This window comes from Mesorhizobium sp. ISC25, assembly GCF_042295465.1.
In the GTDB taxonomy this organism is placed as follows: Bacteria; Pseudomonadota; Alphaproteobacteria; order Rhizobiales; family Rhizobiaceae; genus Mesorhizobium.
Window position 1 is genome coordinate 56591 of the sequence record NZ_CP135442.1, and the last position, 57671, is coordinate 114261.

The window sequence follows — 57671 nt, forward strand, 5'->3', positions numbered from 1 at the left end:
TGTATTCGCTGTCCCGCAGGGCTTCCTCGGCCCGCTGGCGCTCCGTCACATCGATCTGTGTCGCGACAATTTCGACAAGCTCCCCGCTTGGCGAGAACACAGGTTCCCTGATTGATTCGATGTGTTTAACCGTTCCATCGGGCAGCACGATTCTGTACCCGTGCGAATAGCCCTTTTTGTCGCTCAACAAGCGCTCAGCCGTGGCGCGCGCCCGGTCTCGGTCGTCTGGGTGAATCCGTTGGAACATGGCTTCAGGGCTCGGAATACCCAGCGCCGGATCAAACCCCCAGATCCGGTAAGCTTCCTCCGAGAAATAGAGGATTGTCGATTCGTTGGCGGCCGACGCGCCGCTGTGGCTCAGCCTTTCCGCTTCGGCCAGGAGAGCTTCGCTGCGGCGCAGCCGGTCTTCGGCTCTCTTGGCTTCATCGATATCGACTGACAGGCCGTACCACTGGACAATGCGTCCCTGCGGATCGCGCAGAGGCTCACCACGAGCGTGGTGCCAACGAAACTCCCCACCCGCCCGGCGCAAACGGTGTACAGCCTGGTACGACGTTCCGGTCTGAATTGCGTGCTGGATAGCCCTTGCGGTTTCTGGAAAGTCGTCCGGGTGCAGGAAGGCCTCCCAACCGCCATGCTGGATGTCCTCAAGTCGCATGCCGGTATAGTCCACTAGGCGCTGATTGATTTGGGTCGGGTCGCCGGCGGGATCCGCTGACCAGAGCAGGCCTGGTACCGTCTCGAAGATTTGACGGAGCTTGTATTCGCTTTCCCGAAGCGCCTCCTCCGCCCTCTTTTGATCGTCAATGTCGATCAGGACGCCGTACCAGCGGAGCACATGGCCGTCGCTGGCCTTCAGTGGTGCTCCACGCACATTGAACCAGCGATATCGGCCATCGGCCCCGCGAAATCTGCAAGCTACATCATGAGGATTCTCAGTTTCGAGATTTTCGAGCCAGCTCTTGACCTTGAAGGCAACGTCGTCCGGATGGACTCTTTCCGCCCATCGCCAGCCGGTGATTTCGCCAAGCGGCGCGCCAAAATAGTCGAGCACACGCTTGTTGACGTATTCGATATTGCCGTCTGGCCTGGCTCTCCACACCAGCGTTGGAATCGTCTCCACCAACAGGCGAAGGTCTTGCTCGCCGCTGAACAGAGCCGCCTCGGCTCCGTCACTGTCCTTTGACACATGTCGCTCCATGGCCGGCCTCCAGATTCGGACCTGCCTTTGTCGGAGCGCCATGTCGCAGAGGATCGCTGATGACCCGGCAAAGGTGGCACAATCATCTTAGCCCCTGCGGCAGAGACGGACCATGTCCTTTCGGCCATGTCCTTCGGGCCCTTTCAAACGATTGGCGAAGCGTTCCGGGGTTCCGCCTTATCCTCAGAGAAAGACGCTCTGCAAGGCTGGTATAGCAATCGCATGCGAATGCGCTCTGGAAAGGTGAGTTCGCCCTCGCCTATCCATATGTTTGTCACGAAGGGCTTGTCCGAAATGTAGCCAACCAGTCAATCCACTGCTTCCTTGATGGTGCTCGCGGAGAACCGGAAAACATCCCCTGCGTCACAATTGGCTCCAGAACTCCAGCGCCCCAGCGTCACCGGCTCAATTGCCATGGCGGGGTTGGCGATGCGACAGGCACCGGGGAGACAGCCGGACACAAAACCCAACGTTCAACGATGACGTCTGCTACCTGCATGCTCCTTGCATCAACACCTGTTGAAACCGTCTCGGGGTCTCAACATGAGTCTTCAGCAACCGTTGATCTTGGACAGTGATGCGCTTGCTTGTACGCACCTGCGGAGACAACAATCGCTCAGATCAAACAGTCTGGCGCCGTCCAGCTTGCCCTTCCACGCCACACAAGGACCTGTCACGGCATGTCGAGCATTTCCCGCGCGATAATGAGATCAGGGGTTCCAAAACCTTCCGAAAACCGGCTGTAAATGGGTCCGATTAGATCGCGAGCTAGTTGTACTTCGCCTTCCGCGATCCAAATCCGGGCGAGGTGCAACGCTGCCCTCAGTTCGTATGAGAGCGCCGAACCCTCTCGAGCCAGGGATATCGATCTCTCGAGATAGTCCTTGGCCGATTTGATATCGGGCGCGCGTCCGTGAATGTGCACGAGGGCTTTTGTCATAAGAAGAACCGGCAAATGGATGAGCATGTTGACTTCGACAAAGCTTGCGATCGCCTCGTCGACAAGCGCCACCGCTTCTTCCCGCTCGTTTTGTTCTGTCAGGTAGACCGCCATATCAGCAGCAAACTCCGTCACGAGCAGCTTGTAGCGTTGTTCGGCCAGTCTCGACAGAGCATCGCGCAGATACCGCATTCCCTCTGCCGTGCGACCAACCCGTAGCAGATACCGACCCCGCAGCCCTTGAGTAACCGCAAGATACGGACCCAATGAATTCTTCTCGAGGCTGAGCTCCAGCTTCGCAAGGTTGCGTTCCACACGCTCGACATCATCGATCCAGAAATACAGCGACATCGACATGGCGAGTGCACGAAACACTGCGATCGGATGGTCCGAATTGTCCGCCTCGTCCGTGGCAAGCTCGGCATAGCGCACGGCTTGATCGAGGTTGCCGGTCAGCCAATGCGAGCGCGTAAGGATCATCAACGACTGCGATCGCGGGTCGAACAAATATTGGCTCGCGTTCAATCGCCGGATGCCGGACAGATCGCGGAGCGCTTGTTCCAGATGCTTTTGCACGCGGACCTGATCGCCGAGAAAATAGTAGGACGACCCGAGCAGGGAAAGGGCAATAGCAGCGTCGTCGCGATTTCCGGTTTTCGTTGCTATCGCCTCTGCCCGCAGGGCGAGATCGTGAGCGGCGGCAACGTCTATCAGGTGGTGAAAATACATCGAGAGCCCGCCGAGCAGACGTAGTTGCTGACGAGCATCGCCGCGCTGCTCCGCGAAATCGAGCGCGAGATGGAAGGCGGCACGCACCTTCTCCCTGTTCCCTTCGGTAAACATGAGAGACAAAGCAAACGACGCGTGGACCTCCATCTGATGCTGCGCGTTGCGCTCCTGCGAAATGTGTTCGATCGCTCTTCCCATCCAGTTCCGACATTCGGTCAGAAGCGAAAGGGCCAGAAACAACGGTCCGGCAGCCGCCGCCAGGCTGATGGCCTGCGCGTTGCTGCCGCTGGGTCCGAAACTCCACTCCAGGGCGGCTCGGACATTGCCGAGATAATCCTTCACCAGCTGGATGCTACTGTTGGACACGTCAGCATCGAAGATGTCGACGCTGTTTGCCTGCAGCAACTGGATCGAGTAGTCCGCGTGGCGGGTCGCAATCGCGTCGTACTCTGCATTTGCGATCAGCTTTTCCACAGCGTAGGCACGGGTCGTATCAAGCAGTCTATAGGATGGTCCCTGCGAGGCGATGCGGGCCTCGATCAGCGACTTCTCGACGAGACTGCCCACAGCATCGATGACCTCCGGCCGACTGATGCCGTCCTGCTCCGCCACTGCCAGCGCGGCTTCCAGCGTGAAGCACCCTACAAAGATCCCTGCACGCCGCAGAACCGCGCGCTCGATCTCGGAAAGGAGATCGTGGCTCCAGTCCAGCGTTTCTCTCAGAGTCTGATGACGTGGTATCGCTGTTCGTCGGCCGAGCTTCAAAAGGTCAAGGTGCGATACCAGCATCGTCGCCGTGTCCCGCACGCCGAAGACTGCGGCCCTGCCAGCGGCGAGTTCGATCGCCAGCGGGATGCCGTCCAGCCTGCGGCAGATCTCAGCGACGAAGTCGGCATCGCCGGCGTCGAGCACGAGAGCAACGCCCCGCGCGCTGACCCGCTCCACGAAGAGCCGCGTCGCCGGATAGGATAGAGTTTCATCCGCTGTTTGCCCGGATTGCTCTGGCGGGCAATCCAGCGGCAGAAGCCGGAATACGTGTTCGCCGGCGATCTGCAACGCCTCCCTGCTGGTGGCCAGCAGGCAAACGCCCGGTGCAAATTGACATATGCGATCGGCGATCTCTGCGACCGGCTCGATCAGGTGCTCGCAACTGTCAAGGATCAGGAGAGCCCTTCGGGAGCGCAGGAACTCCAGCAATGCCTCTTCGAGGTCGCCAGGCTGCGCAACAAGCCCCATTGTGGACGCCGTGGCAGCGACAACCTGATCCTTGTTGCGTAGCACCGAGAGATCTACGAAAAAGATGGCGCCTGAGAAGTCTGGCGACGCGGCATGGCCGACGGCCACAGCGACCGTAGTCTTGCCGATCCCGCCTGCACCCAGAATTGTAATCAGCCGCTCCGCCCGCAAACGGGAGCGGATGTTGAGAACGACGTCGTCGCGGCCGATCATCTCGCCCAGCGCCGCCGGGAAGTTCGAACCTCGGGCAGGCGAGCTCGGCCCCGTGGCTCCCACGCGCGCGACAGGCGCGACAAAGGAGTAGCCCCGGCCCTGTACGTTTACGATATATTTTCGCCCGAACTCCCCTTCACCCAAGGCCTTGCGCAGCGCCGACAGATGAACGCGAAGACTGCCCTCCTCGACAACCGCATCCGGCCATACCCTGGCAATCAGTTCGTTCTTGCTGACAACCTCGCCAGCGCGGTCAATTAGGATTTTGAGAGCGTCAAACGCTCTCGCGCCGAGCGGAATCACTTCGTCCGCCTTCCGAAGAATACGCTCGGTGACGCTGAGTTCGAATGGCCCGAACCGCAGCTTGACTGCACTCGATGAGCCTGGCTCCTTAACAGGCATGACTGGGCTCCGCCAACACCTAAGCGAGCGGCTCGCCGCCCGTCTGGCGCAATAGGCGCCCCGGCGAAAACAACGTCAACCTTCGCAGGAGTCCATTTGCGCAAAGACTGCAACCTTGTTGGACACGATCATGCGCGAAAACAAAGAGTTAGAGAGTTACAGCAGGATGAACGGCACCATTCGAATTCAGCCTGCGCTAGCGTACCGCTCGGGTAAAATGATCGAGGCTATATGACCCGCTCAGCACCTGCGCGGCCAGTCTGAGATCTGAGGTGTCAAGCCCTGTGCGAAACTTCGCATGGGTCGCACGCAACGTCCACTGCGCCGCCTCCTGTTCTGCTACCGACCCTTCCGCAAGGGCGAGGCTTGTGGCGGCTCTGAGTGCCCAAGACTGGCTTTCCTGCCGCGCAGACAACTCGAGCGAACGAACAAAGTGCCCCCTAGCTGCTGCCAGTCCCTCGCCATTGCTCCTGGCCAGTTCGCCCCTGATTCGGTGCAATTCGGGCGCGTACCATTCGTTCCCGTCCAGGCGGATTTGTGCACGCTCGAACATCACAAACCCCTCCTGTGCACGGCCGGTAGCGGCGAGGCACCCCGCGAATTCCGCCTGAAAGATCCAGTTGAATACGCCATAGCGAGAAGCTGAGAGCTTCTCCAAACCGGCATAGAGCAATCGCGAGGGGGATTCCGTTTCTCCTTGCCGCATCCTGCAGAGCCCCTGCATGCTCAGCCCGAAGCCAAGGTAGCTCTCAACCCGATGTTTTGCGGCTACCTCGACCAGCTCGTCGGCCAGTGACACGGTTTCCGCATCGTCAGGGTCCGTCAAATACGTGGTGAAGCTGGCCCAGGTGAGCGCCACACAGAGTGGCACGGCGTGGTCGAGTTGGCGCGCCTCAGCGATGGCCGTCCGATTGAGCCGCCGCGCGTGATCCGGATCACCGCGTAGCCATTTCAGGTTCGCCAAAACGGACAGAGCGTCGACCCTGCGATCGTAGCCGAATCGGTCGAGCATCGCCCGTCTCGAATCTTCGTCATCGCGATTGAGCGATAGTTCGAAGCGGCTTTCAGCTTCCGACAGCCGTCCCGTATGATGGTAGGTTACCCCACGCATGTAGTTGGCTGTCGCGATGGCGCCTCGGACACCGATCCGTTCGGCCATGTCGCCGTGATCGTCCGCAAGTCTGGTCGCCTCCGCGTAGTTCGGAAGGCGAATCTGGTGTGCCCATAGCACGAGCAAAGCTACGAGCTCGCTTTCGGCATCTCCGAGGCCGCCGGCAAGGAGGCGGGACCTCGCCCAGCTCGAGTATGATCCGTCGGTCAAGCCACCGGTGAACATCAGACAACTGGCAAGTGCGGACTGAATGACCAATTCATGCCGGGTGCCCAAGGTCGCTGCGTCCAGCCGATCGACAGCTCTCGCCATCCACTCTCGGCATTCGGTCAGTAGCGACATAGCCATCAGCAACGGCGCAGCAACCGCTGCTAGCTTGACTGCCAACTCGCTATTTCCCCCCGGACCGAAGCTCCACTCGAGGGCGGCTCGCACGTTTCCGAGAAACTCCTTCGCATGCTGCGTGCCATCCGGCAGGGCGCTGTTTGCCTCCAGATATTTGATCACGTAGTTCGCATGCCGAGCCGCAGTTGCGTCATGCTCATCGCTCGCGGTCAGCTTCTCCAGGGCATAGGCGCGCGTCGTGTCGAGCAGGCGATAGCTCGCGCCATGGGAGTCGATGCGGGCAACGATCAGCGACTTCTCGACGAGATTGCCCACCGCGTCGGTGACATCCGAGCGGTCCATGCCTTCTTGCTCGGCCACCGCGAGTGCCGCTTTCAGCGAAAATCGTCCCCTGAAGATCGCCAGCCGCCGCAAGACGTCACGCTCGCCCTCGGAAAGGAGGTCGTGGCTCCAGTCAAGCGTCGCTCTCAGCGTCTGATGCCGCGGCTTTGCGGTGCGTCGGCCAAGCTTGAGCAGGTCAAGGCGAGAGGCCAGCCTTGCGGCAGTATCCCGCAAGCCAAAGGCCGCCGCTGTCCTGGCCGCGAGCTCGATCGCCAGAGGCAGGCCATCGAGCGCGCGGCATATTTCGGCGACAAAGGCCGCATCATCCACGCCAAGCGAAAGATCAATACCTCGCGCGCTGACCCGATCCATGAACAGCCGCGCAGCAGGATAGGACAGGATCTCATCCGCGGTCTGTCCAGCCTGTTCGGGCGGGCAATCCAGCGGCTGAAGTTGCAAAACGTGCTCACCGGCGATCCGCAACGCCTCCCTGCTGGTGGCCAGCAGGCAGATGTCGGGCGCAGTTTGACATACGCGATCGGCTATCTCGGCGGTCGCCTCGATCAGGTGCTCGCAGCTATCCAGGATGAGGAGCGCCCTCCGAGATCGCAGGACCTCCAACAATGATCCTTCCGGGTCGCCTGGCTGAGCAACGAACCCCATGGCGGAAGCGATCGCAGTGACGACCTGGTCCTTGTTCCGCAGCACAGAGAGATCAACGAAAAAGACCGCACCCGAGAAGTCGGGCGACTGAGCGTGTCCGACGGCCAGCGCGACCGTCGTCTTGCCGATGCCACCCGCGCCCAGAATGCTTATCAACCGCCCTCCCCTGAGCCTGTTGCGGATCTCGAGAACAACCTGGTCACGACCGACCATCTCACCGAGCGGAGCTGCCAAGTTGGAATGTCGCACAGGTGGATTGCGCTTTTGGTGCGCGTCTTTCTGGCGTGCAACTGGCGCGACAAAAGAATAGCCCCGTCCCTGCACGTTCGTGATGTATTTGCGACCGAACTGGCCCTCGCCCAGAGCCTTGCGCAGCGCCGATAGATGTACGCGCAGACTGCCTTCCTCGACAATCACGTCCGGCCATACCTTGGCAATCAGCTCGTCCTTGGCGACGATCTCACCGGGTCGGTCAACGAGAGTTACAAGAAGGTCAAACGCCCTCGCCCCGAGCGGAACCACTTGGTCCGCCTTCTTGAGCGAGCGCTCACTGACGTTCAGCTCGAATGGACCGAACAGAACCCTGGCCGCATTCCACGAACCTGGCTGCTCAACAGGCATGAACTGGCTCCGCCGAGACCGCTGCGAGCGGCTCAATCGTCTCGCCCTGCGGTGACCTTATGCCGCGATCACCTCGGTGGACGCGAGCGTTCGCCTCGATAGCGAGCAATTACCCATTCGCAGGTTAACGTCAACATACAACGCATACCCTGTTTGGAACGTGGGTCGCTTCACGCCATGCTAACATCGACGGGAAACCCTGGACAAGCCCTATTATGATGTGCCGAGCAAATGCTCCAGCTTTGGGCAATTGCTTATTCAGCCATGCGCTAACCAGAACTGGTTAGCGGGAGACTGGATAGCAGGCTAATTGCAGGGAGACTTCTCGCTTAGGTGGGCCGACAAGCCGAGGCGCGCGTAGCGCCCATGCCGGAGCGGGCACGCCTTCGTGCGGCTGCACGGCTAACACGGCATCTCTCGACGCAAACGAGCATTCGGCCACGGTCGCGCCCCAGCACATGAGGCGACGCTCCGGTGGGTGAACGCTTTTTTGCATACAGTCTCGTATCGCCGGCGCGGCGGGCCTCAAGGGTCAGTTGTGCCATGGGGTCTCGCGTTCGCGCCGCCAGTTGGCCGGGCTTTGGCCAAACGCCTGCCTGAATAGCTTGGACAAATGTGCCTGGTCGGAACATCCGACGTTCAAGGCGATTTCGCTCAGCGAGGCAGAACTGGTCAGCATCATGTGACAGGCTTCCTCGAGCCGTCGCCTGATGATGTAAGCGTGCGGCGGTTCCCCAAATGCCAGCTTGAACGAGCGCGAGAAATGCGCCGTGCTCCGCCGCGCTATGGCGCTGAGGTCACTCGCGTGGATGGTTCGGTGCAGGTTCCGGTCGATGAAGGACCTGACGCGCGCTATCTGCCAACCCGCCAACCCACCCGTTCGGGTGCCGTGGACGGCTGAGCGTCGATCAATCTCCGACCGGAGGATGGATGCGGCGGCGGCCAGCGTGGTCTTTGCTGCCTCCCGGTCATGCTCGAGTTCGCTTGTTGCTGCTTCGAGGAGCAGTGCGAGGCTGTTTGCCAGGGAACCAAACTCGAAATCGGTTGGGGGCGAAACGTCTGCAACCTCCTCGTATGGCCGTTCCATATCGAACCTCACAAACGACCCACCGCCACAATGGGGACGCATGAGAGGATGGCCCAGAGGCGCCGGATTGACTTGTTAAGAGACGTTGTGAAGCGTTAATCGTTTTACGCAGCCGCTAATCTCCGCGCGGCTCGCCGGAACGGACCGGCAATGATGATGCGCTCCTACTGTCTCCTGTAGCGGTTGGCGCCGCCCGGAAGGTCAGCTTCGCGATCATCGGGAGGTGTGGTCCTCCAATATTTTGAGGTCGGTGACGGAGTAGGCGAGCGAATAGCGGAATCCTGACTCTATCCGTTGCGGCACCAGAGAGTGAAGCTCCTCGCCGCGTGCCTCCGGCAGGTTCAGTTCGCCCTCTCCGATCCACGCTTCGGCAACCGCAACATTGTCGGTGACCGACATCGTCAGTTCGTCGATCGCTGGCTTGTCCTGGTGTCCGGCTGCAAGCCGAGGGAAGTAGCGCAGCAACACCGTGGGTCGGCCGAGTAGCGACAGCCCGTCCTGGACAGGCCGGCGCAACGTGATGCGTGCTTCCGCCAGACGTTGGCCGTGTGCAGAAAGGCTCGCTCCAAAGCGACTGCCCGGCGCGAGCGGCGCGGCCGCGGGGCTCTTCGCCGCATAGCTGCGCGTCTGGAAAATGCTGCCCAGCTTCTGGGGAAAACCCTGCGTCCATCCGCGCGCCAGCGCGGCATCGTTGTCGACGAAGACATAGGGACACCACATCACCGGAGTGTCGCCATACATGGCGTCGAGCAGCACAAACGCTTCGCGATACTGGTAGCGAGCGGGATTGAGATATTCGTCATCCTGGGCCGTGAACTGCCGGTCGAGGAACATCACGACGCAACGGCCGTTGGACTTCGGATCGGGCGTGAGGCCGCTCGGCAATGTTGCCGCCGCCGCGCCGGGGTCTGTCCAGAATTCGACACCCACAACGTCACTGGAGTAGTGCCACGGAGGCGGCGGCGTGAGTGCGGCCTGGCCGAAAGGCGACTTCGGAAGGGTAAACCCCTTCAACATTTGTGATCTCCAGCGTCATTCAATTTTGAAGGTGAGGTGTTTCTTTTGAGACGGAGCGCAACCGGAATTGATCGCCATGTGTCGCCGCCTTGTTCATTGCTGCGGCAAGTCACTCCCGCTGGCTGAATGGTTCGAGCGCCCTTCTCGCGTGCTCGTATTCTGAAAGGGGTGCGGGGAAGCATCGGCTAGGCGGTCAGGTCTGCCAGGATCTCGTAGTCGCTGACTGAATACGAGAACGAGAACCGAACGCCGCGCCCGACCTTTATCGGACACAAAGTGTCGAGCTCTTCGCCGCACGCCTCCGGAAAAGCGAGCTCGCCGTCGCCCACCCATAGGTTTGCCAGGACAAGCTTGTCTGAACTCAAGTGAACCAATTCATCAACTGCCGGCTTGTCGTGCATGCCCGCGGAGAGCCGTGGAAAATAACGCCGGGTCATGGTCGGTCGATCGAGGAGACCAACGAGATCGCCCGCTTTGTGCCGCAGGGTGACGCGCGCCTGTGCCAGCACCCGTCCATGCGCGGACAGGTACGCGGCGAACCTGCTGTCGCTGGCAAGCGGCGCCGAGGCCGCGCTGAGCGCGGCAAAAGTTCGAGTCTGGTGCACGGAACCAATCTTTTCAGGGTAGCCGCAGATCCAGCCTCGCAGCAAGGCGGCGTCGTTGTCGACATATGCGTAGGGGCACCAGGCGATTGACGATCCCCGCCAAATCGCATCCAAAAGAACCGCAAAACCGCGGCTCTGGTAGCGTGCCGGATCAAGATGTTCGTCATTCTGCGCGGTAAACTGGTAGTCGAGAAAGAGCGCGACTGCGTGACCGTTACCTTTTCCGTCGAGTTCCACGCCTCTCGGGAGTGTATCGGCCGAGAGTTCCGGGTCACCCCAAAACTCGACCGCCAGAGCATCGCCGGCGAAATGCCAGGGCGGCGGCGGCGTCAATGCGGCCGTCGCAAGGGGAGACAGCGGGACGGCAAAACCCTTCAGCATTTCAAAGCCCCTAGCGGAGACTGTCTATCCGCTGCCGTTAGCGACAAGAATCTAACTCCGCCGAATCCTGGTCGCTTGTGCCGGCATGCTGCGATTTGGTCACTTCTGCGCCCTATCTCCGAGAACAAGGCAACCACGTGATCGTCCTCGCCGGCAGGGCCAACCAGTCCCTGAATAATCCCCTGCGCCTTGGTATTCCCGTGAGGTCGCGGCATGAGCTAGCGTTCGCCGTATGTCTCTCTGAGCCGCTTCTTGTCGAACTTGCCGACGCTTGTCTTGGGGAGCGCATCGACAAACAGGATCATGTCCGGGATTCCGAATTTCGACATCACGCCGGCATCGGCGAAGGCTTTCAGGTGCGCCTTGATCTGCGTGTCGCTGAGATCGTCGCCCGTGTGGGCGTCCCTGATGACGAGCGCCAGCGGTCGTTCTCCCCATTTGTCGTCCTTGACGCCGATGACAGCGGCTTCCGACACACCCTTGCACTGCGAAATGAGATCTTCGAGCTGCAGCGATGACACCCATTCACCACCCGTCTTTATGACGTCCTTGATCCGGTCGACGATCCGGACGTACCCGCCCGGTTCGATGATGCCGATGTCGCCGGTGTGCAGATAGCCGCCGGCCCACAGCTGCTCGGACGCTTCGGCGTTGTCGACATATCCCTGCGTGAGCCACGGCGCGCGCACGACGATTTCGCCGGGCGTTTTTCCGTCATGCGGCAGTTCGCTGCGGTCCGTACCTACCAAACGGATATCGACCAGCGGTGCAGCCATCCCTGCTTTGGTTCGGATATCGATCTCCTTGTCGGAACCGCCTGTGAGATCCGCCGATTTCACCTGCGCCAGGCAAAGCACCGGTGCGCTCTCCGACATGCCATAGCCGGCAAAGACGTCGACGCCCAGCGCAAGCGCCTGTCTGGCAAGCGCCTTCGGCAATTCGGAACCTCCAACCACCATCTTCAGGCCGGCGAGATCGGTTCCTGCCGCCATGGCCGCGCCGAGCAGCATCTGCAGGATCGTAGGCACGCCGTGCGTGAAGGTCACACCCTCGGTTTTGATCAGCTTGACGAGGAAAGCCGGATCGTAGCGTCCCGGATACACTTGCTTGACGCCGGCAAGCGTCGCCGTCCACGGAAACCCCCAGGCGTGCACGTGGAACATCGGGGTGATCGGCATATAGACGTCGTCGCGACAGAACCGGCCTTGTTTTGCGGCGGTACCCAGGAAAGCCATTTCGGCGAGTGAATGCAGAACCAGCTGGCGATGGCTGAAGTGGACCCCCTTCGGCGCACCCGTTGTCCCTGTCGTATAAAAGGTTGTGGCAAGGATGTTCTCGTCGAAGTCCGGAAAGCTGTAGTCGGGCGAAGCGCCGCGCAGCAGGTCCTCATATTCGCCGGCGAACGAAAGCCCGCCGGTCTGGGGCGCCGCTCGATCCGACATCAGGATCAGCGTCCTCACCTTGGGCAGTTGCTGCTTGATGCCTTCCAGAACCGGGACGAAGTCGTCATTGACCAGAAGCACTGACGAGCCTGCGTGATCGATCGTATAGGCGAGTTGTTCCGGCGACAGACGCACGTTCACCGTCTGCAAGACCGCGCCCATCATGGGAACTGCAAAATAGGCTTCCAGGAATCGGTTGCTGTCCCAGTCGAGTATGCCGACGGTGTCGCCGGCGCGGACGCCAAGCCTATCGAGGCTGTATGCGAGCCGCCCGATGCGCTCGCGCAACTGGCGATAGGTGAGACGCCCCCTATCCCGATAGACGATCTCCTGATCGGGCGCCTGCAGAAGCGGGGTATGCCACAGCTGCTTGATGAGCAAGGGATATTGATAGGCGGAGCTGGTGACTTCTATAGGTCTTCCGGCCATGGCGGCGTCCTCGGGGATATGTCGCGCGTCAGCGCTCGATGGCGAGGACGCCGGCCCAGTGGCGTTGATGACGCGGGCCTCACTTTGACCCGCCTTGTTGCTAGGCGACGCGATCGGTTTTTCTCGGCTGCGCCGCTTGTTCAGCCGCCTTGTTTCGCAATTCCAGAAGCCCAAGCAGGACCTCGTCTCGCTCGGCGGCCAGGTCGTTAATCGACCGCGAACCCACCTCGGCGCGAACGCCATCGATCAGCTTCTGCTGAAGTTCCGGTGTCAGTTCCGGCGAACCGAGGACCTTCCACCATGCCGTCATCGGACCGGTGAATTGCTGCAGGAAATGCTCCATGCCGCCTTGGCCGCCGCCGAGATGATTGAGCAGCACCTGGCCCATGATGCCCCACCGCAGTCCCGGTCCCCAGGAGAGCGCGGTGTCGACGTCGGCGACACTGACGACGCCCTCGCCAACCAGATGATACACCTCCCGCGCAAGCGCAGACTGCAACCGATTGGCGACATGCCCGGGCACTTCCTTGTGCAGCCGGACCGTTTTCTTGCCCAGAGCCGTGTAGAATTCCGAAGCGCGCCGAATCGTCTCCTCGGACGTCCTGGCGCCGCCGACGATCTCGACCAACGGGACCAGATGCGGCGGATTGAACGGATGCGCGATGACGCAACGTTCGGGGTGGAACGGGCAACCGGACTGGATCTCGCTCATTGTCAGGCCCGATGAGCTCGAGGCGATGATCACATCGGACGGCAGCAGTTCGTCGAGCTGACCGTACAGCTTTTTCTTGAAGTCGATCCGCTCCGGTCCATTCTCTTGGACGAGATCGGCTCCCTTGACGGCCTCCGACATGTCTGCGGTAAAGGCCAGCCGCATTGGAGAGGCCCCGGGGGAGAGCCCCAGCCTGTCGAGCGCGGGCCAGGCCGCATCGACAAAGCGTCTCAATGAAGCTTCCGCATCCGGAGCGATATCCGTCGCCACGACATCGAGCCCCTTTGCCAGGAACTGTGCTGCCCAGCTGGCGCCGATGACACCCGTCCCGATAATGGCGACCTGAGAGATCTGCTTGCTGCCAGCCATGGTCATTTCTCCGTCGAGGGGATTTCGGCGTACGCGACGCCGGACAGATTGCCTTCGGCGAAGAGAAGCGCGCGCTTCTGGGAGCCATCGAGCTTTGCCGAATAGACGGAGCCGCCAAGGTCGGTGACGAACATCCGATTGCCGGGAACATCGAGCGCGATACCGATACCTTCCATCAGGTCGCTGACGACGAGCTCAGGTGCGTATCCATTTCTGGCCGGTGCATCGATCGAGGCCCGATTGACCGTATTGCCGGCTGGCGGATTGCCGCGATCCGTCCAGTAGAGAACGCGGCTCTCGAGGTCGAGCTCGAGGTCGATTGGTTCAGGCAGCTCGTCGAACCATGTTTCGATGTCCGTTCGACTGGCGGCGTCCTCGCCCTTGGGTATGTCTATGCCCGCCCGGAAGATGCAGCCGAGGCCGGCATTGTCCGGACCCTTCTGTGTCCAGTAAATTTGCCCACGAACAGGGTCGACCGTAATACCCACGCACCAATTGGTGGCGTCGCGGCTGTCGTCCTCGCCCTCGCCTGTCTGTACCAGCGTTTCGACACCCGAACCGTCGAGATTTGCGCACATCACCCGCATGCCCTCGCGGTCACACCAGTAGAGCTTGCCGCTCCGCTTCTCCAGGTGAAGCTGCTTTGGTGTGTGCGTGATGCCCTGGGGGACGATCACCTTGCGATTGCTACCATTGAGGTCGGCGCGCTCGATCGAACCGTCGTTCAGGTTGGGCACCCCCATGTTTGTCCAGTAGATATGACCGGCCTCGACATCGACCACTATGCCGTCGGGCAGATGACAGCCGGTGACGATGACCTTCCGGTCGGAGCCGTCCGGGTTCATAGCGTGGATGCGGTCACCACTCAGCTCGAGAACGAACAGGCGGCCAACCGAGTCCTTGCGGTTCGATGTTGGTTTCGACTTCGTCGCGAAAGCGTCATTCATTGGCTCTCTCCTTTCACAGGGCCTCGATGCCGAAGTGCGGCATCCTGCAAATTCGTTCGTCCCCAGCGGCCCTAGGCGGCCGCTGCAGGTTTCCTGGTTTTGGTGAAGTCGGGAGGGCGCTTTTCCAGAAAGGCCGTCAGCGCCTCGTTCGCCTCATCAGAGCGAACGTGCACGCTGAATGCCTCGTTCTCGGCCTGCATTGCCGCTTTGAACTGTTCGCGAAACGAACGCTTGAGAAGTCGCTTGGAGGCTTGGAGCGCACCAGCCGGTTTCCCTGACAGCTTCCGCGCCGTTTCGATCGCCACCGGCAGCAGGTTCTCATCGAGCACAACTTGTGTGACCAATCCCAGGTCCGCTGCGCGCCTGGCATCGAACGCTGACCCCAGCAGAATGAGCTCGGCAGAGCGAATGTGCCCGATGGTCGCCGGAACGGCGTAGCTCGACCCGAATTCCGGCACCAAAGCCAGGTTGATGAAAGGCATCTGGAACCGGGTGCTTTCGCCTGCATAGACGAAGTCGCAGTGCAACAGCACGGTGGTCCCGCTTCCGACTGCGGCACCGCGCACGGCCGCAACGATCGGCTTGTCGAAATCGACCAGTGCGTTCATCAGCCGGGCCTGAGGAGATTCTCCAGGACCCGGAGGGTTCTTCAGAAAGTCCTGGATATCGTTGCCGGCGCTGAAGGCGTCTCCCGCGCCATGCCACAGCACGACACGTACGCCCTCATCCTTGGCCGCGTCCTTGAAGACATCAGCGAGCTTCGCGTACATGCTCGAAGTCAGCGCGTTCTTCTTTTCCGTCCGGTTCAATTCAACGCGAAGCACGCCGTCGGACCGTTCCGTAACTATCTCATCCATCGTCTTCAATTCCCGTTCGTCCAAAATTCGCTTGAGCTCGGCAAAGCTCGAGGAGTTGTGGTGCTTCGTTCTATGCGGCACGCCCTGGCGCCCTTGGAACAGTTCCGCCGGCCTGCAGCCCGTCAATCTCCGTAGAGCTGAAGCCGAGCTGCTTGAGGATTTCCTCGCTGTGCTCGCCAAGCTCAGGCGCGCGCCGGGCCGGAGCCTTGGCGACGCCATGCACCTTCAACGGGCTGCCGATCGTGGAATTGAGGTTTCCACCGGCGCCCTCGAGCGACACGACGATATCATTCGCCCTGAGCTGCGGGTCCTTGATCACTTCGCTGGGTGCCTGCACCACGCCGAAGGTTAGATGGGCGTGCTCGAAGACTTCGCCCCAGTGTGCCATCGGCTGCGCAGCAAAGATCTGATCCAGAAGCGCGGTGAGTTGCCCTGAATTCGCGGCCTGTTTTGCAGGGTCCGCGAAACGGGCATCCGTCAGGAGATCCGGACGACCAATCGCATTGACCAGAGCCGGCCATTTGTCGGGTGTCAGCACGATCAAGAACCATGTCTCGTCGGCCGCCCGATAGACATTCAAGGTCGCGTTCGGCGGGTTGGCGCGATCGTGCAATGGGAAGAACGTGGCATCGGCAAGCGCAGCCTGTGCCGTGACAGCACTGGCCCAGACGCCGGCAGCGAGCAGCGAGGTGGTGACGTACGAACCCTTCCCCGTGCGTTCCCGCCGGTAGAGCGCCGTGACGATTGCCGAATAGAGGCTGACCGCCGTCGCATGGTCGCCGCTGCCTGCTACTGGCAGTGTCGGCGGGGCACCGGCATCTCGTGTCAATGACAGCAGTCCGCTTCGTGCCCAGTAGGCCGTGATGTCGAACCCCGGAAGCTGTGCATCAGGCCCGTCGTCGCCATAGCCGGTAACGTCCGCATAGATCAGACGCGGGTTCCACGGCACGACATCGTCATAACCGAGCTTGAGTTTTTCGCGAGCCGGATGCGGCGTGTTGACGATCAGAACGTCGGCCCACTCCACCAGCCGCCGCAGAACCTCCCACGCTTCGGGCGACTTCAGATCGAGCGCCAATCCGCGCTTGTTGCGGTTGTTGAGATGCCAGGGGTAGTTATCCTTTGACCGAGGCTGCGGCGGGACCTTGTATCCGATCCGCCACGTGTCGCCGGTTGGCGGCTCGACCTTGATGACGTCGGCGCCGAAGTCGGACAGGATCACCGCGGCGGCTGGCCCCGCGATGAAGCTGGCCAAGTCTACCACCTTCAGTCCGGCGAAAATGTTGTCGGTTGCCATATGGGCTGTCCTTTCTGAATTGCCGTATGCGTCGGGTTTGTTCAGCGTCCACGGAACTGTGGCGCGCGCTTCTCGAGGAAGGCGGTCGTCCCCTCCTTCTTGTCCTCGGTTGCCGCGCACAGCCCGAAGTAGGAGGCCTCGAGCAGCAGGCCTTCGCCTTGGCTCGTCTCCATCCCCTTGTTTGCCGCCTCGAGCGCGAACCTGATGGCAATCGGAGCGTTGGCGGCGATCTTCCGCAGGATCGCCTCGGCGCGCGTGATCAGCTCGGCGGCCGGAACAATCTCGTTGACCAGCCCGATCCGATGCGCCTCCTGGGCTGTAATCATCTCCCCGGAGAGAATAAGCTGAAGGGCGCGGCCCTTGCCGACCAGCCGCGGCAGTCGTTGCGTTCCACCGCCACCGGGTACCAATCCCAGTGTGACTTCCGGCTGGCCGAACCTCGCCGTTTCCACCGCGATCCTGATTGTGCAGGCCATCGCCGTCTCACAGCCGCCGCCGAGCGCAAATCCGTTCACGGCTGCAATCACCGGCTTGCCGAGATTCTCAATGAGATCGAGCACCCCCTGCCCGAACCGGCTGGACTGTTCAGCTTCGAACGCTGATACCTCTGCAAGCTCGCTGATGTCGGCGCCCGCGATGAAAGCCTTGTCGCCGGCACCCGTCAGGATGACGCCACGTATCGCAGCGTCGTCCCGAGCGTCCGCGAAGGCCGTTCCCAAATCCGACCACGTCGGCGTATTGAGCGCGTTGAGAAGCTTTGGGCGATTGACGGTGACGTAGGCAATAGCGCCCTTCTTCTCATAGAGGACGTTTGCGAGCGCCAGGCCCGCCGTTTCCACGGCCATGATGATACTCCTGTTCGAAAAAGGGGGGCGAGCCAGGGCGGGGGGAGCGACCCTGGCTCGCCGCTGCTCACACGAATGCGCCAAGGCCGGTGATGGCTTTGCCGACGATCAGATTCTGCATCTGATAGGTGCCTTCGTATGAGTAGAGCGCTTCGGCGTCGTTGAAGAAGCGCGCGACATTGTAGTCGGCGACGATGCCGTTGCCGCCGAGCAGCTCGCGTCCCCACGAAACCGTTTCGCGCGACTTTGCCGTGCAGAACGCCTTGGCTAGTGAGGCGTGGTGGTCGGCGAGCTTGCCTTCGTCATCCATTTGCGCCAGGCGAACCATCAGGCACTGGCACGCGGTCACGTTGGCGAGCATCTTGGCGAGGATATCCTGCACCATCTGGAACGAAGCGATCGGTTTGCCGAACTGCAGACGCTCCTGTGTGTATTTGAGTGTTGCTTCGAACGCGCCCATCTGGATGCCGGTCGACGCCCAGCCGACCATGTAACGCGTCATCCGCAGCACCCGCGCGGTATCGCGAAACGAGTTGCCGCCCTGCAGGCGGTTGGCTTCCGGAATGCGGACATCCTTGAGTGTGATGACACCGTTCTGAACGACCTTGAGCGCAATCTTGTATTCGATCTTTTCGACGCTGAAGCCTGGCGTCGTCTTGTTCTCGACGATAAAGCCCTTCACCTGATTGTCGGCGAGGTCGCGCGCCCAGATGATCGACACGTCGCACCACGTCGCGTTGCCGATCCAGCGCTTCTGGCCATTGAGCACCCACGTATCGCCCTCGCGCTTGGCGGTGGTGGTCAGGCCTCCGCTCGTGCCCGAACCGACCAGTGGCTCGGTCAGGCCGAAGCAGCCGATCTTGTCCCAGCGCGCCATCGGCGGCAGCCACTTGTGCTTCTGCTCCTCGGAGCCGTCGAGATAGATCGAGCCCATGGCCAGGCCGCTATGCACGCCGAAGAAAGTGCAGAACGAAGCGTCGACGCGTGCCAACTCCATTGCGACAAAGCCGAACAGCTTCTGGCTGCCGCCGGCGCAGCCATAACCCTCGTAGCCAAGGCCACCGAGTCCCAGTTCCTTGAACGAAGGCAGCAGCTCGAAGGGAAACGCGTCTTCGGACCAGTACTTGTTGATGATCGGCTGGACCTTGCTCTCCATATAGGCCCGCACCTTCTTGACCACCGCCAATTCGTCGGGGGTCAGGACATCGACAAGCTGGTAGAAGTCGCTGTTCGGCGCGGGTAAAGGCTTCGCCTTCTTGTCTTCCTTGGTCGCAACCGCCATTGCCATCCTTCGTTCTCCTGCTCGATTGTCCCGATCTCTCGGAATGAAGTGTGAGTGGGACTATGGCTTCGGCCGGCGCTTTCTTCTTGGAGAACTCTGCGGCGGGTAGGACGCCTGTGCCCCCAATCCTCATGATCTCAGCGGTGCTTGCTTCGGTTCGCGAAATGGCACCGGAATGGCAAGGCCTACGAATGCGGGCAAGACATAAGGTCCGCTCCACGAGCCGCGGCGCGCGGCGCAACCAGTCTGGATTGATGTGGTTCGCTATAAGGAAATCAGAAGGGGATCGACTTTCCTTCAAAAACCGGGCGATTGGACAGCCGGCCTCGCGGATCGCGAATGACCACCTGAACCGCCATGCTGACCGGTTCTGTGTCCACACCCAGGCCATCAACCGGAGATCCAATATCACTATCCATTCGGCGGTTCGTTCTGAAAGAACTGACGGCTCCGTTGGAGGGCGTCGCCGAATGTCTTCTCTCCCTCGCTAAGAAGGTGCTTCGGCTTATGTTTGCACACCACCTCGCAGTCGCAGCCGGGGCCTTCGCTGTCGCAGAGCTCGAAGTACTCAGGTTTGTCACCTGCCTCCTTCCCCAACAGCATGAGCGATGCGATCTGCCGAAGCCGCCTGGAAGTCATGTCGGCGTAGTCGTGAACAGTCCTGAGGACTGCGGCGGCCTGCATCAAATTGACCGCCGTCTGGCCGCATCTCTGGGCGCCTTTCAGGTTTTCCTGTGCGCTGTGTTTGAGGATGTCGTGCAGCTGCTCAATCAGACCATTTGTCAGGTGGTTGGCGGCCTCCCTGAGCCTCGCACGATCAAAACCATCGTTGGTCGTGGGCTTCTTGACCATTGTCGTGCTCCTGCGAGCTGCTGCGCATTTCAATCGGCTGCAGCAGGAGCTTACTGGGGCCGATCGTCGCTGGATTTGATCGACATGCGCCGGCTTGTTTGTTTCGACGGTTAAAGCAAATGGCTAACAGAACCTTTTGCCCTTGCTGCCGAGCCGCCGGCTACTCCACGCCGAGAGCGGAAACCGCATTGGTGATTTCACGCAGTTGGCAGCAAGATCTCCGCTCACCAGGGTCAGGAGCTTGGCGCGAAGTGCTGGCCGTTCCGAACCGGTTGCCATGATGCGGACCGCATTTACGGCCATGAAATGCTGCGCTCCAAAAAAAAGTGGCGCCCATAATGTCAAGCAGCCTGAGAATCTCTGATCCGTGCTAGCGGAGCTCAGGGGCAGCAACACGCTGATGTCACGACGATTGTCACTATGTCGCTGGCAGATCGTCTCCTAGAGGCAGTCCCAAGCGAGACCATACGTCTACCAGCGCATGACCGAGTTCGCCGACCATGCGGTCCTCGTGCAAAGGTGACGGGGTTATCCGAAGCCTCTCTGTTCCCCTAGGAACGGTGGGGAAGTTGATCGGTTGGATGTAGATACTGTGCTCGCTCAACAGCAAATCGCTGATCGCCCTGCACTTCTCGGGACGCCCACAAATATAGGAATGATGTGGGTATCGGTGTGTCCAACCGGCAGACCGGCATTGGCTAGATGTGATCTTACCTCATCAACGCGCTTTCGGTGATTGAAGCGCTCCCGGTCGGCGGCCTTCAAATGCCGGATCGCCGCGGTCGCTGCCGCTGAGATCGGCGGAGGAAGGGCGGTCGTAAAAATGAAGCCGGGCGCGTATGAGCGGACCGCGTCGATCAGGTTCCTGCTGCCAGCAATGTACCCGCCGAGACAGCCGAAAGCTTCTGCAAGAGTTCCTTCGATCACGTCAATGCGGTGCATGACGCCTTCGCGTGCCGCTACTCCAGCGCCGCGCGGACCGTACAGTCCGACCGCGTGAACTTCATCGCAGTAGGTCATGGCACCGTGCGTTTTGGCTAGCTCGCAGATCTCTGAGATCGGAGCGACATCGCCGTCCATGGAGTAGAGGCTTTCGAACACGATTAGCTTCGGACGCCCCCGCCCCGCCGCCGTGAGCAGCCTTTCCAGATCCGCCATGTTGTTGTGACGCCAAATCATTTTTTCCGCGCCGGACTGGCGGACACCCTCGATGATGGAATTGTGATTGAACTCGTCCGACAGGATCAGGCAGTTCGGGATCAGCTTGGCAATAGTCGAAATGCCCGTCTGGTTCGAGACGTAACCCGAGGTGAAAACCAAGGCGGCCGTCTTGCAATGAAGATCGGCAAGTTCACGCTCGAGCTCGACGATCGGCGAGCTTGTTCCGGCTATATTGCGCGTCCCGCCAGCGCCCACTCCCGCTCTGTTCGCGGTGGAGCACATGGCACCCACAACAGCCGGATGCTGGCTCATTCCGAGATAATCGTTCGAGCACCAGACCACAACCTCCCGGGGGCCTTCCGGAGACTGCCAGATGGCAAGGGGATAGCAGCCAGCAATTCGCTCGAGCTCGACGAACACCCGGTAGCGCTGTTCCTCGCAGAGCCGCGCAAGTGCCGCAGCAAAAAAGTCGCCGTAGCTAGGCGAAGACACGCCCGACCAGAGGTATGGCTGCCTTGAGAGATCTTTGCTTTCGCGCACGGGACGGATCACGGCACTGTAGTTTGTTTGGTCGCGACCGGGACATTTGTGGGTCGTGGGGCTTCAGAAATCAGCCGCGAGCTACGCTGACCGGTCAGATACGACCACAGCCATTGCGATTGCACCCTCCAACGGTTCTGAAGTTGGGGTAGAGCCATCAGGTGAACGAAAACCCATATGAAAAAGGTCAGCATGCCACCCGTTCTCAAATGACCGGACTCCAGGATGGCGAAATTCTTGCCAACGACCGCCATGTTGCCCTTGTCTCGATAGCGAAACGCCCGCTTTGGTTCGCGCCCCTTGATCTGATCGGAGATCAGTCGGCCGACATAGCGCCCTTGCTGGATGGCCGCTTGCGCGACGCCGGGTACGGGTCGTCCGTTCTGCTGTATGGACGCCGCATCGCCGACCACGAATATGTTTGGTTGACCCGGCAAATTGAGGTGAGGCTCGACCAATGCCCTGCCCGCCCGATCCGTCTTGACCCTAAACAGCTTGACGATTGGTGATGCGGCCATGCCTGCCGTCCACAACACGGTCGCGCTTGGAATCCTCTCGCCTCCCGCGATCACACCCTCTGCGTCAACACGGTCGACCTTGACGTTGGTCACGACCTTCACGCCGAGCCTCCCAAGGCGTCTGGCGACCTTTCTCGACAGGGACGGAACAAAGCTCGGAAGAACCCGGTCGCCTCCCTCGATCAAAGTGATCGTGCTGGTTGCCGGATCGATCTTCCGGAAATTCCGCCGCAGTGTGACCCTCACCATCTGTGCGATCGATGCCGCGAGTTCGACGCCCGTCGGTCCGGCACCGACGAGCACAAAATTCATCTGGCGGGTGCGCTCATTCTCATCATCGGTTGCCTCGGCCATTTCGAACGCCCTCAGGATCTTCGTTCGAATCGCCTCAGCGTCGGTGAGATTCTTGATCCCAGGTGCAAAGGCTGCAAATTCGTCGTGGCCAAAATAGCTCGGAAGCGTGCCCGTCGCGACCACGAGGAAATCGAACCGCACCTTGCGGAGGCCGATCCCGGGACAGAGGGTGTCGACCGTGCGATGGGTCGTATCAACGTCGACGACGTCGGCGAGCATCACATCCAAATTGGCTTGCTTCGCCTCAAGTTGCCTGATCGGCGCCGCGATCTCGGACGGCGCGAGCACTGCGGTCGCTACCTGATAGAGCAGCGGCTGGAAGATATGATGATTGCGGCGATCGATCAGAACCACGCCCGCATCGGACTTCTTGAGGGCGCGCGCCGCGGCCACTCCGGCAAAACCGGCCCCGAGGATAACGACCCGCGGCCGCATGGGGCGTGAACCTTCACCGTCGACGGCGTTTTCGGAGGCATCAGTTACAGCCAACATAGCTCGTCACCTCATGATTAGCTGGGGGTCGTGCAACTGGCCGACCTGAAGTCCATGCAATGCGATACCTTCCCTATGCACATCTCTCTTGTACTGATCTGCCGCGAGCGGAACGTACTTGCGGCGTTCGTATTGTGGCGAGCTCAACGGATGCTTGGAGATCCTGGAGGTAGTGAGCGCGTCGCCAGCAGAGGCTGCCGCTGCTCTTCGCGCAGCGTCGGCAGCACTTGGCGCGACTGAGCCAGGACGGCACGGCGAGCAGTGGCCGGTCCAGCCCCTCGCATATAGTGCAACTCCGGCCGGTAGCGCGGCCAGAAGAAATCACTGGTTGTCGAACCAACTTTGATTATCAGAGCGCGGACATCCATTGCACGTTCTCCTGATGGACATGACTAATCGGCGCATGACGCTGACATCACAGGAAGCCACAAATCGATGGTGGTGCCGCGATCAGGCGCGCTGGCGATCGACAGCCCGCCACCTTGGCGTTCCATGAGTTGCCTGACAGTTGCGAGACCGAGGCCCGTTCCATTTGTCTTGGTCGAAAAGTGGGGTTCCCCCGCCATTCTCAGGGTCGCCGCATCCATCCCGATGCCGCAGTCCGAGATTGTCAGGCGGATCATCGAGTCACCTCCCCGCGCCCGATTGCTGGACAGACAATCTAGCGCAGCAGCGATCGTCACACGGCCTCCGGTCGGCATCGCGTCACGGGCGTTCAAAACAAGATTGAGCAAAGCCCGCTCGATAAGCTGCTGGTCGATGGAGGCCTCGGGGAGATCTGGGGCGATGTCGAGGTCAAGGCGAATGTGCGTCGACAACAAGCTCGCAAGCGGTGCCTCAAGTCGTTCTAGAAGCCGACCGACATCGACCGCAGCGAGCTTGATTGGTCGGGGGCTTGCAAAATCGAGCAGTTGCCGTGCCAACGTCTTGGCTCGAAAGGCACAGTAAATCGCGCCGTCAATCTTTTTCAGTTGCCGCGCCGTTCCGGCACCGCGACCTTGCATTTCCTCAAGGACGGACACGATCGGCGTCAGCAATATGTTGAAATCATGAACAATGGAGGTGAGCAACACGCGCGGATCAGGAACTACAGGTGGGGCAATATTACCAGTAACGCGCTGCCCAGACGTCCCGTTGATATTGTCAGCCATGGCTTCTCTCCATCGAGAGTGTCGCAGAATCTTCTTTCCTCAAGTAGCATTTGATCACGTCTCAAGATTCATGGCTTGTACAAAGCATCTGATCTTTTGACGTTTCTCGCAGGCTTTCCGGCTGCTCGGCCGATGTTCACAGCATCTGGCCGCAAAGTCGCCGACCTCATGACGCGACAGGCGTCTGCGGTTTCATGGGCGACACCCTCAATGGCTTGTCTGAATCCTGCCTAGGCGCCGCAACGTCTCCTAGGTGCAAGTCCGCCACGAAGAGGTCGCGGCGGGCGCAGAAGCAGCCTTGACTGGCGAGCGGACGCTCGTTCCAATCGTGGCTCTGCTCCCCTATTTCCACAGTCAGCGGGAGAGATTTACCTTGGCAAGGTCGACAAGCTGGGTCGCCCGGCCGTCCAGAACGGCCTTCATCGTGTACATCCCGAAATGATAGGCCTGGTCCAGCGTGGTCTTGGGGGGCATGGCAAGCTCCTGTCGAGCACTCACCACGTCGACGAGAACCGGTCCCTTGTGCGCCAATGCTGCCTCGATGGCGCCCTTCAACTCTTGCGGCTTCTCGACCCTGATGCCGCGGACACCCGTGGCTTCCGCTATCAGGGCAAAGTTGGGGTTCTTGAGATCGCAGCCCGTATCCAGAAATCCGTTCGCTTTCATCTCCATCTCGACAAAGCCGAGCGTTCCATTGTTGAGGACGATAACCTTCACCGGAAGCCCGATCTGGGTTAGCGTGATAAAGTCTCCCATCATCATGCTGAAGCCGCCGTCACCTGACAATGATATAACTTGGCGATCCGGATAGGTCGCCTGTGCGCCGATCGCTTGTAGCATCGCATTGGCCATCGATCCGTGATTGAACGAGCCGATAATGCGGCGCCTGCCGTTGACCTTCAGATAGCGCGCCGTCCAGATGATCGGCGTTCCCACATCGCAGGTGAAGATCGCGTCGTCGGCCGCCAGTTCGCTGACAAGGCGGGTGACATATTGGGGATGAATGATGTTGCTGTTGGGACCACTTTCCGCCAGGGCGTCGAGGTTTCTGCGCGCTCTTCTGTAATCGATCAGCGCATCGCTGAGATGACTTGAATCCTTATTCTCCTCGACCGAAGGTAGCACGGCCTCGAGCGTGTCCTTGACATTGCCGAGCAAGCCCAGATGAAGCGAGCATCGATTGCCGAGCGCCTCAGGGCGCACATCCACCTGAGCAATTTTTGCATGCTCCGGAAAGAACGCCCGATATGGGAAATCGGTGCCGAGCATCAAGAGAGCATCGCAGTTCTTCATGGCCGCGTAGCCGGATGCAAAGCCGACCAGGCCTGTCATTCCGACGTCGTAAGGGTTGTCGTATTCGACAAACTCCTTGCCGCGGAAGGCATGAACGATTGGGGCCTTCAGTTTGCGGGCGAGTTCGATGACCTCTGCATGGGCGCCTGCACACCCGGCGCCGCAGAATAGGGTTACCCGCGATGCGTTGTTGAGAAAGTCTGCGAGATGCCCGATATCGACCTCACTTGGCCGCAGGACAGGTGCAGTCGGCGCTATCCATTCCGGCACATCGGCATCAATTTTCATCAGCGCGACATCGCCAGGCAGCACAACGACTGCAACACCTCGCTTGGCGATGGCGACCCGAATGGCCCGTTTCAAAATCTGTGGAAGCTGCTTGGGATTGGAAACCAACTCGACATAGTGGCTGCAATCTCTGAACAGGTTCTCCGGATGTGTTGCCTGGAAATAATCGATCCCGATTTCGCTGCTGGGGATGTGGGCCGCGATTGCCAGAACCGGCACACCGTTGCGCTGGCAATCAAACAGGCCGTTGATCAGATGAAGGTTGCCCGGACCACAGCTACCGGCGCACACGGCAAGGCTTCCGGTAAGATGAGCTTCAGCCCCGGCCGCAAAGGCCGCGGCCTCTTCATGGCGCATATGAATCCAATCGATTGACTTTCGCCGCCGCAACGCGTCGGTAAAGCCGTTGAGTGAGTCTCCAACCACCCCATAGACGCGCTTCACGCCCGTCTTCTCAAGGGTTTCGACCAAATATTCGGATGCAGTTTTGCTCACAACTTTCCTCACCTATCGCAAGAAAAATCCTCCCCGCCGACGACCACAGGACAGGGGGCTTCTCCTATGTTGAACTCGGATGCTTCTCCGGCGGCGAACTGTCGGCGATAATTTCGCTTCCGTTTCAGCGGATCGAGAGCCAATCGCGCGCGCAACCGGCAGAACTGCGCGATCGATCCTGCACCACCAGGTGCGCTCAAAGCTTGTAGGAAGCGTCTGCGCTTTGGACGCTTCTCGCAGAATTGCTGACCGTTCGGCGGAGCTAACATTCGCGCGGCGATCAAGGATTGATTGGTTGTGTCAGAGATTGAACAGCTGCCTGATGCGCGCGCGGAGCGGCGGTATCGTCGTCGCGGCATCCGCTCCGTCGCCCCGGCCGAGCCGGAGCTGTTCGGATGCGTTTCGCTTCGAGAGCAGCAAGGCCAACTCGTCGGCGATCGCGGGGCGATCGCGTATCAACGGCGCCAAGCCCTCCTGTGTGATCTCATAAACGACCACGAAGGTGAGGGCTTTGACGCTGCCCAACTCACCGGCTTCCGTCAGAAGACCGCCTTCGCCGAGGCAGTCACCTGGCGCAAGACGCCCCAGTACCGTCTCGCGCGCGCCGTCGGGCCGATTTACGGTTACGACGCCGCTGCGAACGATCATAAGCGACTTCAGCACCTCCCCCTGTTCTGCAAGGGTCTCACCTTTTCGGAAGGTGCGGCGCGTCATTGTCGAAGCGAGCGCTTCCTTCTCATCCTCCGTCAGCGAGGCAAAGAGGGGGATCGCGTCCAGAAGACGCCGTGGCGTGGTGTGGAAGCCGAAAGGCACCTCGACGTCGTTCGGCTCCGGGGACGCCAGACCACCAGCTCCCAAGGGCGCAGCAAGAGTGAGTCCGGCCGCCTTTGCATGACGGAAGATCAGGTCGAAGACTTCGCTCTTCGCCTTGCCGGCAAGGGCTCTGTCTGCGACCCTGAAAGCAAGCTCCAGTTCCACCGCGCCTCCGTCCAGCGACACTATTTGTACACTCGGCTCGGGTTGCGCCAATATCGAATTGCTGCTCAGGAGAACCGAGCGCATCACGTCGGCCATCGTCGACGGTGCAGTGCTTGGCCGAAAACGAACCGTGAGCGTCACGCCATGGCTCCGCTCGGGACTGCTGAGATTGGTCAGCCTTGCTTTTGCGAGGTCGCTGTTGGGGACAACCACCAGATCGTTTGTACCCGTCAGAAGATGGGTGGCCCGCCAATTCGTCTCGACCACCTTGCCTTCGAAGCCGTTGCTCAGAACAAGCCAGTCGCCGATTCCGTAGGGCTTGGCGAGGTTGAGCGCAACACCCGAGAACACGTCGCCCAGAGTGCTCTGCAAGGCAAGGCCAAGCACAATGGCGACCGCTCCGGATGTGGCTATCAGCGTGCCGACCGGGACATTGAAGACGTAGGCGATGATCGAGAGGACAGTTGCCACGTATATGACGCCGACAACAAGTTCCTGAAGAAGCCGTCCCTCACGTGGCTGGTGTTCGAGGATGAGAAATACGCGGACCACGCCCATCAGGGACCATGCGGCGTTGATCCACCAGATCACCTTGACGATGCCTATGAACACGCGCTGCAACGTGGAGGTGCTGGCCGGATCGACCTCATACGGGATGATCCCGTGATACAGCAGCAGCGCCGTGAGCGCCAAAAAGAACGCCAGCTGACCGACAAGGCGAAGAGTTGGGTGGCCGCGAAGCAGAATGTGCGTAACCAGTGCGCCCATCGCAGCGATCACTCCGGTCTGGACGGTGGGATCCGCCATGATTTCGGATAGGTGTGCGTAGTTAGCCATGGGATTGCGAGCCACATATTGTTCAACGACAAGAGGACCCGGTATGAAAGTCCCGCTGTGCAGGCTCGCCTCGAGATTGGCTGAGACTGCTGCCTGAATTGGGTTGGAAGTCATATTGCGGCTGCGAACAACTGCTGGTTGAAGCAGACGGTGATGAACGGATCGCGTCCACGAACCTTTCAGAGACTTTCGATCCGTCTCGATCGACCACCTCGACCGGAAGGTCGCGGACGATTGCTCTTCTGAGTATGGCGCGCCAAGCCGACGACAACTTTCCGGGCCTTCCTGTCGCGGCCACGACCGACCTCATCCGACGAACCTCGGGGACTTACGGTTGGGCGGTGAGCCAAACAGTCATGCCGGGCTCCAGCCCATCCGCACTGCCGCTTGGATCAAGGCGCATTCGGAACGAATTGAGATCATGGTCGCCGACGGCGCGGGCCGCGCGCCAGGTCGCGAATTCTCCCAATGGACGCAGTTCCGTTACGCGAGCATCGATTTGACGCCCGCCCTGCGCCGTCAGCACTACCGTTTTCCCGAGCGTCATCTCGTGCAGATCGTCTTCACGCAAGGTGAAAGCGAACCAGGCCTGACCATCCGCTTCCATCGTCATCACTGGCTTTCCCGGCCCAATGACCTCACCGGGCTCGGCAATGTGTATGCCGACCTTTCCGTCGGCAGGTGCGGTTATTCTGGTCTTGTCCAACTGGGCCTGCAGATTCGCGACCGTCGCCTCGGCCAACGCCACTTGAGCATCCGCCAGGGCACGCTGCTCGGCGGTAGGACCCGCGGTTGCTTCGGCCGCTTGCGCCTGCTTGAGATCAAGATCAGCTTTCGCCTTCGCGAGGGAGGTCGTGCTCGTGTCGAGCGCTTGCTTGCTGGCGAAGTCCTTGCCGGCAAGTGCCACCGCACGGTCATACTGCTGCTGGGCGAGCAAAAGATTGGCCTGCGATGTCTGCACGGCTTGTGCAGCGATTGCCACCTCTTCCGGACGCACACCCGAATAGACGTTGTCCCGCTGCGCCTTGGCGCTCGCCGCGGCGGCTTTGGCTTCACCAACGGATGCCGTCAGTTCCGGATTATCGAGCACGGCAAGAAGATCGCCCTTGTGGACATGCTGGCCCGGCTTGACGGGCACCGACGCCAGACGACCCGTAGCATCGGGCGCGATGCGAATCTCGGTCTGCCGGACCATGCCGGCGATCAGGGGCGTCGCCTGTTCTGCCGACGCCTGCCAGGCGCTGCACATCATCGCGCATGCCGCAGCCAGTGCGATTGCAAAACTACATCGCGATCTAGCGAGCATCAGGTTCCCTCCAACCAGCAGTGATCCTGGCCGACGCGATGGCGAGGATTCCGTAAACGCCTGTCAGCACCCATAGCCGCACCCAGTCTTTCGAGACGTCCGTCAAAGTCGCCCCCATCTGGTTTACCCGCACCAGGCCATCGATCCCGGAGGTGCTTGGAAGGATCAAGCTGGCCGTTCGAAGCATCGGCGGGATCGCTTCCAGCGGCCATGCGACGCCAACCAGAAAAAACATCGGAAGACTGACCGCAACAAACAGCAGAACCGCAGTCTCGCGACGCTTGAACCAGCTGCCGACGAACTGGCCGAGCAGGCTGACCGAGAGGATGAAGGGAATGGCCAGGACGATCAGGTCGAGCACATGATCGTTTGCCGAGAAACCATACATCCTCGGCAGCACGACGAGGAATAGCGCGAAGCCCGGCAACGTCAGCAGCAGATGCGCGAGGCTTTGACCGATCACCGCTGACACGGCGCCACGACGACGGCGAGCGCTGCGTCCGCCCTGCTCGTAGGCCACCCCACCCAGCGTCGCCGAGCCCATCAGCAGCGTCTGCTGCAGGATCAACATAAAAGCGGCCGGGACGATGTAGCTGCCGTAGCCGCCGGTGGGATTGAACAGAGGCTGGTTCAAGATCTCCACAGGCGAGGTCTTTGCGAGAGCTGCTCGATAGAGGCTTCCATCTGGGCGGGCGCTGCGCGCCGCAAGATCTGTCGCGACCGCACCCACTCCTTCCTGAATGCCCTCCAGCGTCCGGTTGTAAAGCAGGAAGTAGGCTGAATCGACATAGGCAGGGAGTCTGGCCTGATCGCCCTTCAGGATCTCGCGCTCAGTTCCTGCCGGAATGCTCAGGATGCCGAAGACTTCCCGACGTGCGAGCGCGGCCTGCGCGTCCGCCAACGTGGCCGGACGAAGCGCCACCTTCACCGCTTCGTCGGCATTGACTGCCTGGATGATCGTGCGGCTAACGTCGGAAGAATCGTCATCCACGACGGCAATGGGGATGTCCTTGATAAGTTGGCTAAGATAGGGTTGCGGGTAGAATACGCCGTAGATGATAGGCGCCAGGACAATCAGGCTGAAGGCGCTGCGGTCGCGGATCACTCGACTATATTCGTCGGTGAATGCTCGAACGATGCCGATCCTGGCCAGGTCAGATTGCCGAGAGGCTTCGGTCGGCTTTGGCAGCGGGTCATGGCCGACGGCGCGCAGTCTCAGCCAAGCCAAACTGAAATAGATGACGGCCAATCCCCCCAGCACCATGAAAGGCTCGGCGGAATCTCCTGCCGGCACGCCGCGAGCCGCCTGGTCGAACAGGATCTGGATGTACCAGCGCAGCGGCAAGATCGCACCCCAGCTACGGGCGAAGAGGTTCATGGCGAGCACTGGAAAACCTACACCGGCGAAGCCGAACGCCGGCGAGCAGATGATGCCGGTCAGGCTGAGACCAAAGGCAAGGTTTTTGGCGAGAAGCTGCAGCAGCGCGCCCAACGACAGATAGGCAATGATCAGTAGGCAAGCGCCGGCGCCGATCAGCAGCGGGTCGCCGCGGAAGGGTATATCGAAGATGCCGTGAATGATGCCCAGCCCGACCACCATCATGACGAGGAAGATGCCAAAATAGGGAGCCAGCTTGCCGACAAGCGCGACAAGCATGCTGTCCCCAGCCGTCGCCAGCCATTCGTGCATGTTGCGTGATCCGAACTCGGAGCCGACCGCATAGCCGGCGGAAATTGCGATCACGATGTGGAGTACGGTCGGCAGAATCGCCCGCAAAAGGAATTGCGCATAGTTCAGCGCCGGATTCGTCAGAACGTATTGTTCGACGACAAGCGGACCCGGCGTGAAGGCCGTGCTGGGCGGCCCAGCCGGCAGGTCGGCGACAGCCGCCGATATCGCCGCCTGCAGCGCGCTCGAGGCGACATTGCCAGGCGTGAAAAACTGCTTGTTGAAGAAGATCACGACTTGCGGCCGGCGCCCGCCCATGATGTCGCGTTCGAAATTCGCGGGGATATAAACCGCGGCTATGGCGTCGCCGGAGCGAATGGCATGCGTGGCTCCATTGAGGTCGGAGGAACGTCTCGCGACGGCAACGCTCGGTGCCGAGTTGATCGCCAGGACGAAGGCCTCCGAGGTCTTCGTCCTGTCCTGATCGACAACGTCGACCCGCAGGTCACGGATAACGGCATTGCTGAACGTTGCGGAAAGGACCGCAAAGGCAATCAACGGGATGACGACGACGAGCAGAAGGGCCACCTTGTCGCGGCAGATCCAGGCCACCTCGCGGAAAGCGACATCGACAATGCCGAAGCGACGGGTTCCCCGCATCAGCGCGCCTCGTTCCAATCCGCGTAGGCGCTCATGCCAGGCCTGAGGTTGGGAAGCTTGTCGACCGGATAGGCCCGCACCGCGAAGGTCCTGAGATCGAAGTCGCCGGTCGCGCGCGTCGCGCGCCAGCCGGTATATTCGCCGCGGGTTGCGATGGTGCGCACCTCGACGGTTACGGGCGTGTCGCCGAGCGCCGGGATCTTGACTGTGAACCGATCCCCTACCTTCAGACCCTTAACCAGATCCTCGCGCAGATCGAAATGCACCCAGACGTCATTGAGATCCACCAGCGAGAGCAGCGGCACCCCAGGCGATACATATTCGCCGACCTCGGCGCCGACCTGATAGACCTGCCCGGCAATCGGCGCCTTGACGGTCATTTCGTCGACCTGCGCCTGCAGGGTCGCGATCGCGGCCGCGGCCTTGGCGACAGCAGCTTGCGCTACGCCGCGCTCTTCAGGGGTGTGGCCTGCGACAGCTTCCTGGTAGGCAAGTTGCGCTTGCTCCAATGTTCGCTTCGCTACGTCGAGCGACGCGGTCGCCTCATCAAGCTTTTCGACCGATTCGAAGCCGCTCTGGGCAACCTGCTTGACCCGGTCATATGTCTGCTGGGCAAGCGTCAGGCTGGCCTGCGCTGACGCCACCTCAGCCTTACGTTCCGCGACCTCCTCGGCGCGCGTGCCGACCTGGATGCGGGTGAAGTCGGCCTGGGCGACGATCCTTGCGGCCTGCGCCTCGTGAAGCTGCGTCAACAGCTCCGGATTTTCGATCGCCACCAGTTGCTGTCCGGCCGTGACATTGTCGCCGCGCGAAACCGGCCGCTGTCCGACCCTGCCATCGACACGAGCCGCGATGTCAACGCGGGTGGCATCGGCTTCGCCTTGCACCAGCAGCGGCTGCGGGCGAACGAGATACCACAATGACAAACTGACGATCGCCAGCACGCTGAGCGCAACAATGATCGCCGCCATTTTCGAGGTTTTGGGAGGCTCGGCGGCTGGGAGTTGTACTGGTGTGGGCGCGCGAGGATCCGATTGCGGCAATTCAGCTTGAGGGCTTCGGTCCGAAGCTCCAAGACCTTCAACACGGGCGTCCATCGCAATGCGACCGGGCGGCGATGACTGATCGGTCGAATCTAAAGTCTTGCCTATCGGGTCACGCGACATGTCCGACACCGTGTGTCTCCGTTTGGTCTGGACAATGCTTGATGGCGATTGTCATCGTGTCTGTCGTCTCGGCCTGCTCTCTCAAATGAGCCTGCCCGCTCGTCGGGACGCGTGGCTTCGAAGGCTGTCGACCCATCACCACCCCTCTCCAGTAGGCTCATCTCAAAAATCCAGGCGGTATTTTTTTCCAATGCACGCCGTTGCGACCCATCTCGTAGCCTTCTGCGTACAGCGCACGCATGAACTTGTTGTCGAACGGGCTCTTGGCTTCAACAGTGAAGTCGGCCGGGATGTCTATGTAGTTGAAGTCAATCCGATCACGTTCGGCGTCTGCGTAGAGCCGATAGACGTCGCCGATGGCTTGCGTCTTGATCAGCGACGAGACGGCCTTCTCGGCAATATCCGGCAAGGTGGCCTTGACCGAGCTGTACTCCGGCGTGGTTCGACCGTTGCGGATCACGTACAGCCGCGCCTTGACCCTGGTGTGGAAGGTCTTGTCGAGTTCCCCGAGCGTAAGCCCTGCAGGCATGAGGAAGACCTCGTTGGCAGTGCCGCCATCGACATGCATCTCGTGATAGGTCCTGCCGGCTGCGGCCACTTCCAGATTGACAGGCGGAAAGATGCCGGGAACGGACGTGGAGGCGAGAATGACCTCATTGAACAGTTTCTTGCGATCCGGCCGCCCACTAGCAGCAATGGCCCCCATGTCCCAGATGACGGCGCGGTCTGCATCGAGATTGGTCGTCCCGATAAATAGGCGGCGTCCCTTGGCATACTCACTCGCGATGGCCGCAAGCACCTGGTCGGTGATGTGTTCGTCGAGCATTTTGGCGAGCGGCGCATTGCTGGTGAACGAGCCGGCGGAGAGCGCTCCGAGAAAACTGTACCTTTTATAGATATTTGCGTCGCTGACCTCGGTGAACCCATCCTTGAGCTCGCCGTCATAGGCTGGCCCCAGGAACGCAAAGGGTGCGATGAGCGCGCCGGCGCTGATGCCGGTGACGATGTCGAACTTTGGCCTGGTCCCGGCTTTCGCCCAGCCGGCAAGAATACCGGCTCCGAAGGCACCGCTGCTGCCACCGCCCGACAGCGTAAGAGCGTTTAGCTCCCTCATGTTTATGGATGGATCGGTCTTCGACGCTTTCAGTCGCTCGTCGCGTAGCCTGACGAGTCGCCCGGTCGGATAGCTGGCGTAGGAATCGCCCCAGACCCGGATGTCACGCTGGTAGCCGGGCGGCTCGGCAGCCGACGCAAATTGCTGGGGCACGCTATCGCGCGGAAAGGCTGCAATGCATGCAGTGAGCTGGGTTGTGCAGAGGCTAAACGCGATCACTCGCGCGAGCGTTCCTGCTCTATTGGAGCTGCGCAACGGGTTGCAGACATGCTGAAGGCGCATGGCGATGGCAGAACGGGCTGAATCGGCAAGGCAGGAAGGCAATAACTGGGACAAGCTGCCTTCCGATGACCATGCGGTCCGGACTGTCGTCATGGATCCTTCCTCTCTCAAGCAGCTTGCGACAAGCGAGAGGGGCTTGCGGCAAGTCGCTTCTCAACTGTCTCGACGCCCGGCGGTGCTTACGAGAGATCCTTTGACCACAGGCGGGTGTTCCGGGCTTGTACAAAGCATTGGGTATTTTGACGTCTCATGCATGATCGACATCAGGAGCAGTTCAGATCGGGCATGTTGCCTCCCGCTCGTCTCGCCGGTCGCGAATGTCGCATCGCGCTCATCCTCAGCCTCGTCACGATCAGATCCAAAAATCGGAGGCACGAGCGTCCTACTCGTAGCAGCGTTCTCCAAGAAGACCACGCCGGCTGCGGCGATATTCTATTCGAACTCGTTCGAGATCGGACATCGAACGACCCGCAAGACTCGCTACCGCGAGCAGGTCAACGGTTCAACGTCTGCTACTCGGGAAGGAAGCCACATGGTTGCTTCCCCGACCCTATGACGAAAGACCGGATGACGCATTTCGCGCCCGCGTACGGAGATTCACCATGACACCTGCCGAGCAGAACCTGATCGAGGATATCTTCAACCGAATCCGCAGCCATGGCGCCGCGGGGCGCGACGGCGAAGCCGACACACTGATCGGCCACCTGATGCGCGAGACGCCCGGCGCAGCCTATGCGCTCGTCCAGTCCGTCCTCGTTCAAGACCAGGCACTGCGCGAGGCGGATCAGCGCATCAGAACGCTCGAGCAGCGGCAAGTTGAGAGGGGCGCCGACGGGTCGTTTCTCGGCTCTGCCGACCGCCAGCACTGGAACGCTTCCCCGACCGGCCCATCCACATCGGCGCCGCAAGGTGATGCTACGCCGTTGCCAAGCGCGGAGAGGGGCAGGTTCTTGCGCGGCGCGCTTCAGACCGCCGCTGGCATTGCGGGCGGTGCGCTCCTTTTCGAGGGAGTGAGATCGTTGCTGCATGGCGGGTCAGGAGGTGTCGGCGATCTCGCCGGTGACCCGTGGGGCAATCCCGGAACCGTCGTCAACGACACCACCATCAACGAGACTGTTCTCGGAGATGATCGGTTTGACCGTTCCGGCCAACAGTCGGCCGATGATGACGATCCAGACTGGACTGACGATAGTGACGGCTCAAGCGACCCGAACGGCCTTTGACTAGCTCTGCCGTCCGGGCGGCAGAGCATGTTGACTTCGCCGAATTTGTGTAATAATAGCGGTGACACACTTTCGGATATGTCATGCCAACGAGCACACGCTTCGCCGTCGCAGTTCACACGCTCACCGCACTCGCGGTCGGCGATGGCAAGCCGATGCGTTCGGAGGACCTCGCTTATTCTGTCAATACGAGCCCGGTGGTTATCCGCGGGCTGCTGTCACGTCTCAGCGATGCGGGGCTGACCCGGTCGCAACTCGGCGCCGGCGGGGGAGCGATGCTCGCGAGACCCGCCAGGAAGATCAAGCTGCTGGACGTCTACGAGGCCGTCGAGGACACGGAGTTGTTCTCGTTGCATCGGACACCGCCTTGCGAAAGCTGCGCTGTCGGCGGCAACATCTTGGAGGCGATGCGACCGACACTGCTGCGCGCGCGGAAGGGACTTGAGAAGGAACTGGCAAAGGTCACAATCGCCGATATCGCTTCTGAGGTCGCGCGCCTTGGGAAGTTCACCATTCCACTGGAGTGGTGAGTTCTTTTTGAACTTAAATGCAACCATGTCATCGACACACTATAATCCCTTACTACTTCGATGGAAGCGCGGTGGAAACGGACAGAATTGGGGCGCCGCCCCTCCGGGAAACTCGGCCTCCCTATCAACAGGAGTAACGAATGAGCATTGGTATCATCGGAGCGGGCGCACTCGGTTCCAACGTGGCCCTGCTGCTGGCAAAGAATGGAATCTCTGCGACGATCGCAAACAGTCGCGGTCCGGAATCCTTGGCGGGACTTGTCGAGGAACTTGGCCCTTCGATCAAGGCCGGGACTGTGGAGGCAGCCGCGAGCGCTGATATTGTCGTGGTGGCATTGCGCTGGACCGACCTTGAGAAGGCGCTGGCCGGCCTGCCGACCTGGAACGGCCGCATTGTGATCGACGGCACCAATGCTGTCGAGTTTCTTGACCCGGACTCACCCGATGCCAAGGACCCGAACAATCCGCTTGCCGCCTATGGCATCAAGGCAATCGATCTCGGGGGCAAGCATTCAAGCGAAGTGTTCCGCAAGTTTGTTCCGGGTGCGCACATCGTCAAGGCATTCAACCATCTCGACGTCAATGTCCTGGGCGATCCAGCGGCATCGGGCGCCCAGAGGGTCCTGTTTTATTCGGGCGACGATGCCGGGGCCAAGGCCGAGGTCCGCAAGCTTCTCGAACAGACCGGCTATTTCCCGGTCGACCTCGGTGTGCTCGACGTCGGCGGACCGCTGGCTTCGCTGCCGTTTGGTGCGCTTGCGGCCATCAATTTCGTCAGGATCTGACTATCCAGGTTTCGCGTCCAATTCGAAACAATGCGCTTGGCGCTGCTGGCGCAGGACCGCACTGGCTTTGCTTCTCTGCTGAGCAGTCCGCAATCCTGCGAGAAACGTCACAAGCACGGACGCTTCCTACAAGCCTTGAGTTTCGAGCCGTGATCCAGTGCGCCTCACGGAAAACGAGGCTTCCCGACGCTCTCGATGGAGAGAGGCGCAGGCGCAGAAGCTCGCGGATCAAGGCTCTACACCGACCGTCAATCCATTTGCAAACGAGGATGATCATGCCGTTGAATGCCACTCCGACACCCGGTTCAAAGCTGATTTCGCCGAGGACCACACGCTGATCATGATCGATTTCCAGTCGCAGATGTCCTTTGCCACAATGTCGGTCGATACCGTCCTATTGCGCAACGAGGCCGCGCTGGTCGCTTTACCCTCGCCGCGACATGGATCGCCCTGCGCTTCTGGGAACTGCCGCCCGGCCCCGCAATCCATGGCCATGAATGCGTTCTTCGAGCATGTCGGGCTTGCGGGGGCCTTTGTGCTTGTTGCCGGGCACGACCTTGGGCGCAGCGCAGCACGGCCTGCCGCAGACGCATAGCGATGCCTTCAACACCGATATCAAGACCTACACGGAAATCCGGCTGATAGAGCCACGCAGCGATCTCGGCGGATCGCCACGAACGAACCAGAGCAGCAAAGGACCCGGAGACAATATGCCCCTTGACTTACTGCCACTGTTTTCCCGAAGGCAGACCCTTATCGCCGCCGCAACACTTTCGGTGACGACGGCCGTGCCGATTTTTGCAAAGCAAGCATCTACCTCAAACCGAAACGAAGAAAGAGCACCCATGACCGGAAGCTTTGTAGAAACTAAGGATGGCGTGAACATTTTCTACAAGGACTGGGGTCCGAAAAATGCTCAGCCAATCATGTTCCATCACGGCTGGCCACTGTCTTCGGATGACTGGGATGCCCAGATGCTGTTCTTCGTCAACAAGGGTTTTCGCGTGATCGCCCATGACCGTCGCGGCCACGGGCGTTCCTCTCAGGTCTCCGATGGGCATGACATGGACCACTACGCGGCCGACGCCTCGGCGGTTGCCGAGCATCTCGACCTGACGAACGCCGTTCACATCGGACACTCCACCGGTGGCGGGGAGGTGGTCCGCTACGTTGCCAAGTTTGGAGAGCCGCAAGGTCGCGTCGCCAAGGCTGTCCTCGTCAGCGCCGTTCCGCCCCTGATGCTGAAGACGGAAACCAACCCAGGCGGGCTACCCATCGAGGTCTTCGATGGCTTCCGCACAGCGCTCGCTGCTAACCGCGCTCAGTTTTTCCTGGATGTGCCGACCGGCCCCTTCTACGGCTTCAACCGTCCGAACGCGAAGGTCTACCCAGGTGTGATCCAGAATTGGTGGCGCCAAGGCATGATGGGCAGCGCCAAGGCCCATTACGAGGGCATCAAGGCCTTCTCGGAAACAGACCAGACGGTGGACCTCAAGAACATCACGGTTCCAACACTCGTGATGCACGGTGACGACGACCAGATCGTGCCGATCGATGATTCGGCGAGACTTTCGGTGAAGCTTCTGAAGAATGGTGCTCTTAAGGTCTACAAAGGGTACCCACATGGTATGCTGACCACCCATGCGGAGGTCATCAATCCGGACCTCTTGGCCTTTGTGCAAAGCTGATCCCGCTGCCGGCGCGCCTGGCTGCAATGATGTCGGGTCGGGCATCACAGCAGACAGCAGAAGCGGAGATCTTCATGACCAGACCATCGCTCGGCGTCCTCCTCGGTCTCAACGGCGGTTACGTCGACACGATGGGCTTCCTGGCCCTAGCTGGCCTCTTCACTGCTCATGTCACGGGGAATTTCGTGACGCTGGGCGCTGCGCTTGTCTTCGGAACGACAGGGGTTATCGCGAAGCTGCTGGCATTGCCGGTCTTCTGTATCGTTGTCCTGCTGTCCAGAGCGCTTGCGCTTCGCCTCAAGCTCGAAGGACGAAGAGCCATCGTCACACTCCTCACCCTGAAGCTTGTGCTGTTCACGATCGCCGCCATCGCCGCCTTCGTTCACGGCCCTGTCTGGAACGGCGACTCGCCTGCCGCAATCGCCATCGGGATGACCCTCGTAACGGCCATGGCGATCCAGAACGGGCTGCATCGTGCCCATCTTTCCAATCTGCCACCGACGACGCTGATGACCGGCACGACGACGCAGATCATGATCGATCTCGCCGACCTCATGTCCGCACCGCAAGCGACCACGCGCTCGAGGTCACGGAGCGGCTGAAGCGCATGGCGACCAGCCTCCTCAGCTTTGCAACCGGATGCGCGGCCGCAGCACTCGCCGTCGTCGCCTCTCCAACCTGGTGCTTCGTGGTGCCTCCAGTGCTGGTCGGGCTCAGCTTCCTGACTCCTTCCGGCGAACCATCCGAGGCGTGAGCTCGACAACGTTGAGGAAGACACCTCCTGTGGATGTCGCAGTTCCGATCACCTCGCGATCCGGCCGCTCAAGTCATTCACCGTCATTCCTCTCGATTGGTAATGATTTGCCGCGCGCCCCCATCGGCGGCGCGCCTTACAGCCTCGATGAGACGGGCGTTGTGAACAGCGTGTCCAAATCCGGGCGTAGTGTAGGTCCCCCCACGCAGATCACGGGCAAGACTAGCGTAGATCTCTCCAACGTTTATCGCCGCGCCCATCAGCCCACCAGTGACTGCGGCCCGTTCGGGTGTCTCGAATGAGATGTTCGAGACGAGCCTGAGGTCTCCCGCCTGGAAGCCATAGGGGTGATCGCTGGTCAGGCTGAGCCATCCCTCCGATCCCCTGATATCGAATGTGAAACGAACCTGTTCCCGCTGGCCTCCGTCAAAATCGGCCGTGAACGCAGTGCCGGAGCGCGTATTTCCGACAATGGCGACGTAGTCGGCGGTTTCGCGGACGCTCTCTTCCCCGGTCTCTGTCAGTTTGACCCTGGGCCACCGAATTTCGGTCCGGGCGTCAACCTCGACAATCTGTCCCAGGACCGCTTCCACCAAATCGACCGTATGCCCGCCGCAAATGGTTAGCAGGTTAGCGCCAGAGGATGCCTTGTTAAAAAAGTCATGCGCCAAGGGGATTTGTGGCCCGAATCCATAAGTTGGCGAGACGATTCTGGCGCTTAGCGGCCGCCCGATCTTTCCAGAGGACACCAACTCGGCCGCGCGTCGCGCGGCGGGATTGTGCCGGCCTTGCAATCCGATCGCCGTGTGGTTTGAACCCACTGCGCGAGCCATCTCTTCAGTCTCTGCGACGCTCCGTCCGAGAGGGGCCTCGCAATAGACCGCCTTGCCGGCGTGGAGCCCCGCCAGAACAAGCTCGCGGTGTGCAGGCACCTTGACGGCGATCGTGACGAGGTCAATCCGGTCATCACGAATCATCTCGAAGGGATCGGAAAACCAGCGCTCCGCACCAAAGGCCATTGCCGCCTCGCGTGCACTCTGCTCGTTGCGCGTCGCTACAGCCGCGAGCTTGAGCCCGGGAAGACCTTTAATGGCCGGAACGTGCGAAACCTTCGCCCAACTTGATTTGATGTCAGCACCAATGATTCCGACGCTAATTTCTTTCTCGGTCAACGCCTCACCTCTTCATTCAACCAGTACTGACGCACTTCGTCTTTTTCTGAGAATTCATCACTCGCGGCCGTCCTGGGTGACGTCGAAAGTGCACATTGCCGCACGCGGGTCGCCGATCTTGTATCTGAAAGGCAAGATATGCGTATATTCTGCCCAGACAATCATGCCATAACCGAACACGCTGTCCGAAATTTCCTGACAATAGGGGCCAACCCGATGGACCGCTTCGCAAGCATCACGGCATTTGTGCGGGTCGCTGAGAGTGGCGGCTTCTCGGCTGCGGGCCGCCGCCTGAACCGATCCAAGGCGACGATCAGCGATCAGGTCCAAGCACTGGAAAATGCCGTTGGCGTACGACTGCTGAACCGCACGACCCGGCGGATTAGCCTGACCGAGATTGGCCGTGACTATTACGAGCGCTGCGTACAGATTCTGCAGGATCTGCAGGAAGCCGACGAAGCGGCCGGTGCACTACAGGCTATCCCACGTGGCCAGCTCCGCGTCTATTGCCACCAAAGCATCGCTCGATTCGTCGCACCGGTCGTCACCGATTTCCTGACCAGCCATTCTGAGGCGTCGGTGGATATTCGTTTCGGCTACGGGATGATCGACCTGGTTCAGGAAGCGTTCGATCTGGGGATCAGCCCGCTCTCGCCTCCCGACGCCACTCTGGTCGGACGACGCCTTGGGAGTTTGAGCCCAATTGTGTGCGGCGCTCCCGCTTACCTCGAAAAGCATCCGGCACCGCAATCCCCGGCCGATCTGGCCGACCATAACTGCCTGCGCCACCCATACGCACCACCATCTCCAGACGAGTGGCATTTCCTCGACACCGCCGACAATCCAGTGGTAGTGCGCGTATCGGGAAACCTGATCACCAGCAACCTCGAAACGATGCGCGCGGCCGCCGCGTCCGGGATCGGTCTGGTGTTGACGGTCCCGTTTCTCATCGCGGATCTATTGGCTTCGGGAGCGCTAGTGCCGCTGCTACCCGACTATCGTGCGCGTGGTTTTGATGTAAAAGCGCTTTATCCCCATCGCCGGCACCTGAGCGCCAAAGTTCGCGTGTTCATCGACATGCTGGTAGACCGGTTGGCCGAGCAAGAGCGCTGGCTCCAGCGAGGAGCCGGCTAGGTCATCGACGGGAGGTCCGTTTTCGAGACCGGTGCCAAAGCGACTGGAGTGGACGGGATAGGCCGCGGATAAGAGCAAGGCTGCCCCGTTACCCGTCGGCAACTTCTTCTCGTTGCCGTGCGGCATGGGTCCATTGGGGCATCACCCACCTCGATCCGGCCGACGATCCTAAGATACTCTGGAGCGCCTGTCTCATCCAGGCGGCTCAGATCAAGGGCATCCATTCCGTTGCAGCCTTATCGTGTGGAGGTCGGCAACGAGTGTCGTGCAACTTTCAACAGGTCGAGGATGCGCTGGCTCGCTCGATTCACATACAGCGTCGCCGCCTGAACATTCTGTGCTTGGACGGCACGAACTTACATCCGATGGCGAAAGCCCGAGGCTTTCAGCCGCGAGCGGCCTGAACGCTAGGGCACATCTCTAGCAGCGAACTGGGCCGTCGGCCACGATCTAGACGTTTAAGTCTTCTCGGCAAGCATCACTGAACGCGCGAAGCAAATCGACCTCGTCGACCCGCCTGCTGTCCGGATTGCGAAAATCTAGATTGGGGCGGTCGTAGATTTCGACAATGAGTCGCATGACCTCCTCGGCCTTCGAGACGATGTCAGCAGAGGCGAAGAGCCGTAATTTCCCGGTCAGCGCGTAAAGGCGGATAAATTTCGATGGATCGTCGAACTCGTGGGATAGGGCATCTGTGAACAATTTCGAAGCTTCGTCGATGAACTCTCCATAGAGATGTTCGCGTCGAGCCATTGCTTGACCGACGCGTTGCGCACGCGCCTGCCCGTGCTGTGTTAGCCAGGTCGTCGCGAATGTAGCGATCGCGCCAATCGCCGAGCCTGCGAGAGCTGCGACGGCGGACACGTAGGCGTTGTCCATCTCGCCTCACCTCCTTACTGATCTATTGTTAGTGCCGGCAGGCCTATCGAACCGTGCCCAGCCAGGAGGCTCGCCGGTATGTGGAGCACGAGGTAAGCCCCATTGGCTCCAACCGGCGGGCCCGCGGGATCACTCCATGACAGTATTGTGATCCACCTCGGCAGGATGCGAGGGCTTGCGCAGAAGCAGGATCAGGGGGATGGCGGCAAGCGACAGGATCATCATCAGCTTGAAGTCGTCCATGTAGCTGATGATCGTCGCCTGCAGCGTGACCACGCCGTCCAGGGCAGCACGGCCGGCGGCGCTATAAGGGTTCATCGCCTGAAAGATCGCCGGGTTGCCGAACGCCCGGTTGTAGGGCGTCACATAGGTGGCGATGTTGGCGTGGTTGATCTGCACGTTTTGCGTCAAAAGGGCGGTGACGACCGAGATGCCGACGCTGGAGCCTATATTTCGCGAGAGATTGTAAAGTCCGGTTCCCTCCGCACGCCGCTCAGGCGCCAGCGTCGCGAAGGTGATGGTGGTCAGCGGAACGAACAGGAAGCCGAGCCCCGCACCCTGGATGAAGCCGGTGCTGATGATCGTCCACTGCGATACATCCGGAGTCCATTCGGTCATGTCGTACATGGCCAGTGCGGTGATCAGCAGGCCAGTCAACAGCAGCCAGCGCGTATCCACCCTGCCGACCAGCCTGCCGACCAGAAACATGCAGGCCATGGTGCCGAGTCCACGCGGCCCCATGACGATGCCGGCCGTCACCACCGGATAGCCCATCAGCGTCTGCAGATAGGGCGTCATCAAGGCCAGCGAGGCCAGGTAGGTGACGCCGACGATGAAGATGAAGACCATGCCGACGGCAAAGTTCCGGTCGAGGAACAGCCTCGGATTCACGAACGAGTTGCCGGCGGTGAAGGTATGGACGAGGAATATGTAGAAGGCCGACGCGCAGATCAGCGCCTCGACGATGATCTCGGATGACGAGAACCAGTTAAGCTGTTCGCCGCGATCGAGAAACACCTGCAAGGAAGCGATGGTGAGGCTGAGCATGCCGAAGCCCAGCCAGTCCAGCCTTGCCTTGAGGTCCGTCTTCGTTTCCTGAACGAACATCGACACCCCAGCGAAAGCCAGCGCGCCGATCGGGACATTGATGTAAAAGACCCAGCGCCAGCTGACATTTTCGGTCAGCCAGCCGCCAATGACCGGTCCGAGCACCGGGCCGACCATGATCGAAACGCCGAAAAGCGCCATGGCCGAGCCGCGCTCTTCCAGGCTGTAGATGTCGAGCAGGATGCTTTGCGACAGCGGCACCAGGGCCGCGCCAAACAGGCCCTGCAGCAGGCGGAAGCCGACGATCTGCGGCAGCGATTGCGCGAAGCCGCAAAGCACCGAGGCGACCACGAAGCCGGTGATCGACAACAGCAGGATGCGCTTGCGGCCAAAACGGTTGGCAAGGTAGCCCGACGGCGGCGTCATGACGGCCGCCGCAACGATGTAGGACGTCAGCACCCAGTTGATCTGGTCGGCGCTCGCCGAGACGCTGCCCTGGATATAGGGAAGCGCCACGTTGGCGATGGTCGTGTCCAGCGCCTGCATGATGGTGGCCAGGATCACGCAGGCGGTGATGGCGCCGCGATTGGCGACCACCGATGAGCTAGCTGTCGCGGACGCGCTGGTCATGACTTTTGCCCGAACAGTTTCAAGAGATCCATCACGAAGTCCGGGAGGCCGCGCGCGTGGCCCGTGTCGACGCTGACCACGACGCTCATCCCGCCGCGCAGCGGCGGCTTGCCCTGGAGATCGTCGACCGTCACGCGCATCGGGATGCGCTGCACGACCTTGACCCAGTTGCCGGTGGTGTTCTGCGCCGGAAGCAGCGAGAAGCTCGACGATGACGCCGGGCTGATGGAGGCCACCGTGCCGTGCCAGACGCTGCCCGGATAGCTGTCGACGCTGATCGTCGCCGTCTGGCCCGGCCGCACATAGGTCAGTTCGGTTTCCTTCGGCTCCGCCGCAATCCACAGGTCGGTTGCCGAAATCAGGCTGAACGCGGGCTGCGACGCCGGCAGGTACTTGCCCACTTGCAGCGCGTCGACATTGGTGACGATGCCGTCGAAGGGCGCCTTGACGACGGAATCGTCGAGGTTGCGCTGGGCGTCGTCCACGGCAGACCGCGCCTGAAGGTAGAAGGAGTTCTTCTCGATGGGCTGGTTGGCGTCGCCCCCGAGCTGGGAGAGTGTCGCCTGCGCCTGTGCTTTGGCGACGGATACTTTCTGACGAGCGGCGACAAGGTCGTGCTGGGCGCTGTCGAAGGTCGCCTTCGAAGACGTCGACGTCTTGAGCAGATCCTGCTGGCGCTGGAAAGCAGCCGCGTAATAGGGGATGTCGGCCTGCGCCTGCTCGATCAACGCCTGCGATTGCTGGTAGCTCGCCTGCAAGGTCAGCACCTGGTTGCGCACGGTCCCGAGTTGGGCCTGGGCGGCGGCAAGCGCGGTTTCGAAAGAGGCCGGCCTCAGCCGGAAAAACACCTGGTCCTTCTTCACCGCCTCGTTCTCGTGCACGTCGATCTCGGAGACGGTTCCGGAGACGTCGGTGGAAACGCCGAGCGACTGCGCCTGGATGTACGCATTGTCGGTGGTCATGACCTGGCCGCCGACGACGTAGTAGTATCCGCCGACGATGAGCGCGACCGGAAGCAGGGCGAAAAGGATCGGCCGTGTCAGGCTGCGCTTGGACTTGGCCGGCGCCGGAGGAGGCGCCAGGGCGAACGTGGCTTGCGGCTGCGGCTCCTTGGAGGGAGCCTCAAGTGCTGCGGGCTCGAGGGCGACCGGCGCTTCCAACTCGTCATCGTCGACGATGGTGTTGGCCCGTCTTTGCTCGCGCTCGTTGTCCAGCTGGATGATCTGGTCGCCCGTCCGATCCGCGGAAGGTTCGTTCTGGGTGAGTTTCTTTGATGAGGTTGGTTCAGTCATGTACTTTCTCCCGGTCGACGACTGGCTTGGCGCAAGCCTCGAGCAGATTGGTCTTGATCAAGCATAGGTTTTGCAGCAGACGCTGCTGTGCATCCGCCGAAAGGCCGGCGAAGGCCTCGTCGCGCGTTTTCTGGCCGTTGCTGCGCATGATTTCGAGCAGCGGAGGGGCCTCGGGTGTGAGGTAAAGCAGCCATGCCCGGCGATCGGCAGGATCGGGCCGGCGCTCGATGAAGCCGCGGGCTTCCATCTTGTCGAGCAGCCGGGCAAGCGTAATCGGCATGATCTCCATCAGGTCGGCGAGTCTGTTCTGGTGGATGCCTTCTCGCCGGGAAAGATAGGCCAGCATCTGCCATTGGGCGCGGGTCAGCCCTGACGTCCGCGAACGCTGCTCGAACCGCTTTCTGAGAAGGCGCGCGACGTCGTGCAGCACGAAGCTGATGTTGGGCGAAGAGGGCATGGAAGGGATCAAATTGTTGGCGCGACTTTTAGTGAGCATGCTTATTATCATCATGCACATAGATGGGCCCTGGCCAGCAATTTGATAATTGCAGATGCTCGGAAGAGGGTCTTTGGCTATTGCGAAGATTGACCCTTCTCCGCTCGCCGAGCGACTGCAGGCACCTTGTGAGGAGGCTGTTCGGCGGTTGCCCGACCCCGAGCTTACCGGTAAACCGCGATCATGAATTCCCGGCTGAGGCCATCGAGAGTTCTCTTCCAGTGTCGTCAATCACCCCGGTCGACAGGTGCCGATCCACGCGCACAAGGCGGGAGAGGAGCACAAGGCCCGCATTGAACTTCGCTTTGGCTTTCCGTTCTGTGATGGCACCGATAAAAAAGAGACGCCCTCGAGCAAGAGGCCCGGGGCGTCGGGCAGTTCCCTCGTCTGGATGATTTCAGTCGTCCGGGCCGTAGCCGTTCGGATAGTATCCGCCATCGCCCCCATTGCCCATCAAGAAGGCGCTGCCAGTGTCGACGCGAAGTGTTTGGCTCAGTCCATCGAGCTGGTGCAGCAACTGCTGATACTGCCCGACCGACATGGCGCCACGTCCAGCCGCCCTTTGGGCCGCCTGGCTGATGTGTGCGGCCCGCATATGCAGTCTATGCGCCTCGGCCGGCTGGATCTTGTTCAACTGCATCGCATTTGCGATGCTTTTGTCCACGCCCTGTATTTGATCGATCAAGGCTGTGACCCGGTGGCCAGGGACGCCTTGATCCACGCCTTCTGCTGGATTGATCGAGCCTGTCACCAGTGGATCAGCGTGGAACGCCTGGTCATTGATGTTGTCGGCGGCATCAAGCGCGCCGGCATAGGCAACGCCGCCGGCGGAAAGAGCAAGCGCTGTGCCCATATAGATAGCTTTGATGGTTCATCACATGGTCTCCTTCTCTGGGTTGAGCGATCGTCCCATCGACGACCGCAGGGGTAATCTGCTGGTAGGTGAGGCTGGCTAGATCGACGTTGGCACTATGGTGCGGGCTGCCTCAGTGAGGCCCGGATGCCTTCGATCCACGATGAATGGAGTTTGACGGCGGCGGCTTGACTACGGGCAGTAATAGCGATGCCAGCCGCGCCCAAGATGCGTACCGCCGGTCGGGCCGTACGAGCGGTAATCTCCGCAGTACGGCCCATATTCGCCTCCCAAAAGTGGGACAAACCCGAAGAAGTTGTCCAAGTCGTCACTGCCATGGAAACGATCGAAATGGCGCCTTCCGTAGAAGCGACGATCGCCGTTGAACCCGGGATGCATGCCGAAGCCGCGATGCATTCCGAAGCCACCACGGCGCCTGGCGAACGGATGGCCGCCGAAGCTGCGATTGCCACCGAAACCGCCATGACTCCTGATGAACATGGCGCCACCATCACCGCCGCCACCAGCGAGCGACACCGTTGCCGAGCCGGTCACCAGCATGGAGCCTAAGGCGACCGTGGCCAGGATTGTCTTTGATTTTCTCATAACACGCACTCCTTCGAGCAGAGGGCTGCCGGCTGCTCGCCGTAGCGATGGAGGCAAGGTCGAACCTGGAGACGCGACCCTTCAGCATCGCAGAGCTGGCGTTCGGGATCCTGCGGTCATGTCGGGTCGCCTTCGGGCTCCCGCCGACGGTTCTGATCCGCCTGGACTCGAGATGGGCATCTGGCCGGTAAATGATAATTGAAGGCGCCCTGAAGAAGGTATTTGGCTTTTACGAAGACTGTCCGTCTCCCGATCATACCGACGCGGGGTCATATCCTGACTGCTGTCGATATGCCGCTCCGGAACCGGATGGCGCCGCCCACTCGCGGAGCCGCCGTGGGCCGCGACCAGGCAAGTAGCCGGAATGGGAATAAATCGGTCTGAACTTTCCGGCGCTGACCATCACGATGTCGCGACGAGGCCCTCTCGCCGGGTGCGCGGTCATTGATTGCCCGGCTTTCGCTACATACGTGCGCAGGGCGTCGCCTTCCGCGTCAGGGCGAACCGCCCGACCAGGAACTTGGAGATTGGCCGGCGTCTTGGCTATCGCGAGTATTGGAAGGAGCTGTTTGGCTTTGACGAAGAATGGCTCCTGTCCAGCTCACTGAACTGACCGCCTTCGTGGCTGTCGCGGAACATCTCAGCTTCACCAAAGCAGCGGCGGAGGTCGGAATCGCGCTGCCTACGATGAGCCAGACCATCCGGTCGCTTGAGGAGCGGCTCGGCGTTCGGCTGTTCAATCGCACCACGCGTAGCGTTGCCATGACGGAGGCCGGGGTTCGCCTTCTGGCTGAAGTACAGCCGATCCTCCAAGGCATCGATCACGCTCTCGAAAGCGTCAATTCGTTCCGCGACAAACCAATTGGGACATTGCGGCTGGCTGTCTCACGGCCGACCGTCGCGATATTGGCCCCTATGGTGCTCGCGCCACTCATCCAGCCGTTTCTCGCGGAATACCCTGCCATTCACCTTGAAATCCATGTCGATGAAACGAACAACGACATTGTCAGCGGCAGGTTCGATGCCGGAATTGGTGTCGGGCACAGGATCGAGCGCGACATGACGATCTTGCGCATCGCGGACGAGTTCAGGATGCTTGCGGTCGCCGCTCCGACTTATTTGGCGCGCCATTCGAGACCGTCGCTTCCAAAAGATCTACATGCCCACGACTGCATCCAATTCCGGTCGCCCTTCAATGGCTCCATACAGCCCTGGGTCTTCACCCAGGGCGACCAGCATGCCGAGATCGCCGTCGAAGGCTCCCTCATCGTCAATGACCTTGATATGCTACTGAGCACAACTCTCGAAGGAGTCGGCATTGGCTATCTCCCGGAGCCGATTGTTGCGAGGCACCTTGCGCGAGGCCGGCTGGTGGCCTTGCTGGAGGGCTGGAATCGCACGCTGCCTGGCGTTTTCCTTTATCATCCCAGCCGTCGTCAAACGCCCATGCCGCTTCAGGTCTTTCTCAGATTCGTCGAGAAATGGCGCAAGAGCGCCCGCGCGGCGCATCGCGTCTCATGAAGCCGGCGGCGAAGGTGCCAATTGCGGCGGTGGCAAAATAGCCTATCCTGAAGACGCTATGTTGGTGCAACCGTGCAGTAAGCTAGACTGGTAACACGTAAGAAGCCCGGTGCCGTCTCCTGATCGCACGTCCCCGCAGGCTCACGAGAGGGGACGGTGCAGAACCAGCCTACGCGCTGACGTCGATCCACGCTCCGTCCCTGGAGGACCTCCGAACGTCTACAAGGGGGGCCTGGATACGCGCGCCGGACTGGAAATTCATCGGTTCCGGCCTCTGTCCGGCAATGGCCTTCACGAAGTTCGCGATCTCGATGGCCTTGAGGTCATTGAAACCCAGCTGATGTCCGGGGGCGACACAGAACAGTCCGTAGGGGTCATGGTCCGGACCGGCTTCGATACGCCTGAATCCACGACGTCCGGCCCTGTCCGCGACGCTGTAGAAGTGTAACTCGTTGAAGCGCTCCTGCGAGAAGAGCAGCGCGCCCGCGATGCCATACACCTCGAAATCATGCTGCATCTTGCGGCCGGTGGCGATCCAGCTGGCCTCGATTGTGCCTGATGCGCCGTTGTCGAATCGGACGAACATCCGGGACAGATCGTCGACCTCTACATCGCGTTTGCCGCCGGCGCCGTCAGGGCGCGAACCGATCACTGTCACACAGTCACCCAACACCCGGTTTAACGGGCCAAGAAGATATTCCGCTGTGGCAAGCGCGTGGCTTCCGAGGTCGGCGAGGGCGCCGCCGCCGGCTAGATCGTGGCGGAACGTAAACGGGCTTTCTGGATCCGCCATATAGTCCTCGGCATGGATGCCGCGGTAACTCCGGATTTCGCCAAGCTCTCCGTTCCGGATCATCTCACGTGCCAGGCGCAGCATCGGATTGCAAAGATAGTTGAAGCCGACCTGCGTGCGCACCCCTGCCCGCTCGGCCGCGTCGGCCATTTCCCATGCGTCGCCCGCCAGCGATGCGAGGGGTTTTTCGCAGTAAACGTGTTTGCCAGCGGGCAAGCAGGCCAAAATGGGACCGGGGCGCGGGATCATTCATCGACGATGGAACTTGCAATGATTGCACTGCCCTGAACGCCCGCCGACGTCAAATGCACAAGCTGCCGGCGATTGCCGACAATCAGGATGAACAGCCGGGAAATCACGCTGCCCTTCCTCTTCTCGGCGATCTTTTCGGCGTCGGTGCGGACGAAGAACCGCTTTTCGAATTCGGCGCGATCGACATCGAGGAGCTTGACCGAGCAAGTCTGGACTGTCCTGCCGTCCATGGTCGCCCTGGTCACCGCGATCATCGTTCCGGCAGGCAGGTCCGCGCCGGTTGCCTGCCACCCGCGGAAGACCTTCATGTCCTCGATGGGAGCAAGGTCCGTGCCGTCGGAGAGCGGCGTCCATCCGCGCGTCTTCGCCAATGCAATGGTGCGCTCGAAGTCGGGACCTTGCGCAAGGCATGTCCTGTGGAAGGCGTCCAGCGCCCGGTCGACGCCATCGGCGAGCGCATGCGGCGAGGCCAGGCAGGCGGCCGCAAGCGTCAGGGAAAAGAGAGCGGCCAGCGTGAGGACGATGGTTCGAGACTTGCGCAAGGGCTCCGCCGGCGCAGCACTAGCGTCAATCGATTCATCCGGCAGCCGCCGATACAGAAACAATGCTCCGACCCCGAGAAGAGCATAGAGCAGGAAGGCAAGCTGGAGGGCTTGCTTGATCTCCAGACCGACAAGCTGTCGCAGGAGGTCGGGGGCGCCAGCCGCCAGAGCGCCGACAGCCCCAATGAGGGAACCGACAACGCTATAGCGGGCAAACAGCGCGGTTCGGTCGCGATCGGTGACGCTGTGCGCAAGTTCCGCATGTTCGAGTGGCAGAAACACGCTCACGTCGCCGGAGGATGGGTTCAACGTTCCGACGAACGCGACCACGAGCAGCGGCCAGAAGTCGTGGACGAGCGCGAAGGCAAATCCTGTGAGAATCATCAGGCCCGCTGCCGCGATGAGCAGCGAGCGGCGCGAGAAACGGTGCGCGATGGCTCCGACGCCCAGCGTGAGTGCCGCCGATCCCGAAAGCGTTGCAGTGGCGAAGATCCCGATCTCGAAAGCGTTGAAGCCAAGCGCTGCCAGATAAGCGGGAAGCAAAAGACTGACGAGCCCGTCGCCAAACGCCCGCAATCCCCTCGATGCCAGCAGGTAAGAAGCCGCCGGCCCGGCGCCGGATGGCAGGAGTGCAAGTCTGCGCTTCGGCTCTGGCAAAGCTTCAGTCGGCGTTTGGGCTGTCAAATCTGGCTCCTGCCGGAAGAGCGGCTGCGTCGAACGATCGGCCTAGATCGAGCCCATCGCGACACCGTAAAGCACGCCCAGGATCGAACATGCGGCGAGCGCAGGGATCACACCGACCTTGAAGCGGAATACCGCAAGCATCGCACCGAGGGTCAGCACGAGTGACGGGATATTGACGGAGTTGAACACCGGCACGTCCAGCGTCATGCCCAGCCAACTCATGTCATGCAGTTCGCGGAACAACACGTGAAGCGCGAACCATATGGCCAGGTTTAGGATCACACCAACCACCGCGGCAGTGATTGCAGACAGCGCTGCTGACAAGGCCTTGTTGCTGCGCATCGTCTCCATGTACGGCGCGCCGAGAAATATCCACAGGAAGCACGGGACGAAGGTAACCCAGGTCGTCAGAAGGCCGCCGAGCGTTCCGGCGACCAACGCGTTAAGCATCCCCGGAGCCCGGTACGCACCCATGAAGCCGACGAACTGGGTGACCATGATCAGCGGGCCGGGCGTCGTCTCGGCCATGCCGAGGCCGTCCAGCATCTCGCCCGGCTTCAGCCAGCCGTAGTGTTCAACACCTTGCTGGGCGACATAGGCAAGCACCGCATAGGCGCCGCCAAAGGTGACCAATGCCATCTTGGAAAAGAAGATCGCGATGTCGGTGAAGACATTGCCTTGGCCAAGAAATGCAAGCAGCCCGAGGACCGGAACCAGCCATAGCAGAAATCCGACCGCGGCGACCTCGAACCACCACCGGGCGGAGGGCCGTGCATGAGCCGGCACCCCTTCGCCAAGCGCCGAGTCGACATCATCAACCTGCTTGCCGCCAAGTTTGCCATGTCCATTGCCTGGCCGGAATGCAGCCCAACCCATCTTGCCCCCGACGTAACCGATCACGGCTGCGACCAGGATGACCAGCGGGAATGGCGCGTGGAAGAAGAACAACGCGAGGAAGGCGGCGGCGGCGAGGCCGACCATCACGTTGTTCCTGAGCGCCCGCCTGCCGATCCGCAACACCGCTTCGAGAACGATCGCCAGGACTGCCGCCTTCAGACCGAAGAAGAGCGCCTGCACGGCGCCGACGTTGCCGAAGATGGCGTAGATCCAGCTGAGCACCATGATGGCGATCGCACCTGGCAACACGAACAAGATGCCAGCGACAAGACCACCTCTGGTCTTGTGCATGAGCCAGCCGATGTAGATGGCCAATTGCTGCGCCTCCGGACCGGGCAGCAGCGTGCAATAGTTCAGCGCATGCAGGAACCTGGTCTCGCCGATCCAGCGTTTTTCCTCGACGATGATCCGATGCATCATGGCGATCTGGCCGGCTGGCCCGCCGAAGCTCAGCATTGCCACTCGAGCCCATACGCGCATGGCGTCCGCGAACGAAACGCCGTGGTCGTGGGTTTCGGCCAGGGATGGCGGCGTCGCGACCGACTGCTCTGGATTGCCCATTCCTTGGGTCCTTGCGGTCATCCGCGTTTCCTGCGGAAATACTGATAGAGGTTGTCGAAGACAGGAGCGCCCTGCGCGATCCGCTGCTCGTCGCTCTCGTTCGCCATGGCGATGCCTGCAATCAGGCTGGCAATGCCCGTCGCCTCCTCACGGCTGAACTTGTTGTCCTTGAGATCGATGTCATGGACGATCTCGGCGATGGCCTGCAGAGCCGGGTCGTTGATGGCGGCGCGGGTAAGCAGAACTTCGAAGCTGCAGCGGTCGCCCTCATGGGTGATTTCGCCTTCGAACATGTCGAAGCGCAATTCCCCCTCGTTCGGCACGTATCCCTTGCCCGCCACGAAGCGGATGATCGCGTCAGCATCGATGAAGCGGCGGATCAGCCAGCTGCAGGCGATGCGGTCGACATGCACGTCCCGGCGCGTGACCCAGATTCGGCCCTTGAGCTCGCTCGGCTCGGCCGCCTTCTTCGGTTCCTTGGTCATGGCCTTGTCCTCTATAAGCTGTGCCTCGAGCTCGGCGATCAGTCCCTCAGCGGCGAGGCGACCGTTGGCGCCGAAGAAGTCGATCGTCACGACGTCCGCGAGCCGCTTGCGCAAGCGGCCGAGTTGCGAACGCGCTTCCGTTCGTCTTTCCGATGTCGCGTTCGTCTTGATTTCAGCGGCCAGATCGCGGGCTTCTTCGACGATCTCCGCATAGTCGGCATCACGGGCAGCGTCGAACAGCCCCCGGACCTGTGCGTCCGACAGACCATCGACAAGGCGCGCCTCGCACATCATGGCCTCGCCGCCGCCGGCGACGATCTCCTTCAGAAGCCATTCGAAATCCTCCTGCATCTCGGCGTTCGCCGGCAGGGCGTAAACGGTGCTTTTGACTGCTACCGCGCCGATGCCTTGCAACCGTCGCCAGATCTTCACCCGGAAATAGGCGGGCTTGCTTGGCAGTTGATGGATCAGGAGCAGCCAGCGCTGATCCTGCGATTCCCCCTCACTCATAAGTGAACCGTATCACGAACAGAAAGGAATGCAACACTTGTATCATTTTTGAATTGAGCATAGCGTTCGCCTCCTCACGGGATGGGCCGTGCAGCCGAGCGAGGGAATCGATGCCCCACCAGATCATGCCGCTGCCGTTCAAGCCGCCCAGGCTCATCGGCCTGTCCGAACGCCTGCTGGCCAGCCATTACGAAAACAATTATGGCGGCGCCGTTCGCCGCCTCAACGCTATCGAACAGCGGCTCGACGGCCTCGACTGGGGCGCAGCACCTGTCTTCGACATCAACGGGCTGAAGCGCGAAGAGTTGGTCGCGGCAAATTCGGCGATCCTGCACGAGATCTATTTCGATGGGCTGGGTGGCTCGGGCGATGCAGGTGGCGATCTCGCGGCTGCCCTGGAGCGCGACTTCGGCAGCGTGGCCGCATGGCGCGCCAAGTTCATGGCTTGTGCGAAGGCGCAGGCCGGTGGCTCGGGATGGACCCTGCTGACCTGGTCGGAGCGCCGCGATCGGCTGACGATCCAATGGGCGGCGGATCACACCAATTGCCTTGCCGGCGGCATGCCGATCCTCGCGCTCGACATGTACGAGCATGCCTACCACCTCGATTTTGGCGCCAAGGCTGGCGCCTATGTCGATGCCTTCATGAAGAACATCCATTGGGAGCGGGTTGCCGCCCGCCACCGGCGGGCTGTCGCGCAGCGCGATCCTTCAACAGGACCTGCATCGGACGAAAAGGCTCCAACCGTAGCGCCAGAGGAGTTGCGAGCACGCCTCGATCAAGGAGAGGATCTCGTCGTGCTCGACGTCTGCCTCACTGAGGATCTGGCAAAATGCAGCGATATGCTGCCGGGAGCCAAGCTCCGCGCTCCCGAGACCATTGCCGATTGGGCCGATGAACTGCCTAAGGACAGGCCAGTCATCGTCTATTGCGTCTACGGCTTCCAAGTCAGCGGCGACGCAGTCGCCGAACTGCGCCGCCGTGGCGTCGATGCGAGCGCGCTTTCAGGCGGCATCGCCGCCTGGCACGCGATCGGCGCGCCAACCGTCCCCCTGGTGATGAGTGAAGAAAGGATTGCGTCATGAAATGGGTTACCCGCGAACGTCCGGTCATCGACCGCATCGCCTGCCCTTGGCTGATTGCGCGCTTCATCGACAAGGAACCGGAATTTCTCTTTGTGCCGCCTGATCAGGTGATCCCTGTTGCCCAGGAAACGGGCGCGACACCATATGACGTGCCCGGCGTCGAATTCACGCATGTCGGCGACGGCTGCAGCTTTGACACCTTCGTCTCGAAATACGGCCTCGAGCGCGACCCGGCGATCGTGACCATTGCCGCGATCGTGCGCGGCGCCGACACGGATCGGCACGATCTCACGCCGCAGTCTGCAGGACTGCTCGCGATCTCCATGGGGCTGCGGGACGTGACGCCCGACGACCACGAGGTGCTGAAGCACGGCTTCGTCATCTACGACGCGCTTTACGCCTGGGCCTCGCACCGCACATCAGAAACGCATAGCTGGCCACCCGTCACGAAGCCGGCGGCGGCCTGAGCGGAGGCTGAAGAATGGTAGACCAATCAAAAGCTGACGTCGCTGGACGTCAGCCAAGCAGCCGCGTCGCTCAGTGGATTGACCACCGACTGCCTGTTTTCACCTTCGTCAATCATGAACTGAACGACTATCCGACGCCGAGGAACCTGAACTACCTGTGGAATTTTGGTTCGCTGGCCGGGTTCATGCTGGTCGTCATGATCTTCACCGGCGTGGTGCTCGCCATGCACTACACAGCGGATTCGAACCTCGCCTTCGGCTCCGTCGAGCACATCATGCGCGATGTGAATTACGGATGGATGATCCGCTACATCCACCTGAACGGCGCATCGTTCTTCTTCATCGCGACCTACATCCATATCTTTCGCGGCCTCTACTACGGCTCGTACAAGGCGCCGCGCGAACTGTTGTGGATGCTGGGAGTCGTCATCCTGCTGCTGATGATGGCGACTGCGTTCTTTGGCTATGTCCTGCCATGGAGCCAGATGGGGTTTTGGGGCGCTACGGTGATCACCAACCTGTTCTCCGCAATTCCGGTGGTTGGAGAGAGCATCGTCACGTGGCTTTGGGGCGGGTTCTCCGTCGACAATCCGACGCTGCAACGCTTCTATGCCCTGCACTACCTCCTGCCGTTCGTCATCGTCGGCGTCCTGATGCTGCATCTCGTCGCGTTGCATCGGCACGGTTCCAACAATCCGCTCGGTATCGACCGCAACGGGCCGGGAGACAGCATCCCCTTCCACCCCTACTACACGGTCAAAGACCTGCTCGGCTTGGCGGCTTTCCTGCTGGTATTCGCCTTCTTCGTCTTCTACCTGCCGAATTATCTGAATTCCGCCGATGCCTTCATCCCGGCCAATCCACTGCGAACGCCCGCCGAGGTCGTGCCGCAATGGTATTTCCTCCCGTTCTACGCAATCCTGCGCTCGATCCCGAACAAGCTTGCCGGCGTCATCGCCATGTTCTCGGCCGTGGCTGTCCTCTTCATTCTGCCCTGGCTGGATACCTCGAAGGTCCGCAGTGCCCGCTTCCGGCCAATCTACAAATGGGTCTTCTGGCACCTGGTCATCGACGTCATCGTTCTGGGCTGGGTCGGCGCCAACAAGCCGGAAGGCCTTTTCGTTCTCATCGGCCGCATTGGCACGTTCTATTACTTCTTCCATTTCCTGGTCGTGGTGCCGCTCCTCGGCATTTTCGAGCGGCCGCTGCCGCTCCCGACCAGTATCGTCTCGGCAGTCCTGCCGAAGGGCGGCGCGCACCCGGCCGCAGCGCAGATGCCGGTGCATTCGCCGTGACCATCCAGTTGCGCCCAGGCGCCTGAATATCACCGGCCAACCAATCAATTCGCAGTGAAGAAAAGAGGAATACCGCTATGTCACGTCCCATCTGCTGGGCAGTTCTCGTTGCTGCCGCAACCATCGTCACCCCTTCGTTCGCCGCCAGTCCCGATTGGAGCCAAGTCGGAAAGGTCCTGGGCAAAGGAGGGACCGCACTGCCGGATGGCGTCTATAGAGTTGGCTTGCCACGAACCGACCTGAAGGTATCGCTCGACGGCGTATCCCTGAAGCCAGGTTTTGCCCTCGGAGGCTGGATCGCCTTCGACCCAATGGGGAACCAGACAATGGTCATGGGTGACATCGTTCTGACGCAGGACGAGGTGAACCCGGTGATGAAGAAGCTTGAAGAAAGCGGAATCGAGATCACCGCATTGCACAACCATTTGCTGCGCGCTGAGCCAATGATCCTCTACATGCATCTCTTCGGCCAGGGCGACCCGGTCACGCTCGCCACAGCACTTCATGCCGGATTGGCTCTGAGCAAGACACCGATGGAGAGCGCCGCGTCCGGTGCCGTACAGCCGCAAGCCTCCGCGCAGCAGATCGATTTCGATACCGCGGCCGTCGACCAGGCCATCGGCCGCAAGGGCAAGGCCAATGGCGGGGTCTATCAGTTCAGCATTCCACGAGCCGAGACGATCACCGACGGCGGCATGGCGGTGCCGGTGTCGATGGGCACCGCCATTGGCATCAACTTCCAACCGACGGGAGGCGGCAAGGCGGCGATCACCGGCGATTTCGTACTGATCGCATCCGAGGTCAATCCCGTCTTGAAAGCCTTGCGGGAGAACGGCATCGAGGTGACGGCTGTGCATAATCACATGCTGGACGATCAGCCGCGGCTATTCTTCATGCATTTCTGGGCCAATGACGACGCCGCCAAGCTGGCGGGCGGCCTCAAGGCGGCTCTCGACAAGATGAACCTCGCGAACAGTTAGGTCAGGCCAGTGCGCGCCGCCTGTATGACCGTCGGGCTCATCGCCGCCATGCATCTGTGTTCAGCCGGCACGGCAGCGGCGGGTCCGCCTCTAATCCTCGAGCGAACGATCCCGCTCGAAAACGTCCGGGGCCGCATCGATCACATGGCGATCGATCGAGTTGGGGGGCGACTGTTCGTCGCCGAACTCGGCAATGACAGCGTCGATGTAGTCGACCTTCAGACCGGCAAAGTCCTCCATAGGGTCAACGGGCTGAAGGAGCCGCAGGGGGTTGCGTATCTTGCCGATCGGGACGTGATTGT

The 57671-nt window shown here is 60.9% G+C and carries 46 protein-coding genes, 1 tRNA gene and 4 pseudogenes (2 of these 51 running past the window's edge); 15 read left to right on the plus strand and 36 right to left on the minus strand.

Translation table 11 applies throughout. From position 1 onward, the window contains the following. The 23 genes and pseudogenes from RQ479_RS32225 to RQ479_RS32335 all read right to left on the minus strand — a co-directional run. Positions 1 to 1201, minus strand: partial view of a PAS domain-containing protein gene (locus RQ479_RS32225; RefSeq protein ID WP_376706251.1) — the 5' end (the start) only. It extends 4259 nt beyond the left edge of the window; 1201 of the gene's 5460 nt are visible here — the first part of the coding sequence; it begins with the start codon at positions 1199 to 1201; its stop codon lies beyond the left edge, outside the window. A gap of 673 nt (positions 1202 to 1874) precedes the next feature. Continuing rightward, complete coding sequence (locus RQ479_RS32230) at positions 1875 to 4721, minus strand: winged helix-turn-helix domain-containing protein (RefSeq protein ID WP_376706252.1); 2847 nt, start codon at positions 4719 to 4721, stop codon at positions 1875 to 1877. A gap of 196 nt (positions 4722 to 4917) precedes the next feature. Further along, the gene (locus tag RQ479_RS32235) at positions 4918 to 7782 is read right to left on the minus strand and encodes a winged helix-turn-helix domain-containing protein (RefSeq protein WP_376706253.1); all 2865 of its coding nucleotides are present in this window, start codon (positions 7780 to 7782) and stop codon (positions 4918 to 4920) included. 532 nt (positions 7783 to 8314) lie between these two features. Next, complete coding sequence (locus RQ479_RS32240; protein WP_376706254.1) at positions 8315 to 8869, minus strand: helix-turn-helix domain-containing protein; 555 nt, start codon at positions 8867 to 8869, stop codon at positions 8315 to 8317. Positions 8870 to 9082: 213 nt separating this feature from the next. Then, a complete protein-coding gene (locus RQ479_RS32245; RefSeq protein WP_376706255.1) occupies positions 9083 to 9886 on the minus strand; it encodes an acetoacetate decarboxylase family protein in 804 nt (267 codons plus the stop codon). 185 nt (positions 9887 to 10071) lie between these two features. Beyond that, positions 10072 to 10872 (minus strand): acetoacetate decarboxylase family protein, encoded by an 801-nt coding sequence (locus RQ479_RS32250; RefSeq protein ID WP_376706256.1) that lies wholly within the window; start codon positions 10870 to 10872, stop codon positions 10072 to 10074. Positions 10873 to 11090: 218 nt separating this feature from the next. Further along, entirely contained in the window at positions 11091 to 12743 is a 1653-nt protein-coding gene (locus RQ479_RS32255) for a fatty acid--CoA ligase (RefSeq protein WP_376706257.1), read from the minus strand. Positions 12744 to 12843: 100 nt separating this feature from the next. Then, positions 12844 to 13824, minus strand: a complete 981-nt coding sequence (locus tag RQ479_RS32260) for a 3-hydroxyacyl-CoA dehydrogenase NAD-binding domain-containing protein (protein ID WP_376706258.1) — start codon at positions 13822 to 13824, stop codon at positions 12844 to 12846. 2 nt (positions 13825 to 13826) lie between these two features. Further along, a complete protein-coding gene (locus RQ479_RS32265; RefSeq protein WP_376706259.1) occupies positions 13827 to 14771 on the minus strand; it encodes a 3-hydroxyacyl-CoA dehydrogenase in 945 nt (314 codons plus the stop codon). Between the two features lie 71 nt (positions 14772 to 14842). Further along, positions 14843 to 15628 (minus strand): enoyl-CoA hydratase, encoded by a 786-nt coding sequence (locus RQ479_RS32270; RefSeq protein ID WP_376706328.1) that lies wholly within the window; start codon positions 15626 to 15628, stop codon positions 14843 to 14845. A 70-nt stretch (positions 15629 to 15698) separates the two neighbouring features. Continuing rightward, positions 15699 to 16925: a CaiB/BaiF CoA transferase family protein gene (locus RQ479_RS32275; RefSeq protein ID WP_376706260.1), complete on the minus strand. Its 1227-nt coding sequence runs from the start codon at positions 16923 to 16925 to the stop codon at positions 15699 to 15701. Positions 16926 to 16966: 41 nt separating this feature from the next. Further along, on the minus strand, positions 16967 to 17770 hold the full coding sequence (locus RQ479_RS32280) for an enoyl-CoA hydratase-related protein (RefSeq protein WP_376706261.1): 804 nt from the start codon (positions 17768 to 17770) through the stop codon (positions 16967 to 16969). 67 nt (positions 17771 to 17837) lie between these two features. Beyond that, positions 17838 to 19058 carry an acyl-CoA dehydrogenase family protein gene (locus tag RQ479_RS32285; RefSeq protein WP_376706262.1) on the minus strand — a complete coding sequence of 407 codons (1221 nt, stop codon included), beginning with the start codon at positions 19056 to 19058 and terminating at the stop codon, positions 17838 to 17840. Between the two features lie 405 nt (positions 19059 to 19463). Continuing rightward, on the minus strand, positions 19464 to 19904 hold the full coding sequence (locus RQ479_RS32290; RefSeq protein WP_376706263.1) for a hypothetical protein: 441 nt from the start codon (positions 19902 to 19904) through the stop codon (positions 19464 to 19466). Positions 19905 to 20322: 418 nt separating this feature from the next. After that, positions 20323 to 21557 (minus strand): annotated as a pseudogene (gene hemA / locus RQ479_RS32295) (5-aminolevulinate synthase). A gap of 56 nt (positions 21558 to 21613) precedes the next feature. Beyond that, positions 21614 to 22969: an NAD(P)/FAD-dependent oxidoreductase gene (locus RQ479_RS32300; RefSeq protein WP_376706264.1), complete on the minus strand. Its 1356-nt coding sequence runs from the start codon at positions 22967 to 22969 to the stop codon at positions 21614 to 21616. 392 nt (positions 22970 to 23361) lie between these two features. Continuing rightward, positions 23362 to 24120 carry an ATP-binding protein gene (locus RQ479_RS32305; RefSeq protein ID WP_376706265.1) on the minus strand — a complete coding sequence of 253 codons (759 nt, stop codon included), beginning with the start codon at positions 24118 to 24120 and terminating at the stop codon, positions 23362 to 23364. 354 nt (positions 24121 to 24474) lie between these two features. Continuing rightward, a complete protein-coding gene (poxB, locus tag RQ479_RS32310; RefSeq protein ID WP_376706266.1) occupies positions 24475 to 26196 on the minus strand; it encodes a ubiquinone-dependent pyruvate dehydrogenase in 1722 nt (573 codons plus the stop codon). Between the two features lie 300 nt (positions 26197 to 26496). After that, positions 26497 to 28011, minus strand: a complete 1515-nt coding sequence (locus RQ479_RS32315) for a cyclic nucleotide-binding domain-containing protein (RefSeq protein ID WP_376706267.1) — start codon at positions 28009 to 28011, stop codon at positions 26497 to 26499. Between the two features lie 328 nt (positions 28012 to 28339). Then, positions 28340 to 29317: an HlyD family secretion protein gene (locus tag RQ479_RS32320; RefSeq protein ID WP_376706268.1), complete on the minus strand. Its 978-nt coding sequence runs from the start codon at positions 29315 to 29317 to the stop codon at positions 28340 to 28342. Next, positions 29307 to 31646 carry an ABC transporter permease gene (locus RQ479_RS32325; RefSeq protein WP_376706269.1) on the minus strand — a complete coding sequence of 780 codons (2340 nt, stop codon included), beginning with the start codon at positions 31644 to 31646 and terminating at the stop codon, positions 29307 to 29309. The genes RQ479_RS32320 and RQ479_RS32325 overlap by 11 nt, the downstream gene beginning before the upstream one ends. Next, positions 31646 to 32617: an HlyD family secretion protein gene (locus RQ479_RS32330; RefSeq protein WP_376706270.1), complete on the minus strand. Its 972-nt coding sequence runs from the start codon at positions 32615 to 32617 to the stop codon at positions 31646 to 31648. Before RQ479_RS32330 ends, RQ479_RS32325 begins: the two co-directional genes overlap by 1 nt. Before the next feature lie 352 nt (positions 32618 to 32969). Beyond that, positions 32970 to 34301: a patatin-like phospholipase family protein gene (locus RQ479_RS32335; protein WP_376706271.1), complete on the minus strand. Its 1332-nt coding sequence runs from the start codon at positions 34299 to 34301 to the stop codon at positions 32970 to 32972. A gap of 509 nt (positions 34302 to 34810) precedes the next feature. Between RQ479_RS32335 and RQ479_RS32340 the strand changes: the two genes are divergently transcribed. From RQ479_RS32340 to RQ479_RS32370, 7 genes and pseudogenes are all read left to right on the plus strand, one after another. Further along, a complete protein-coding gene (locus RQ479_RS32340; RefSeq protein ID WP_376706272.1) occupies positions 34811 to 35431 on the plus strand; it encodes a DUF2076 domain-containing protein in 621 nt (206 codons plus the stop codon). Between the two features lie 83 nt (positions 35432 to 35514). Then, positions 35515 to 35961 carry an Rrf2 family transcriptional regulator gene (locus RQ479_RS32345; RefSeq protein WP_376706273.1) on the plus strand — a complete coding sequence of 149 codons (447 nt, stop codon included), beginning with the start codon at positions 35515 to 35517 and terminating at the stop codon, positions 35959 to 35961. Positions 35962 to 36101: 140 nt separating this feature from the next. Further along, positions 36102 to 36746, plus strand: coding sequence for an NADPH-dependent F420 reductase (locus RQ479_RS32350; RefSeq protein ID WP_376706274.1), 645 nt, complete (start codon positions 36102 to 36104; stop codon positions 36744 to 36746). Positions 36747 to 37021: 275 nt separating this feature from the next. After that, a pseudogene (locus tag RQ479_RS32355) lies at positions 37022 to 37197 on the plus strand (hydrolase); the annotation flags it as partial. Positions 37198 to 37591: 394 nt separating this feature from the next. Beyond that, positions 37592 to 38434 carry an alpha/beta fold hydrolase gene (locus tag RQ479_RS32360; RefSeq protein ID WP_376706329.1) on the plus strand — a complete coding sequence of 281 codons (843 nt, stop codon included), beginning with the start codon at positions 37592 to 37594 and terminating at the stop codon, positions 38432 to 38434. Positions 38435 to 38508: 74 nt separating this feature from the next. Continuing rightward, positions 38509 to 39036, plus strand: coding sequence for a DUF1275 family protein (locus RQ479_RS32365; protein WP_376706275.1), 528 nt, complete (start codon positions 38509 to 38511; stop codon positions 39034 to 39036). Between the two features lie 5 nt (positions 39037 to 39041). Continuing rightward, positions 39042 to 39188, plus strand: a complete 147-nt coding sequence (locus RQ479_RS32370; protein ID WP_376706276.1) for a hypothetical protein — start codon at positions 39042 to 39044, stop codon at positions 39186 to 39188. A gap of 83 nt (positions 39189 to 39271) precedes the next feature. On the opposite strand, the gene RQ479_RS32375 is transcribed toward RQ479_RS32370, so the two are convergent. Beyond that, the gene (locus tag RQ479_RS32375) at positions 39272 to 39982 is read right to left on the minus strand and encodes a Gfo/Idh/MocA family oxidoreductase (RefSeq protein ID WP_376706277.1); all 711 of its coding nucleotides are present in this window, start codon (positions 39980 to 39982) and stop codon (positions 39272 to 39274) included. Between RQ479_RS32375 and RQ479_RS32380 the strand changes: the two genes are divergently transcribed. Then, positions 39946 to 40020, plus strand: a tRNA-Ala gene (locus RQ479_RS32380). The genes RQ479_RS32375 and RQ479_RS32380 overlap by 37 nt on opposite strands. Here RQ479_RS32380 and RQ479_RS32385 read toward each other — a convergent pair. Both RQ479_RS32385 and RQ479_RS32390 read right to left on the minus strand, forming a co-directional pair. Next, positions 40007 to 40360, minus strand: a pseudogene (locus RQ479_RS32385) (Gfo/Idh/MocA family protein); the annotation flags it as partial. The gene RQ479_RS32380 and the pseudogene RQ479_RS32385 overlap by 14 nt on opposite strands. Before the next feature lie 57 nt (positions 40361 to 40417). Next, complete coding sequence (locus tag RQ479_RS32390) at positions 40418 to 40540, minus strand: hypothetical protein (protein ID WP_376706278.1); 123 nt, start codon at positions 40538 to 40540, stop codon at positions 40418 to 40420. Positions 40541 to 40576: 36 nt separating this feature from the next. Between RQ479_RS32390 and RQ479_RS32395 the strand changes: the two genes are divergently transcribed. Continuing rightward, positions 40577 to 41494, plus strand: coding sequence for a LysR family transcriptional regulator (locus RQ479_RS32395; RefSeq protein WP_376706279.1), 918 nt, complete (start codon positions 40577 to 40579; stop codon positions 41492 to 41494). Between the two features lie 450 nt (positions 41495 to 41944). Here the strand turns inward: RQ479_RS32395 and RQ479_RS32400 are convergent, their stop codons facing one another. The 6 genes from RQ479_RS32400 to RQ479_RS32425 all read right to left on the minus strand — a co-directional run bounded on the left by RQ479_RS32400 (position 41945) and on the right by RQ479_RS32425 (position 47297). Further along, positions 41945 to 42373 carry a hypothetical protein gene (locus tag RQ479_RS32400; RefSeq protein WP_376706280.1) on the minus strand — a complete coding sequence of 143 codons (429 nt, stop codon included), beginning with the start codon at positions 42371 to 42373 and terminating at the stop codon, positions 41945 to 41947. Between the two features lie 129 nt (positions 42374 to 42502). Then, positions 42503 to 44050 (minus strand): DHA2 family efflux MFS transporter permease subunit, encoded by a 1548-nt coding sequence (locus tag RQ479_RS32405; protein ID WP_376706281.1) that lies wholly within the window; start codon positions 44048 to 44050, stop codon positions 42503 to 42505. After that, a complete protein-coding gene (locus tag RQ479_RS32410) occupies positions 44047 to 45342 on the minus strand; it encodes an HlyD family secretion protein (RefSeq protein ID WP_376706282.1) in 1296 nt (431 codons plus the stop codon). The genes RQ479_RS32405 and RQ479_RS32410 overlap by 4 nt, the downstream gene beginning before the upstream one ends. Beyond that, on the minus strand, positions 45335 to 45799 hold the full coding sequence (locus RQ479_RS32415; RefSeq protein WP_376706330.1) for a MarR family winged helix-turn-helix transcriptional regulator: 465 nt from the start codon (positions 45797 to 45799) through the stop codon (positions 45335 to 45337). The genes RQ479_RS32410 and RQ479_RS32415 overlap by 8 nt, the downstream gene beginning before the upstream one ends. 436 nt (positions 45800 to 46235) lie before the next feature. After that, complete coding sequence (locus RQ479_RS32420) at positions 46236 to 46691, minus strand: hypothetical protein (protein ID WP_376706283.1); 456 nt, start codon at positions 46689 to 46691, stop codon at positions 46236 to 46238. 192 nt (positions 46692 to 46883) lie between these two features. Then, positions 46884 to 47297 carry a hypothetical protein gene (locus RQ479_RS32425; RefSeq protein WP_376706284.1) on the minus strand — a complete coding sequence of 138 codons (414 nt, stop codon included), beginning with the start codon at positions 47295 to 47297 and terminating at the stop codon, positions 46884 to 46886. A gap of 585 nt (positions 47298 to 47882) precedes the next feature. On the opposite strand from RQ479_RS32425, the gene RQ479_RS32430 reads away from it, so the two are divergent. Further along, positions 47883 to 48818, plus strand: a complete 936-nt coding sequence (locus RQ479_RS32430) for a LysR family transcriptional regulator (protein ID WP_376706285.1) — start codon at positions 47883 to 47885, stop codon at positions 48816 to 48818. A 169-nt stretch (positions 48819 to 48987) separates the two neighbouring features. On the opposite strand, the pseudogene RQ479_RS32435 reads toward RQ479_RS32430, so the two are convergent. The 4 genes and pseudogenes from RQ479_RS32435 to RQ479_RS32450 all read right to left on the minus strand — a co-directional run. Continuing rightward, a pseudogene (locus RQ479_RS32435) lies at positions 48988 to 49836 on the minus strand (Gfo/Idh/MocA family protein); the annotation flags it as partial. A gap of 20 nt (positions 49837 to 49856) precedes the next feature. Continuing rightward, positions 49857 to 51089 carry an MFS transporter gene (locus tag RQ479_RS32440; RefSeq protein WP_376706286.1) on the minus strand — a complete coding sequence of 411 codons (1233 nt, stop codon included), beginning with the start codon at positions 51087 to 51089 and terminating at the stop codon, positions 49857 to 49859. Positions 51090 to 51131: 42 nt separating this feature from the next. Next, a complete protein-coding gene (chrA, locus tag RQ479_RS32445; RefSeq protein ID WP_376706331.1) occupies positions 51132 to 52547 on the minus strand; it encodes a chromate efflux transporter in 1416 nt (471 codons plus the stop codon). Between the two features lie 17 nt (positions 52548 to 52564). After that, positions 52565 to 53542 (minus strand): chromate resistance protein ChrB domain-containing protein, encoded by a 978-nt coding sequence (locus tag RQ479_RS32450; RefSeq protein ID WP_376706287.1) that lies wholly within the window; start codon positions 53540 to 53542, stop codon positions 52565 to 52567. Positions 53543 to 53652: 110 nt separating this feature from the next. On the opposite strand from RQ479_RS32450, the gene RQ479_RS32455 reads away from it, so the two are divergent. The 5 genes from RQ479_RS32455 to RQ479_RS32475 all read left to right on the plus strand — a co-directional run. Further along, positions 53653 to 54627, plus strand: a complete 975-nt coding sequence (locus RQ479_RS32455; RefSeq protein ID WP_376706288.1) for a Fe-Mn family superoxide dismutase — start codon at positions 53653 to 53655, stop codon at positions 54625 to 54627. After that, entirely contained in the window at positions 54624 to 55094 is a 471-nt protein-coding gene (locus RQ479_RS32460; RefSeq protein ID WP_376706289.1) for a chromate resistance protein ChrB domain-containing protein, read from the plus strand. Before RQ479_RS32455 ends, RQ479_RS32460 begins: the two co-directional genes overlap by 4 nt. A gap of 14 nt (positions 55095 to 55108) precedes the next feature. Beyond that, positions 55109 to 56389 (plus strand): cytochrome bc complex cytochrome b subunit, encoded by a 1281-nt coding sequence (locus RQ479_RS32465; protein WP_376706290.1) that lies wholly within the window; start codon positions 55109 to 55111, stop codon positions 56387 to 56389. Between the two features lie 77 nt (positions 56390 to 56466). Continuing rightward, positions 56467 to 57369, plus strand: a complete 903-nt coding sequence (locus tag RQ479_RS32470) for a DUF1259 domain-containing protein (protein WP_376706291.1) — start codon at positions 56467 to 56469, stop codon at positions 57367 to 57369. Positions 57370 to 57393: 24 nt separating this feature from the next. Further along, positions 57394 to 57671, plus strand: partial view of a YncE family protein gene (locus RQ479_RS32475; RefSeq protein WP_376706292.1) — the start only. 703 nt of this gene lie beyond the right edge of the window; 278 of the gene's 981 nt are visible here — the first part of the coding sequence; its start codon is at positions 57394 to 57396; its stop codon lies beyond the right edge, outside the window.

What these genes read in the sequence shown, in the direction of transcription:
- RQ479_RS32230 (WP_376706252.1), bottom strand. Translation starts at nt 4,721, where the DNA reads ATGCCTGTTAAGGAGCCAGGCTCATCGAGTGCAGTCAAGCTGCGGTTC.
- RQ479_RS32235 (WP_376706253.1), bottom strand. Translation starts at nt 7,782, where the DNA reads ATGCCTGTTGAGCAGCCAGGTTCGTGGAATGCGGCCAGGGTTCTGTTC.
- RQ479_RS32240 (WP_376706254.1), bottom strand. Translation starts at nt 8,869, where the DNA reads ATGGAACGGCCATACGAGGAGGTTGCAGACGTTTCGCCCCCAACCGAT.
- RQ479_RS32245 (WP_376706255.1), bottom strand. Translation starts at nt 9,886, where the DNA reads ATGTTGAAGGGGTTTACCCTTCCGAAGTCGCCTTTCGGCCAGGCCGCA.
- RQ479_RS32250 (WP_376706256.1), bottom strand. Translation starts at nt 10,872, where the DNA reads ATGCTGAAGGGTTTTGCCGTCCCGCTGTCTCCCCTTGCGACGGCCGCA.
- RQ479_RS32255 (WP_376706257.1), bottom strand. Translation starts at nt 12,743, where the DNA reads ATGGCCGGAAGACCTATAGAAGTCACCAGCTCCGCCTATCAATATCCC.
- RQ479_RS32260 (WP_376706258.1), bottom strand. Translation starts at nt 13,824, where the DNA reads ATGGCTGGCAGCAAGCAGATCTCTCAGGTCGCCATTATCGGGACGGGT.
- RQ479_RS32265 (WP_376706259.1), bottom strand. Translation starts at nt 14,771, where the DNA reads ATGAATGACGCTTTCGCGACGAAGTCGAAACCAACATCGAACCGCAAG.
- RQ479_RS32270 (WP_376706328.1), bottom strand. Translation starts at nt 15,628, where the DNA reads ATGGATGAGATAGTTACGGAACGGTCCGACGGCGTGCTTCGCGTTGAA.
- RQ479_RS32275 (WP_376706260.1), bottom strand. Translation starts at nt 16,925, where the DNA reads ATGGCAACCGACAACATTTTCGCCGGACTGAAGGTGGTAGACTTGGCC.
- RQ479_RS32280 (WP_376706261.1), bottom strand. Translation starts at nt 17,770, where the DNA reads ATGGCCGTGGAAACGGCGGGCCTGGCGCTCGCAAACGTCCTCTATGAG.
- RQ479_RS32285 (WP_376706262.1), bottom strand. Translation starts at nt 19,058, where the DNA reads ATGGCAATGGCGGTTGCGACCAAGGAAGACAAGAAGGCGAAGCCTTTA.
- RQ479_RS32290 (WP_376706263.1), bottom strand. Translation starts at nt 19,904, where the DNA reads ATGGTCAAGAAGCCCACGACCAACGATGGTTTTGATCGTGCGAGGCTC.
- RQ479_RS32300 (WP_376706264.1), bottom strand. Translation starts at nt 22,969, where the DNA reads ATGTTGGCTGTAACTGATGCCTCCGAAAACGCCGTCGACGGTGAAGGT.
- RQ479_RS32305 (WP_376706265.1), bottom strand. Translation starts at nt 24,120, where the DNA reads ATGGCTGACAATATCAACGGGACGTCTGGGCAGCGCGTTACTGGTAAT.
- RQ479_RS32315 (WP_376706267.1), bottom strand. Translation starts at nt 28,011, where the DNA reads ATGGCTAACTACGCACACCTATCCGAAATCATGGCGGATCCCACCGTC.
- RQ479_RS32320 (WP_376706268.1), bottom strand. Translation starts at nt 29,317, where the DNA reads ATGCTCGCTAGATCGCGATGTAGTTTTGCAATCGCACTGGCTGCGGCA.
- RQ479_RS32325 (WP_376706269.1), bottom strand. Translation starts at nt 31,646, where the DNA reads ATGCGGGGAACCCGTCGCTTCGGCATTGTCGATGTCGCTTTCCGCGAG.
- RQ479_RS32330 (WP_376706270.1), bottom strand. Translation starts at nt 32,617, where the DNA reads ATGGCGGCGATCATTGTTGCGCTCAGCGTGCTGGCGATCGTCAGTTTG.
- RQ479_RS32335 (WP_376706271.1), bottom strand. Translation starts at nt 34,301, where the DNA reads ATGACGACAGTCCGGACCGCATGGTCATCGGAAGGCAGCTTGTCCCAG.
- RQ479_RS32340 (WP_376706272.1), top strand. Translation starts at nt 34,811, where the DNA reads ATGACACCTGCCGAGCAGAACCTGATCGAGGATATCTTCAACCGAATC.
- RQ479_RS32345 (WP_376706273.1), top strand. Translation starts at nt 35,515, where the DNA reads ATGCCAACGAGCACACGCTTCGCCGTCGCAGTTCACACGCTCACCGCA.
- RQ479_RS32350 (WP_376706274.1), top strand. Translation starts at nt 36,102, where the DNA reads ATGAGCATTGGTATCATCGGAGCGGGCGCACTCGGTTCCAACGTGGCC.
- RQ479_RS32360 (WP_376706329.1), top strand. Translation starts at nt 37,592, where the DNA reads ATGACCGGAAGCTTTGTAGAAACTAAGGATGGCGTGAACATTTTCTAC.
- RQ479_RS32365 (WP_376706275.1), top strand. Translation starts at nt 38,509, where the DNA reads ATGACCAGACCATCGCTCGGCGTCCTCCTCGGTCTCAACGGCGGTTAC.
- RQ479_RS32370 (WP_376706276.1), top strand. Translation starts at nt 39,042, where the DNA reads ATGGCGACCAGCCTCCTCAGCTTTGCAACCGGATGCGCGGCCGCAGCA.
- RQ479_RS32395 (WP_376706279.1), top strand. Translation starts at nt 40,577, where the DNA reads ATGGACCGCTTCGCAAGCATCACGGCATTTGTGCGGGTCGCTGAGAGT.
- RQ479_RS32400 (WP_376706280.1), bottom strand. Translation starts at nt 42,373, where the DNA reads ATGGACAACGCCTACGTGTCCGCCGTCGCAGCTCTCGCAGGCTCGGCG.
- RQ479_RS32405 (WP_376706281.1), bottom strand. Translation starts at nt 44,050, where the DNA reads ATGACCAGCGCGTCCGCGACAGCTAGCTCATCGGTGGTCGCCAATCGC.
- RQ479_RS32410 (WP_376706282.1), bottom strand. Translation starts at nt 45,342, where the DNA reads ATGACTGAACCAACCTCATCAAAGAAACTCACCCAGAACGAACCTTCC.
- RQ479_RS32415 (WP_376706330.1), bottom strand. Translation starts at nt 45,799, where the DNA reads ATGCCCTCTTCGCCCAACATCAGCTTCGTGCTGCACGACGTCGCGCGC.
- RQ479_RS32420 (WP_376706283.1), bottom strand. Translation starts at nt 46,691, where the DNA reads ATGGGCACAGCGCTTGCTCTTTCCGCCGGCGGCGTTGCCTATGCCGGC.
- RQ479_RS32425 (WP_376706284.1), bottom strand. Translation starts at nt 47,297, where the DNA reads ATGAGAAAATCAAAGACAATCCTGGCCACGGTCGCCTTAGGCTCCATG.
- RQ479_RS32430 (WP_376706285.1), top strand. Translation starts at nt 47,883, where the DNA reads ATGGCTCCTGTCCAGCTCACTGAACTGACCGCCTTCGTGGCTGTCGCG.
- chrA (WP_376706331.1), bottom strand. Translation starts at nt 52,547, where the DNA reads ATGGGCAATCCAGAGCAGTCGGTCGCGACGCCGCCATCCCTGGCCGAA.
- RQ479_RS32450 (WP_376706287.1), bottom strand. Translation starts at nt 53,542, where the DNA reads ATGAGTGAGGGGGAATCGCAGGATCAGCGCTGGCTGCTCCTGATCCAT.
- RQ479_RS32455 (WP_376706288.1), top strand. Translation starts at nt 53,653, where the DNA reads ATGCCCCACCAGATCATGCCGCTGCCGTTCAAGCCGCCCAGGCTCATC.
- RQ479_RS32460 (WP_376706289.1), top strand. Translation starts at nt 54,624, where the DNA reads ATGAAATGGGTTACCCGCGAACGTCCGGTCATCGACCGCATCGCCTGC.
- RQ479_RS32465 (WP_376706290.1), top strand. Translation starts at nt 55,109, where the DNA reads ATGGTAGACCAATCAAAAGCTGACGTCGCTGGACGTCAGCCAAGCAGC.
- RQ479_RS32470 (WP_376706291.1), top strand. Translation starts at nt 56,467, where the DNA reads ATGTCACGTCCCATCTGCTGGGCAGTTCTCGTTGCTGCCGCAACCATC.